We start from the raw sequence: 56,071 nt of genomic DNA on the forward strand, positions 1-56,071 counted from the left end.
CCTAGAGCGAGTTGCGATCAAAGCGGATTATACCCGCAATGACGGATGTAGTTGGCGCATTCGACAGGGGTAAAGAGGCTGAGAGTGCGGCCGATGAGGTCCCAGAGGGCATCGACGGTTCGAGCTTGGGCTTGTCGCAACAGTTCCTTGAGTTTGGCGAAGGCCATCTCGATCGGATTGAGATCGGGGCTGTAGGGCGGCAGGAACAGAAGCCGCGCACCGGCACCGGCGATGAGACGCGCGGCCGCTTCATTCTTATGGCTCGACAAATTGTCGAGGATCACCGTGTCGCCTTCGCGCAGGGTGGGGACGAGGATTTGCTCGACATAGGCGAAGAAGCACTCGGCGTTGATCGGCCCGTCGAGCACAAACGGCGCTATCAGCCCCTCGCAGGTCAGGCCGGCAAGGAACGTCGTCGTCTTCCAATGTCCGTGCGGCGCATGGCCCAAGGCGCGTGTGCCGACATTGGCCCAGGCGTAACGACGCGTCATCGCCGTCGTCGTCCAGGTCTCGTCGAGGAAGATGAGCCGACCGCCAAGGCTGGTTTGCGCGCACCGCCACGCTTGTCGGCGCTCAACGACGTCGGGACGATCCTGTTCGCTGGCGTGCACGGTTTTTTTTGAAGCTAATGCCCTCACCGGCAAAGAAGCGCGACAGCATCGACTTGTCGGCTTCGACGCCATGCCTGCGAAGCAGTCGCTCGGCGATCGCATCGAGCGTCAGATCGTTCTCTTTGCGCCGAAGTTCCAAGAGCCAGTCCCGATGCGGCTTCAGCACAGAACGCCGATCACCGCCGGTCGGCAAAGCCGCCGTGCGCTGCGTTTCCTCGAACGCCTTCACCCAGCGGATCGCGCTCGCGATCCCGACCCGGAATATCCGGGCCGCCTCGTTCCGCGAAAGGCCATCCTCAACGACGGCCTTGATCACCCGAATGCGAAGAGCCTCTCCATGCGCCATCCCTGCCGGCCTCCTCCCGGCCTCAAGGATGAATCACGGTTCGCTCCCTTTGGGAATCCCTGCGATTCAATTCGAGCCCAACATGCTCTAGCGTTCGTCAGAGCCGCGTGATCGCGGCGACCTCGCTGCCGGCTTGCCTGATCCGCGCGAGCGCCGGCTCGATCGGCTCGATCACGGTCGCCATGTGATGCGCATTGGCGTGAACCATGGAGCTGGCGTCGCGGACGATGGCGATATGGCCCTTCCAGAAGATCAGATCGCCGCGCACCAAACTACCCCACTCATGCGGCTCCAGCGCGCGGCCGAGGCCGGCCTGCTGCATGTCGCTGTCGCGCGGGCAGCCGATGCCGGCAGCAGTGAGCGAGACCTGCACCAGGCCCGAGCAATCGATGCCAAAACTGCTCTTGCCGCCCCAGAGATAGGGCGTGCCGGCGAAGCGCTCGGCGACGGCGACGAAATCGGGCTCGCGATGATCGAGCGGGGCAAGATGCGTTTTCGGTAAGAACGTTCCTTCGCGCGTCACCGCGAAGGCCCCGTCCTCGCGCACGATCGTGAGCTTTGATCCCAGCACCAGCGTGTCCGCTGGTGGCAATTTGATCGAGGGGCCGGGGAAGGCAAATGTTCGCAGCGCGCTGACCACGTGGGTCGGGGCGGCCGCGGGCTTCATGAGCGCTGCATCCGGCAGCCAGCCGACATAGCCGTCGCCGTTGAGCTGGCCCCAGGCCCAGCCTTCGCCGTTGCGGTCGTAAATGGTGACGCGCTCGCCGCGCAGCGCCTCCGTCATCAGCATCGCGTTCGACGATGGCTGCTCGCGCACCGGCGCGATCGCCTCGACCACCTCGAATTCCTCGCCGGTGACGAAGCGATCCGCCTCAACCTTGCCTTCGAGATATTTCGCGGCGATGTCGCCCCGCGCCGGCGTCAGCCGCGGGTCATGCATAGCGTTCGCTCAAGAGTGCGTAAATGGCGCGCGCGGCCTGGCACTCGCCGCCTTCGGGCCGCGCCGGCTTCGCCGACGGCGTCCAGCCATAGATGTCGACATGCAGCCAGCTCTCGGCGTGCTCGACGAAGCGTTGCAGGAACAGCGCGCAGGTGATCGAGCCGGCGAAGCCGCCGGACGGCGCGTTGGTGATGGTCGCCGTCTTGGAGTCCAGCCAGGCATCGTAAGGCGGCCACAGCGGCATGCGCCACAACGGATCGTTCTCCTTCACCGCGCAACGCGCGACGTCGGCGGCCAGCGTCTCATCATTGGTGTAAAAGGGCGGTAAATCCGGCCCCAGCGCAACGCGGGCCGCGCCGGTCAGCGTGCCCAGATCGATCAGCAGCTCCGGCTTCTCCTCATCGGCCAGCGCCAGCGCGTCGGCAAGGACGAGGCGGCCTTCGGCGTCGGTATTGCCAATCTCCACCGTGATGCCCTTGCGCGAGGTGAAGATGTCGAGCGGACGGAAGGCGTTGCCGGCGACCGCGTTTTCCACGGCCGGAATCAGCACGCGCAGCCGCACCTTCAGCTTCGCATCCATCACCATGCGTGCGAGCGCGAGCACGTTGGCGGCGCCGCCCATGTCCTTCTTCATGATCAGCATGCCGCTCGACGGCTTCAGGTCGAGCCCGCCGGTGTCGAAGCAGACGCCCTTGCCGACCAGCGTCACCTTGGGATGAGCCGGATCGCCCCAGCCGATGTCGATCAACCGTGGCGCGCGGCTGGAGGCCATGCCGACGGCGTGGATCAGCGGAAAATTCGTCTTCAGATCCTCTCCGATGGTGCAGGCGAAGCTTGCACCGAATTCGGCGGCGAGCGCTTGCGCGGCTGCGGCGAGCTGCTCCGGTCCCATGTCGTTGGCCGGTGTGTTGATGAGATCGCGCGCCAGCATCGCCGCATCGGCCATGCGATCGATCTCAGTCGCGTCGACGCCATCCGGCGGCACCAGCCGGACGTCGGGCCTGTCAGCCTTGCGGTAGCGGGCAAAGCGGTAGCTGCCGAGCGCGAAGGCAAGTGCCGCCAGCCGTGCATCGTGCGGCGCATTGGCAAAACGATAGGTGCCCGGCGGCAGCAGGCCGGGCAGGGCGCCCGGCCGGAACAGGTCGCGCGATCTGGCGCCCTCATCCTCGAGGCCGAACAGCACCTGTGCAATTGCGCCATCCGGCGCGGGCAGCGCGAGATAGCCGCCGGGCTTGGCGGCAAAGGCACTCGCGGTGGCGAACTGGCGTTGCGCCGGCGGCAGCGCCTCGGCGACCTGATCCCAGCTCGATTTGGTGACGAAGGTGATCGGGATGGCGGTGGGCGACGTCTCGAAGACAGAAGGCATTGGCGGGTCCGGATCGTCAGATCAAGCAGGTCGTACGAACGAGACTTCGCAGAGTTTCGCCGCCGCCGCAATCGACTTTGCTGTCACCGGTCAGCGAGCCGCTACTCGCAGTGAGGGGGCCATGCTAGGTTCCGAGGACGGCCGCCAGCTATTGGAGTTCGCCGGCGGCCGACGAAGCCTGCCGGGAGGAATTGCAATGGAATTCGTGTGGAGCGTGGTCACATTCATCGGCCAGGTGATCGAGGCGATCTTCGGCTATGTCGAGCACCATCATTGGATCTTCGCGTTCCTCGCTGGCGGCTACGTCTTCTATCTCCACGACCGCTCCGTCCACGCGCGGTTCGATGCGCTGGACAAACGCATCGATGAAATCCGCAAGCGGCTTGCCATTGAATATTGACCGGGCGCGAAGACGCCATCGGAAGGAGTCGTAGTCCAGCTTCAGGCGCTACGGAGAGTGCAATTACTGCGGGACCTGAACGAACAGGCGAAGGTGCTCGGCCTCGATCTCGGGCCCGGCGGGAAGGTGCCGCCGCAGACGCCGCCGTGAGCGGTGCGACTTGCCCGGTGTTAACTGGCCGTTAGGGTTAACAGTCTATTGCTGGCGCGTTCGGCTCGATCAATCGGCTCGAGAGTCAAAGCGTCATGCGTCAACGGTTCAGTCTTGCCCGGCTTCTTGCGTCCACCTCGCTGATCGCGGCAGTGGCTACGGGCCTCGGCGGCTGCACGGGCATGTCGAAGCTCTCCGAGGTCACGGGCTCGGTCGGGCCGCGGGCGGAAGCCGCTCCCGCCGATCCCGCGCGCGCTGTCGAAGTCTATGGCGAGCGCTATCGTGCCAATCCCAAGGATGCCGGCGCCGCGCTCGCCTATGGCCAGGCCTTGCGCGCCAATGGCCAGCGTGCCCAAGCCGTCGCCGTGCTGGAGCAGGCGACCATCGCCAATCCCGGCAACAAGCCGCTGCTCGCCCAGTACGGCCGCGCGCTCGCCGACAACGGCAATTTCCAGCAGGCCTTCGACGTGTTGTCGAAGGCGCATTCGCCCGACAATCCGGACTGGCATCTGCTCTCGGTGCAGGGTACTGCGCTCGATCAGATGGGCCGGCACGAGGAGGCGCGCTCCTATTATGCGAGCGCCCTGAAGATCGCGCCGGGTGATCCCGGTGTCCTCTCCAATCTCGGCCTGTCCTACATGTTGACGAGGAACCTGCCCAAGGCCGAAGAGGCGCTGCGACAGGCTTACGCTTCGCCGCGCGCGAGCGCCCGGGTGCGGCAGAATCTCGCTCTGGTCGTCGGCCTCCAAGGGCGCTTCGCCGAGGCCGAGACCATCGTCAAGGCGGACCTGCCGCCGGACCAGGCCGCAGCTAATGTCGCCTATCTCAAGGAAATGCTGAACCGCAACGACGCCCCGCGCGGCGCACCGAAGCGGACCCCGGTCGCTTCGCTCAGCCAGCCCGACTGATCGGCTTGAACTTGACGTCGTCGGCGGACGGCGCGCCGCTCTCGCGTCAGTGCAGCTCGGTGATCTTGATGCCCGTCGGCCCGAGAATGACGACGAACAGCACCGGCAGGAAGAACAGGATCATCGGCACCGTCAATTTCGGCGGTAGCGCAGCGGCCTTCTTCTCGGCCTCATTCATGCGCATGTCGCGGTTTTCCTGCGCCATGACGCGCAGGGAATGCCCGAGCGGTGTACCGTAACGCTCCGCCTGCTGAAGCGCGAGACAGACCGACTTGACGCCTTCGAGCCCGGTGCGTCGCGCCAGGTTCTCATAGGCCATCTTCCGGTCCTGCAGGTAGGACAGCTCGGCCGTGGTCAGTGCGAACTCCTCCGACAGCGCAATCGACTGGCCGACAATCTCGGTGGAGACCTTCCGGAATGCCATTTCGACCGACATGCCGGATTCGATGCAGATCAGCAGCAGGTCGAGCGCGTCGGGAAAGGCGCGCTTGATCGAGAGCTGGCGCTTGGAGATCGCATTCTTGAGGAACAGCATCGGAGCCTGCAGGCCGAGATAGGCCGCGCCGACGCAGATGCCGATCTTGATCGGCATCGCCTGCTTCATGTGCGCGATCAAGAAGACGTAGACGGCGGCACCGACGAAGAGCCCGATCGGAGCCACCATGCGGGCAAACAGGAAGGTGATGTAGGGCGCCTGGCCGCGGTAGCCCGCCATGATGAGCTTGTCGCGGGCGGCTTCCTGCGCCAGCCATTTGGTGAGGTTGAAGTCCTCGACCACCTTGGAGACGAGCTGCTTCGGCGTCTGGCGCAGCGAGACCTTCTCGTTCTTGTTGAGGCGCTCGCGCTCGCGCTGCCGGAGGCGTTCACGCTCGCTCGCCACCGCCTTCATGCGCTTGGAGAGCCCCTCGCCGGCAAACAGCGGCATCACCAGCGTATAGACGGTGGCGCTGGCGGCAATGGCCGCCAGCAGCATGGTCATGAAGCGGACGTCATGTAGCTTCGAAACGAGAAACTCGACCATACGGCACCGTCAGAAATCGAAGTTGATCATCTTCTTCATCACCATGACGCCGATCGACATCCAAACGACGCAGCCGACCAGCATCAGCTGGCCGGTCGGGTGGGTCCAAAGCAGCGAGATGTAGTGCGGCGTCGTGAGATAGACGAGGAACATCACGATCGGCGGCAGCGAGCCGATGATGCCGGCCGAGGCCTTGGCCTCCATCGACATCGCCTGAATCTTCTCCTTCATCTTCTTGCGGTCGCGCAGCACCTTGGAGAGGTTGCCGAGCGCTTCGGAGAGGTTGCCGCCCGACTTCTGCTGGATCGAGATCACGATGCCGAAGAAATTCGCCTCTGGGAGCGGCATGCGGTCATACAACCGCGAGCAAGCCTCGCCGAGCGGCATGCCGATCGCCTGCGTCTCGATGATCTGGAGGAATTCGCTGCGCAGCGGTTCCGGTGAATCGGCGGCGACGACCTTGATCGACTCGAACAGCGGCAAGCCGGCCTTGATTCCGCGGACGATCACGTCGACCGCATCGGGCAGTGCCGCCAGGAACTTGGTCTCGCGACGCTTCTTGAGGAAGCCCAGCGCCCAGCGCGGCAGGCCGAAGCCGCCGGCAAAGCCGAGGCCGGCGGCGCCGAGCAGGCCGCCTCCGACGAACAGAGCAGCCGCGAACAGCACGCCCGCCACGACGGCGGACACGACCCAAAATTTCTGCGGGGTCCAGTCGAGCCCCGCCTGCGAGAGGCGGACGCTGAGCGGGACTCTCTTCTCCTGCTGGCGCCGCGCCTCGAGATCCTTGAGCGAAGTCTCGACCTGCTCACGGCGCGATCGTTGACTCTTCTCGGTCTGCTTGGCTGCGGGCGTGTCGGCACGCGCGATCGAAGCGCGGCGGTTTTCGGCCTTTCGCTCCCCTGACAGGAGTGGATAGAGGAAGACCCAGGCGATGCCGCCGACGGCAGCCGTGGCGAGAAAGGCGAGGGCGAGGACCTGCATCTTCATGACGCTGACCTGCTCATGTTGTCGGCGCCAATTCCGCGGCGTCGAGCGCGGCGGCAAGGCGCTTCTCTTCGCCGTAATAGCGGGCGCGTTCCCAGAATTTCGGGCGGCCGATGCCGGTCGAGCGGTGCCGGCCGATGATCTTGCCGTTGGCGTCTTCGCCGATCAGATCGTAGAGGAAGATGTCCTGGGTGATGATGGTGTCGCCTTCCATGCCCATCACTTCGGTGATGTGGGTGATGCGGCGCGAGCCGTCGCGCAGGCGCGCGGCCTGGACGATGACGTCGATGGATGCGCAGATCATCTCGCGAATGGTGCGCGAGGGCAGAGAGAACCCGCCCATGGTGATCATGGATTCGCAGCGCGACAGCGCCTCGCGCGGATTGTTGGCATGCAGCGTCCCCATCGAGCCGTCATGGCCGGTGTTCATGGCCTGAAGCAGGTCGAACGCCTCGGGTCCGCGGACTTCGCCGACGATGATGCGTTCGGGGCGCATACGCAGGCAGTTGCGCACCAGCTCGCGCATGGTGACCTGGCCTTCGCCTTCGATGTTGGGCGGGCGGGTTTCGAGCCGGACCACATGAGGCTGCTGGAGCTGGAGCTCGGCCGCGTCCTCGCAGGTGATGACGCGTTCGTCGTGCTCGATGTAGTTGGTCAGACAGTTGAGCAGCGTCGTCTTGCCCGAGCCGGTGCCGCCGGAGATCAGCACATTGCAGCGGACCCGGCCGATGATCTGGAGGATCTCGGCGCCTTCCGGCGAGATCGCGCCGAACTTGACGAGCTGATCGAGCGTCAGCTTGTCCTTCTTGAATTTGCGGATGGTGAGGGCGGGGCCATCGATCGCGAGCGGCGGCACGATGGCATTGACGCGGGAGCCGTCGGCGAGGCGCGCGTCGCAGATTGGCGAGGATTCGTCGACGCGCCGGCCGACCTGGCTGACGATGCGCTGACAGATATTGAGAAGCTGCTGGTTGTCGCGAAAGCGGATTCCGGTGCGCTGGATCTTGCCCCCGACCTCGATGAAGACAGTGCCGGCGCCGTTCACCATGATGTCGGCGATGTCGTCGCGTGCGAGGAGGGGCTCCAGCGGGCCATAGCCGAGCACGTCGTTGCAGATATCGTCGAGCAGTTCCTCCTGCTCGGCGATCGACATCACGATGTTCTTGATCGCGATGATCTCGTTGACGATGTCGCGAATTTCCTCGCGGGCGGACTCGGAATCGAGCTTGGCGAGCTGGGCGAGGTCAATGGCCTCGATCAGCGCACCGAAGATGGTCGCCTTGACCTCGTAATAATTGTCCGAGCGCCGGCTCTCCATGGCGGGAGGCGGCGGCGCCTTGGCCGGGGCAAGCGATGGCGAGGCGACGGCCGGCGGGAGCGGGGCGCGCGATACCGTCGCCGCCGGAGCCTGGGAGGGCTCGGGCAACACGGCGCCGGGCTTCGGAGCCCGAAAGTCGGTGTCTGTTCCGCTACGCTTACCGAACACTTAACAACTCCATGCGGCGGCTTATTTTCCCCGCAACTTCTCAATCAGGGGTGAAAACAAGGACGACTTTTGTTTCTTCGTCTCGCTGCGGCCGGTCAGGCGCTGGGCGATCTGAAGGAACATCTCGATCGACTTGTGATTGGCCGAGATCTCCGCGATCATCTGGCCGTTGTTGGCCGCCGAGCCGAAGATCTGCGGCTCGAACGGGATCGACGCGACCGGCTGGCTCTCGATCGCCTTGGCGAATTCCGTGGCGGCGATTTCGGGCCGTTTCGGGACACCGACCTGGTTCAGGCAGTAGAGCGGCGGCCGGTCGTTGGGGCGCGAGGCCTTCAACAGATCGAACAGGTTCTTGGTATTGCGCAAATTGGCGAGATCGGGCGCGGCCACGATCAGGATGTCGTCGGCTCCGATCAAGGCGCGCTTGGTCCAGCCCGACCATTGGTGCGGGATGTCGAGCACGATGCAGGGCATGGTGGAACGCAGCGTGTCGAACACGGCATCGAAGGCGTCGGAGCCGAAGTCATAGACCCGGTCGAGCGTCGCGGGCGCCGCCAGCAGGCTGAGATGGTCGGTGCATTTCGACAGCAGGCGGTCGATGAAGGCCGTGTCGACCCGATCGGGAGAGAACACGGCGTCGGCAATGCCCTGTGGCGGGTCCTGGTTGTAGTCCAGCCCGGCGGTGCCGAAGGCGAGGTCGAGATCCGCGACGACCGCATCCATCGCAAGATCGCGAGCGATCGCCCAGGCGACGTTGTGGGAGATGGTGGAAGCGCCGACGCCGCCCTTGGCGCCGACCACGGCGATGATGCGGCCGACCGCCTTGGCTTCCGGCGCCGAGAACAGGTTGCAGATCGAGCGCACGACGTCGATCGCGCCGACCGGCGCGAGCACGTAGTCGCTGACACCGCGGCGCACCAGCTCGCGGTAGAGCATGACGTCGTTGATGCGGCCGATCACGACCACGCGGGTGCCGGCGTCGCAGACGGTAGCGAGCTGATCGAGCCCGCCCAGGAGGTCGCTGCGACCGTCGCTTTCGAGCACGATCACGTTCGGGGTCGGGGCGGAGCGATAGGCTTCGATCGCCGCCGCCATGCCGCCCATCTGGATCTTCAGATGGGCCTTGCCGAGACGGCGATCCTCGCCGGCCGACTGCACCGCGGCAGCGGTCTCCACGGTCTCGCAGAACGCCTGCACCGAGACACGCGGCGAGGGCGCAATATGCTCCTCGACCGGCGGGGGCGGTGTTTCCGGCTGCTCTTCTTGAGGCTGGCGAGCGTAGCTGATCATTTGCCGGTGTCGCTGAGTTTGGCCTTGTCGGCTTCGGGATGGAGGGTCGCCGTCGTCGTTCCCTTGCGATACTTCTCGAAGGCCGTGGTGCGACGCGCTATATAAGTAGGTGTTTCAGCCCTCGGTTGCTCGAGGTCCGACGGATTGTCGACCATCGCCGCGAGGTTGCGCTGATAGGCGCAGCCGTAATTGTAATAGTCCTTGTTCTCGAACCAGCTCTTGTTCTTGATCGAGGGGCCGATGTCGTCCGGCCACAGGCCGCAGGGACCCGCGACCGCGGCGATCTTGGAGTAAGTGAGCCGGATCGGCGGCAGGAAGCGCTTGTCTTCCGGCTGGTAGGGGTAAACGTTGATGCCGCGCGGCGGAACGCCTGCCGCCGCCAGCATCGCCTGGATCTCTCGCATGGTGTCCGCGACCGGTCGCGCGTTGGGCGTGCCGGAGGGCATGTCGATGCGGATGGCGCCGGTGCCCTCGTGCAGCCAGGCCGAGGCGACGCCCATCACGTCGGCGCGCTGGGTGGCGGTCAAGCCGCCGCGGGCGTGGCCGACGAAGACGACGATCGAGCGGTTCTGCTCTTCGATCGCGATCGGATGGCGTTGCTTGTAATCGTCGGGAATGGAGGCGGTGACGGCTTCGTCGTGCTGGCAGCCGCCGAGGGCGAGCGCCATGCCGACGAGCGCGCCACCGAGGCGGATGGCGCGTTTGCGAAGCTGGGGTGGTCTTGTGATCATCGTGAAGTCCCCGTTCCGCTTCAGTCGGTGATGAAGCCGTAGGTGCCGCGGTAATTCCTGGCCGGTTCGGTCCGGCCGGGCACGCCGTAGATGCGGTTGATGTTGCCGAGCAACTCGGCCTGCGGATCGGCAGGGGCGGCGAAGCCGTCATCCGGCCGCGACAGGTCCTTTTGCGCGACTGCGCGAACGACATAGGGCGTCACGATCACGACCAGTTCGGTTGCGTTGTTGACGAAGTCGCGGCTGCGGAACAGCGTGCCGAGGACCGGGAGCTGCATCAGCCCCGGCAGCCCGCTGACCGCCTGCTTGGTCTGCTGCTGGATCAGGCCGGCCATCGCCATCGCGCCGCCCGAGGGAATTTCCAGCGATGTCTCGGCGCGGCGCGTCCGGATCGAGGGCACCGTCAGCGAGTTCACCGACGTCGAGGTCACGGCCTGGGACAGCGTGATCGCATTTTCGTTCGACAGCTCCGAGACCTCGGTCATGACGCGCAGGCTGATCTTGCCCTCGCTCAGAACCACCGGGGTGAAGTTGAGCGAGATGCCGAACTTCTTGAAACTGATCTGGGTGGTACAAACATGCGTGGTCGGGTCGCAGGCATAGCCTGCCGGCACGGGGAATTCACCGCCGGCAATGAAGGTCGCCGACTCGCCGGAGATCGCGGTCAGATTCGGCTCGGCCAACGTACGGATCACGCCCGCGGTCTCCATCGCGCGCAGGGTGGCCTGCACGGTCGGCGTCGCGCCGAACTTCGTGGTCAGGTTGTTGCCGTCCACGAGGTTCTTGCCGAGAGCCGTGAACGGATTCGAGTTGGTGAAGCTCACCACCGAGGTGCCGTAGTTCAGGTTCGCGGTGAGGTCGATGCCGAGCTGCTTGACGATGTTGCGCTGGACTTCGGCCACCGTCACCTTCAGCATGACCTGGTCGCGGCCGCGGACCACGATCGAGTTCACCACCTTGTCGGCGCTGCCGGCGAGCCGTGCGGCGAGATCGTTGGCCTGCTGCGCTTCCAACGGGTTCGCCGCCGTGCCGGTCAGGACGATGCCATCGCCGAGGCCGTCGATCTGGATGTCGGAATTGGGCAGGATCTGCTTCAGCGCGGCCCGGATGCCGTTGAGGTCGCGCTTGACCGCGATGTCATAGGCCGCAATCTGCTGGCCGGCGGAATCGAAGAACACGATGTTGGTCTGGCCGACGGTGGCGCCGATGATGTAGGCGCGCTGCGCCGAGCGGACCACGGCATTTGCGATCTTGGGGTCGGCGACCAGCACGTCCTTGATGTCGCGCGGCAGGTCGATCACAACAGACTTGCCGATGCCGAGCGAGAGGAAACGCGCGTTCATCTGGCCGTCGGCCGCGACCGGCGCCACGGGACGGTAGTCGGCGGCGACCACCGGGCTGAGGGCCGGGTTGAGCGTCAGCGCGAGGGCGGCCGAAAACGACAGGGCGCGAACCAGTGAGGTTCGCATCGTCGCCAGATTTGCCCTGCATTTCATATCGACTGCCTTCATCTTGCTTTCGCCGCCTGACTTGGAATGCCGTAGCGAATGATCGAAACGCCGTCGCGCTTCTGTGCTGATTCGTCGAGCGTGATCTCGCTCATCTTGACGTCGGCTATGCTGCGCAACGCCAGCGACAGCGTTCCGGCCTGACGGGCCGACGAAAGCGCCTGGGTCTGCGCGGGATTGAGCTCCAAGGTCACGGTCTTGCCGACCACCGTGTTCTGGCCGTCCTTCTCCTTCGGCGCCTGGTCGATGGCCAGGACGCGGATGTTGGTCAGGATGATCTCGGAGGTGACGATGTCCGGAGCACCGTTGCTCTGGTCCGGATTCTTGAGGCGGCGCGTGAGGATCACATCGACGCGGTCGTTGGGCAGGATGAAGCCGCCTGCGCCGGTCTCCGGCGAGATCTCGGTCGAGATCGCCCGCATGCCGCTCGGCAGGATGGCCGCCATGAAGCCAGAGCCCTCGGGCTTGACCAGCTTCTGGTCGCGGATCGGCTCACCCTGAATGAAGGGAGCGCGCGCGATCGAGCCGGTCACCTGGGTCACGCCCTCGGGACGCTCGTTGCGGCGGATGAACGTGGCGCTAGCGGTCGCGGCCGGCCAAGTCTGCCATTGCACGTCTTCCGGCTTCACGGTCTGGCCGAGACCGATGTCGTTCTTGGCGACCAGGACGTCGACGGTCGGAAGCTGTGCGACCGGAGCCGGAGGCGGCGCAGAATTGTCCGTGCCGCTCGCCAGGTACGCGGCGACGCCGCCGGCGCAGATGGCGACCGTCAGGACGACAATGCGTGCCCTATTCATACGCTTCACTTTCCAACAAAACGCCGCGACGCTGCCGCCGCCGTGATCGGCAGTTGACCAGCTATTCGTCAAAGCATGGTTAATGAGGCGTATCTAAATCGCCTTAACGCCGGGTTTACCCGGTGCGTTCAGCGCAGCGCGAGGTGAGCGAGATCGATCGCCTTCACCCATTCGGTCTCCGGGTAAACCATCAGCGCGCTCAGTGCGAGCGCGATGCCGTAAGGAATGCCGCTCTCCTTGGCGTGCAGCCGTGCGAGCCAGGCTTGGCCCGCCAGCCCGTAGGGCAGCGGCCATTGCCGGAACTGAAGCAGGAGCAGCGTCAGCGCCCCGCCGAACAGCGAGGCGTAGAGCAGGAAGTTCATCAGATGTGCAAAGCCGAACCAGAGTGCGACGGAGGCCGCGACCTTGGCATCGCCGCCGCCGACCCAGCCCATCGCAAAGCAGGTGAAGGCCACGACGAGCAGAAGTGCGCCGGCGCCGACATGGCTCAACATCTCATAAGGTGCCATGCCACCGGCGAGAGCGAGGGCGAAGAAACCGGCGACCAATGCCAGTGACACGCGGTTCGAGATCGTCATCGTGAAGAGGTCGCTCGCGGCGGCGAACGCCAAGAGAGCCGGGAAGAGCAGAAGGCGCGCAAGGTCGAGGATCATGGGCTGCGTCTTGAGGCCTGGTTGTGTCGCCGAAGCTGGCGGCGCGGATGCTAGCCGGCAGTGCTAAACAAACCGACAACGGCAGCCGGGCGGCGAGGCTGGCCCCGCCGCGAGCGTGCTCACCAGAGGCTGGCAATGCGCACGGCAAGCACGACCGTCGCAAGCAGCAGCGCAAGGCAGACCCAATAGGCCGGCGAGCCGGTCTGCGCCGCCTCCGCCTCGTTCGCCGCGACCGCGGCATCGGTTCTGTACTCGCGCAACGCCACTGGAACTCGCCGTCTTCAGAAAAACAAAGGCCCCGGAGATCCGGGGCTTTTGCGAATCGCTCGTCGGTCGCTTACTTCAGCGAGCTGCTGATCGAGCCGAACTTGGTGTTCAGCGAGCTGCCGAGATTGTTGACGACGGTGATGATGGCCAGCGCGATGCCGGCGGCGATCAGGCCGTATTCGATGGCGGTGGCGCCGGATTCGTCCTTCGCGAAACGCGCAATAAGGTTCTTCATGAACAAAACTCCGTCTGGGTGGGATCGCCTCGTTCGGCGCTGTCTTTGACGCGACGAAGATGAGAGCCGAGCTCTTTCGGTAGCGTTAATTCATTCGAGCAAATCCGCTTGTTGCCCGATGCTTTTGGCCAGAGTGAATTTCGTCTTAAGGCGGCCGCTGAATTCGGCCAGTTTCGAATGCAGCGCACGCGCCGGCCGGCTTCACCCTCCCTTAAATCTAGCGGAGTAGGCCTAGGCGAGACCAGCAATTCGGAAGTGAGGCGACGATGTCGAGCCTGCCCATGCAAGTCGCCCTGATGCTCGGCGAGACCATCGCGAAGGTGGTCCCCGTCACCCTGGTGCTCGCGGCAGTCTTCACCGTGCTCGAGCATTTCTGGGCCTGCAATCCCGGCGCGCCGTGGTGGCGCAAGCGCGAGATCCTCACCGACATCTGCTACTGGTTCTTCGTTCCCGTGTTCGCCCGCACCATGCGGATCGGACTGCTGATCGTCGGCGCCGGCGTCGTCTTCAACATCCACGATGCCGACGAGCTCATCGCCTTCTACGACAATGGCCATGGCCCGCTGTCACAGCTGCCGCTGTGGGTGCAGGCCGTGCTGTTCCTGGTGCTGTCCGATTTCATGCTGTACTGGCTGCACCGGCTTTTTCATGACGGCGGGTTCTGGAAGTACCATGCAATCCATCATTCCTCGGAGGAGATCGGCTGGATTTCCGCGGCGCGCTTCCATCCCGTCAATCTCATGCTCGGGACGATCAGCGTCGACGTCGTGCTGCTGATGGCCGGTATCTCCCCGAACGTCATGATCTGGGTCGGCCCGTTCACCACCTTCCATTCGGCCTTCGTGCACGCCAACTTGAACTGGACCTTCGGAGCGTTCAGATACGTGTTGGCGACGCCGGTGTTCCACCGTTGGCACCACACTTCGCTCGAAGAGGGCGGCGACACCAACTTTGCCGGGACGTTCCCGATCTGGGACGTGCTGTTCGGCACCTTCCGTATGCCGGAGGGCAGGCTGCCGCAGGATTACGGCAAGGACGAAGCGACCATGCCCAAGGAAATCGGCGGCCAGCTCGCCTATCCGTTCCGCCACTAGGGCGGCGTCAACGCCTCCGAGAGCCACAAAGCGCCGGTCCCTTCAAACAATAGTCGGCGAGTTTGCGGAACGTTCACGAATTAAGGGCAGGTTAGCCGGGTCGGGCACCGGCTCCGCTGTATCTGATCGTTTCTGCCGGTTTGTGACGTCCCGGGGGTAAGTGTAATGCGTAAAGAGTTGCTGCGCCGTCAGGCGCGCGTCTGCCTTCTGGTTGCGGCTGCGATGCTGGCATCGCCTGGTGTCGGCCTTGCCGAGCCCACCGCCGATACCATTGCCGTCAATGTCGACCAGGCCAAGCTGGTCCGGCTCCCCGGCAAGGTCGCGACCATCGTGGTCGGCAATCCCCTGATCGCCGACGTCACGCTGCAGCCCGGCGGCATGATAGTCGTGACCGGGAAGGGTTATGGTGCCACCAATTTCATCGCGCTCGACCGGGGCGGCGAGATCCTGGTCGACCGCCAGATCCAGGTCGAAGGTCCGAGCGACCGGCTCGTCACCGTCTATCGCGGGATCGAGCGCGAGTCCTACAGCTGCATGCCGCTTTGCCAGCGTCGCTTGACGCTCGGCGACAGCGACACCTACTTCAACCACACGATGACCCAGGCAGGTTCGCTGAGCAACAATGCCAGCGGGGCTGCTGGCGGGGCCGCCAAGACCAACTAGCAGGACCGATTGGCGCTTTGCCCGGGAGGATCTCGGTCCACCCGGAAAGCTCGCGCGCGAGCAAGAATACTTCTCTGTGCCGCGGGTCGTTCTACGGCCTGCACGACGCTACTGAGCGCAGCCACTTCCTTCCGACATGAAAAAGGCCGTGCGTTGCGCTCGGCCTTTTTTAATTCCTTGGCTCGCCTGAGGCGGCCCGAGTCAATATCCGGGCGAGAGGCCCGGCAGGCTCAGCCCGCGGCGCGGAGGTTGTCCGCTGCCGACTTGCCGGAGCGGCGGTCGGCCACGATCTCGTACGAGACCTTCTGACCTTCCTGCAGCGAGCCGAGGCCCGCGCGCTCGACGGCGCTGATGTGAACGAACACGTCCTTGCCGCCGTCGTCGGGCTGGATGAAGCCATAACCCTTGGTCGCGTTAAACCACTTCACGGTTCCCATGCTCACTGGGGTAGTCCCTTCTAGATAGCACAATGTAAGAGCCTGCTCGCGCAGGCAGGTTAGATCGAATTTTTGGAAGGGTCGTCAGCGTGTCTGAACCGGCTGTACCGGTGGATGCTAATGTCGTCCGGCCGAAAATCGATTAATTCATTTTATCGGAATTAAAGCCTCAAAACAATCCTGACGCGCACGATTTTTTGATCCGCCGTGATGTCACGGCGGATCAGCATACGGATCGGAATTTTACTGCCGCGCTCGCGCGCGAGAACCGATTAGCGGCGGCGGAACTGGCCGCCGCGCTGGCCGGGACGCGGCGGTCCACCCGCCGTGCTGGGACGTTCGTCCTTGTGGCGGAAAATCAGCCGCCCCTTCTCGAGGTCATAGGGCGACATTTCCACCGTCACGCGGTCGCCCGCGAGCGTCTTGATGCGGTTCTTCTTCATCTTGCCGGCGGTATAGGCAACGATCTCGTGTCCGGCGTCGAGCTGCACGCGGTAGCGGGCGTCGGGGAGGATTTCGGTGACCAGTCCTTCGAACTGGATCAGCTCTTCCTTAGCCATGAATTTCTCCAGGTCGTGGACAGCTAGTGCGAATAGGGTTTGCGGTTCGGTTGGCCGTTCGGCCGACTCTCCCGGCGCAAAAAGGCAACGCCTTGTATCCCATCGGAGGTCCCGGCGCTATGCGCGGAACGCTGTTCCGGGCGGTCTGCAGGCGAGGAATGCATCTGAGTGCCGGAGCGGCGGCGACGTGAACCCTTTGAGGCCTTCGGGCCATTGCCGGGCCGTCCGTCAGCATGCCTGGCCTCGCCATGCCGTCCCTCGCCGGGCCGGCCGTCGCTCGGCTTGCCGCCGCTATGGTGGCGCCCGTCGGCATGCCTTTCGTCGGCACGCCGCCCGTCACCGTGCCGTGCGCCTTGCGGACGCTGGCCCGGGCGGCCGCCCGGCCGGCCCTGTCGTTGCTGCGACGGGGGAGGGCCCGCATCGCGGCGGCCGGCATCGGTGCGGAGATCTTCCCGCGGCAGCGCCACGCGGATCAGGCGCTCGATGTCGCGGAGATAGCTGAGCTCTTCGCCGCCGGCGACGAGCGAGATCGCGGTGCCGTCGGCGCCGGCGCGCGCGGTGCGGCCGATGCGGTGGACATAGGTCTCGGGCACGTTGGGCAGATCGAAATTGATGACGTGGCTGATGCCGTCGACGTCGATGCCGCGGGCGGCGATGTCGGTGGCGACCAGGGTGCGGATCTCGCCCGAGCGGAACTGGGCGAGCGTGCGCTCGCGATGGTTCTGCGACTTGTTGCCGTGGATGGCGTTGGCGGCGATGCCGGCCTTGGCCAGCGTCTTCACCACCTTGTCGGCGCCGTGCTTGGTGCGGGTGAAGACCAGCGCGCGGTTGATCTGCTCGTCCTTTAGGAGCCTGGTCAGGAAGGCGGGCTTGGCCGCGAAGTCGACCTGCAGGATGCGCTGGTTGATCCGCTCGGCGGTCGAGGACACCGGCGTCACCGCGACGCGGGCGGGATCGCGCAGCATGGAATCGGCGAGTTCGGCGATGTCCTTGGGCATGGTGGCCGAGAAGAACAGTGTCTGCCGCTTGATCGGCAGCTTGGCGACGATTTTGCGGATGTCGTTGATGAAGCCCATATCGAGCATGCGGTCGGCCTCGTCGAGTACGAGGAATTCAACGCTCGAGAGCCTCAAGCCGTTGCTATGCACGAGGTCGAGCAGGCGGCCGGGGGTGGCGACCAGCACCTCGACGCCCTGCATCAGAGCGCGGACCTGGCGGCCCATCGGGACGCCGCCGATGGCGAGCGTCGAAGACAGGCGGATATGCCGGCCATAGGCGTTGAAGCTGTCGAGGATCTGGCCGGACAGCTCGCGGGTCGGCGACAGCACCAGGACCCGGGCGGTCTTGGGCTGCGGCTTGATGCGGTTCTCAAGCAGACGATGCAGGATCGGCAGCGCGAAAGACGCGGTCTTGCCGGTGCCGGTCTGGGCGATGCCGACGACGTCGCGGCCAGTCAGCGCCAGCGGGATGGTCTGGGCCTGGATCGGGGTCGGGGTGACGTAGTTTTCTTCTCTGAGGGCACGGGAAATGGGATCGGCCAGGCCGAAGTCCTGAAAGGAAGTCAAAAGAGGGGTTCTTTCCATGTCAAAAGCGGGCGCCCGGCGCATTCAGCGCGGCGCGCGCAAAAGGGTGTCGAGAAGACACCTGCGTGTTTGGGGTGTCGGATGGCTTGGGAGATATGGGGCAAGCCAGACGCCCCTACGGGCTTAAGAACACGCGGCTCGCTATGACCCCTTGATTCGCAAGAGGCCTACGCCGTTCATATGGAACATCGAATGGGCGCTTTCAAGGCAGGTCGGCCTCAAACAGCGGTTGCGGTGCAGAAATAGTTATGCCGGAAATTTAGCCAGATCTCGCAATTTGCTCAAAAAATAACCTGCCTGCCGCTTTCGCATACATTTAGATTGCCTATAGTTTGGGCGATCTGACTGCGTCGAAACTTGGTTTTCAGACAATTATGTGAGCAGAGTCAAGGAGTTGATGGGTGCTCAGTCCATGGCATGGTTCTTGCGATTGCGTTAATCGCAGGCGGCCGTGGGGCCGTTTCGCAGCGTTTTTCACGTCTGCGTCAGGGAGATGAGACACACATGTTTAGCAAATCCACTCACGATATAGCGGCGTCATTTAGCCGCCGCGGCGTGCTCGCCGCGACCGCCGGACTGGTGCTTGGTCTGGCTTCATTGACTGGCGCGAAGGCCGCGGACGACACCATCAAGGTCGGCGTGCTCCACTCCCTGTCCGGCACCATGGCGATCAGCGAAACCACGCTGAAGGACACCATCCTCTTCCTGATCGACGAGCAGAACAAGAAGGGCGGCGTGCTCGGCAAGAAGCTGGAAGCCGTCGTCGTCGACCCCGCGTCGAACTGGCCGCTGTTCGCCGAAAAGGCGCGCGAGCTGATCACCAAGGACAAGGTCTCGGTCGTGTTCGGCTGCTGGACCTCGGTGTCGCGCAAATCGGTGCTCCCGGTGTTCAAGGAGCTCAACAACATCCTGTTCTACCCCGTGCAGTACGAGGGCGAGGAGAGCGAGCGCAACGTGTTCTACACGGGTGCGGCGCCGAACCAGCAGGCGATTCCCGCCGTCGACTATCTGATGAAGGAAGAGAAGGTGAAGCGCTGGGTGCTCGCGGGCACCGACTACGTCTATCCGCGCACCACCAACAAGATCCTGGAAGCCTATCTGAAGTCCAAGGGTGTGGCCCAGGAAGACATCATGATCAACTACACGCCGTTCGGTCATTCCGACTGGCAGACGATCGTGGCCGACATCAAGAAGTTCGGCTCGGCCGGCAAGAAGACCGCGGTGGTCTCGACCATCAACGGCGATGCCAACGTTCCCTTCTACAAGGAGCTCGGCAACCAGGGCATCAAGGCGAAGGACATCCCGGTCGTCGCGTTCTCGGTGGGTGAGGAAGAGCTCGCCGGCATCGACACCAAGCCGCTGGTCGGCCATCTCGCCGCCTGGAACTATTTCGAGTCGATCAAGACCAAGGACGGATCGAACGAGAAGTTCATCAAGGACTGGCAGGCCTACACCAAGAATCCGAAGCGCGTGACCAACGACCCGATGGAAGCGCACGTGATCGGCTTCAACATGTGGGTGAAGGCGGTCGAGAAGGTGAAGTCGACCGATCCGGACAAGGTGATCGATGCGCTTCCCGGCATCGAGGCGCCGAACCTGACCGGTGGCGTGTCGAAGATGCTGCCGAACCACCACATCACCAAGCCGGTGTTCATCGGCGAGATCAAGGCGAACGGCCAGTTCGACGTGGTCTGGAAGACTCCCGGCCTCGTCGCGGGCGACGCTTGGTCGAAGGAGCTCGAGGGCTCCAAGGACCTGATCGGCGACTGGGTCGGCAAGAAGTGCGGCAACTTCAACACCAAGACCAACAAGTGCCTCGGCTCGGGCTCCTGATCCCGATCTGACGCTCCATTGCACGACCGGAGGGGGCGGCGATCCCGCCGCCTTCTCCACTCATTTCTGCCGGGGTTATTCACAGTGCCAGCCCATTTGTCTGCCCGTCTCTGCTCGCTTGCACTCTCGTTGTTGCTGATCGCGTTCGCGCTGCCAGCCTTCGCCGGTCCGTTCGAGGATGCGGTCGCCAAATTCGCCAATGACGATTTTTCCGACACGGAAGAGGCGATCGGTGTGGTCGCGGGCAGTGGCAACAAGCTGGCTTTCCCCATCATCAGCGCGCTTCAGGACGGTCGCCTCATGGCGGATCCTGACAGCAAGAAGGTTTACGTCACCGGCACCGATGGCAAGTCGATTGATGCCGCGACCGGCGAGGCCGTTGCCAGCGTTCCCGACAGCGCGAGCGCGGTTCGCCTCAACAACCGCCTGCGCCGCAGCGTCGATTCCGCGCTCGGCAGCCTGACGCTTCAGTCGCCCGATCTCGGGACGCGCCTGCAGGCCGCGCAATCTGTCTTCAAGTCGCACGAGGAGACCGCACTCGAGGCGGTCGATGCCGCGCTCGTCAAGGAAACCAACCGATCCGTCAAGGCCGCGCTCGGCGAGGCCCGCGCCGCGATCCTGTTGTTCAAGTCCGACGCGACCGAGGTCGAGAAGCTCGAGGCGGTCGCAACCCTCAAGGCGCGCGGCGACCAGGAGGCGCTGGCGCTGCTTACCGGCATGGGCGACCAGCCGGCGTCGGTGACCAAGGCCGCGACGAGCGCGATCGGCTCGATCCAGTCTTCGCTCGCGGTCTGGTCCATGGTGCAGAATGCCTGGTACGGCCTCTCGCTCGGTTCGGTGTTGCTGCTCGCCGCGATCGGGCTCGCCATCACCTTCGGCGTGATGGGCGTCATCAACATGGCCCATGGCGAGATGGTGATGTTAGGGGCCTACACCACCTTCGTGGTGCAGGAGGTGATCCGCACCCGCTATCCCGGCCTGTTCGACTATTCGCTGCTGATCGCCGTGCCGCTCGCCTTCCTCGTCGCCGGCGCCATTGGTGTCTTGATCGAGCGCAGCATCATCCGCTTCCTCTATGGCCGCCCGCTGGAGACGCTGCTGGCGACCTGGGGCCTGTCGCTGGTGCTGCAGCAGGCGGTGCGCACCATGTTCGGCCCGACCAACCGCGAGGTCGGCAACCCTTCCTGGATGAGCGGCGCCTTCGAGCTCGGCCAGATCACCATCACCTATAACCGGCTCTGGATCCTTCTCTTCACGCTCGCCGTGTTCGCGATCCTGCTCGCGATGCTGCGCTACACAGCGCTCGGCCTGGAGATGCGCGCGGTGACGCAGAACCGCCGCATGGCAGCCTCGATGGGCATCGCCACCTCGCGCGTCGACGCGCTGACCTTCGGTCTCGGCTCGGGCATCGCCGGCATCGCCGGCGTGGCGCTGTCGCAGATCGACAATGTCAGCCCCAATCTCGGCCAGAGCTACATCATCGACAGCTTCATGGTCGTGGTGTTCGGCGGCGTCGGCAATCTCTGGGGCACGCTGGTCGGGGCCTTCACGCTCGGCATCGCCAACAAATTCCTGGAGCCAGTCGCCGGCGCCGTGCTCGGCAAGATCGCGATCCTGGTTCTCATCATCCTCTTCATTCAAAAGCGGCCGCGCGGTCTGTTCGCGCTCAAGGGCCGTGCGGTGGAAGCATGACCCCTCACATGCTGACGCGAACGCTGGACCGCAGCGCGACGATCTTCCTCTTGGTTGTCGCCGCGCTGGGCGTGCTGATCCCGCTGTCCAACCTGCTGCTGCCCGCGGGCTCGTTTCTCCAGGTGCCGACCTATCTGGTCGCGCTCTGGGGCAAATATGTCTGCTACGCCATCCTGGCGCTCGCGATCGACCTGATCTGGGGCTATTGCGGCATTCTCTCGCTCGGCCACGGCGCCTTCTTCGCGCTCGGCGGCTACGCCATGGGCATGTACCTGATGCGGCAGATCGGCACTCGCGGCGTCTACGGAAACCCGATTCTGCCCGACTTCATGGTGTTCCTGAACTATTCGAAGCTGCCCTGGTACTGGTACGGCTTCGACATGTTCTGGTTCGCTGCGCTGATGGTGCTGGTCGTGCCCGGCCTGCTCGCCTTCTGCTTCGGCTGGCTCGCCTTCCGCTCCCGCGTCACCGGCGTGTATCTGTCGATCATCACGCAGGCCATGACCTATGCGCTGCTGCTCGCCTTCTTCCGCAACGATTTCGGCTTCGGCGGCAACAACGGCCTGACCGACTTCAAGGACATTTTGGGCTTCAACGTCCAGGCGGAGGGGACGCGTGCCGCGCTGTTCGCGCTGAGCTGCCTGGCGCTGATTGTCGGTTTCCTGATCTGCCGCGCCATCGTCTCCTCCAAGCTCGGCAAGGTGCTGATCGCGGTGCGTGACGCAGAATCGCGCACGCGCTTCCTCGGATACCGCGTCGAATCCTACAAGCTGTTCGTGTTCACGGTGTCGGCCTGCATGGCTGGCGTCGCCGGTGCGCTCTACGTACCGCAGGTCGGCATCATCAATCCGTCCGAGTTTGCGCCAGGCAATTCGATCGAGGCGGTGATCTGGGTCGCGGTCGGCGGCCGCGGCACGCTGGTCGGCGCCGCGCTTGGCGCCGTCGTCGTCAACTACGCCAAGACCTTCTTCACCTCGGGCGTGCTCGCGCCGTACTGGCTGTTCATGCTGGGCGCGCTGTTCATCCTGGTGACGCTGCTGCTGCCGAAGGGCATTGTCGGCACCTTCAACGCCTGGTGGGCCTCGTCGAACGAAAAACGCACCGCAGCGACGTCAGTGAGCGCCGCGGCCGAGGACGGCGTCACCGAACCCAAGCTGGCGGAGTAGGCGCAATGAACGTCATGGACACCCGCGCGACCTCCGCAATGCTCTATCTTGACGGCGTGCACGTCTCCTTCGACGGCTTCCACGCCATCAACAATCTGTCGCTGACGCTCGAGCCCGGCGAGATGCGCGCCATCATCGGCCCGAACGGCGCGGGCAAGACCACGATGATGGACATCATCACCGGCAAGACCAAGCCCGACGAGGGCACCGTGCTGTTCGACGGCGTCACCGACCTGACGCGCCTCGACGAGACCCGCATCGCCGAGCTCGGTATCGGCCGCAAATTCCAGAAGCCGACGGTGTTCGAGAGCCAGACCGTGCAGGACAACCTCCTGCTCGCGCTCAATGTCGATCACTCCGTGCGCGGCACGCTGTTCTGGCGCGGCAGCAATGCGGAGTCCGAGCGCATCGACAAGGTGCTGGAGACGATCCGCCTCACCGACGCCCGCAACCGCCTCGCCGGTAGCCTCAGCCACGGCCAGAAGCAGTGGCTCGAGATCGGGATGCTGCTGGCGCAGGATCCCAAGCTGCTCCTCGTCGACGAGCCCGTCGCGGGGATGACCGACGTCGAGACGCATCTCACCGCTGAGCTCTTGAAAGAGATCAACAAGACCCACACCGTGATGGTGGTCGAGCACGACATGACCTTCGTGCGCGAGCTCGGCGTCAAGGTCACCTGTCTGCATGAAGGCACGGTGCTCGCGGAAGGAACCATCGACCAGGTCTCGTCCAACGAGCGGGTCATCGAAGTTTATCTGGGACGCTGAGCGATGCTTGAGGTCAAGGACATCAACCTGTTCTACGGCGCGGCGCAGGCGCTGCGCGGCGTCTCGATCTCGGCCGAGCCGGGCAAGGTGACCTGCGTGCTCGGGCGCAACGGCGTCGGCAAGACTTCGCTGCTCCGCGCCATGGTCGGGCAATATCCGATCTCCTCGGGCGCGATCGTGCTCGACGGCAATGATATCACGGGCCTGAAGCCCTACGAGCGGGCGCGCAAGGGCATCGGCTTCGTGCCGCAGGGCCGCGAGATCTTTCCGCTGCTGACGGTCGAGGAGAACCTCAAGACCGGCTTCGGCCCGCTCAAGCGCGAGGACAAGCACATCCCGGACGACGTCTTCTCACTGTTTCCGGTGCTGCAATCCATGCTCGGCCGGCGCGGCGGCGACCTATCCGGCGGCCAGCAGCAGCAGCTCGCGATCGGCCGCGCGCTGGTGATGCGGCCGAAGCTGCTTCTGCTCGACGAGCCGACCGAGGGCATCCAACCCTCGATCATCAAGGACATCGGCCGCGCCATCTCGTACCTGCGCAACCTCGGCAACATCGCCATCGTGCTGGTCGAACAATATCTCGACTTTGCCTGCGAACTCGGCGACAGTTTTGCCGTGATGGATCGCGGCGCGGTGAAATTCACCTGTGATCGCTCCAATCTCGACGCGAGCGAGATCAGCCGCCAGATGGCGCTGTAGGTCATTCTGCCGCGACCGGCTGGAGAGGCGGATGCGCAGCGACGTTTCAACCACGTCAGGGGTTTTCGAGGCGAACCGCGCTCGTGGCGCGGTGCGCTTCGACGTGCACGCACGCGACGGCGTGACGCGGCGTGGTGCCTTGCATGAATCCGGCTCGCTGCGCGTACGGTTTCCGTCGCCGGAAGATCATGGCCTGTCCGGCGTGTTCGTCAACACCGCTGGCGGGGTCGCCGGCGGTGATTGCTTCGACATCGAGATATCGGCGGCGGATAGCTCGCGATTGACGCTGACTACGGCAGCGGCGGAAAAGGTCTATCGCGCGTCGGGCTCGGCGGCGCAGCTCAATATCGGCCTGAAGGTCGGCGCGGGTGGGCATCTTGCCTGGCTGCCGCAGGAGACGATCCTGTTCGACCGTGCCCGCGTGCAGCGCCGCTTCGACATCGAGCTCGACGAAGCCGCCTCGCTCCTGCTTTGCGAGATCGTGGTGTTCGGCCGTACCGCCATGGGCGAGCGGATGGAGCAGGGCGAGTTCGTCGACCGTTGGCGGATGCGCCGCGGCGGCAAGCTGGTGTTCGCAGAGACCGTCCGGCTCGACGGCAATATCGGCGCAAAGCTCGCGCGATCGGCCGTGGCCAAGGGAGCTGCGGCGATCGGCACGACCCTGATCGTGCCCGGTGACGAGGCGCTGGTCGAGCGCATTCGCGAGGCATCGGAGTCTTTCTCCGGCGAGGTTGGAATCTCCGCCTGGAATGGCTTTGCAATGGCGCGGTTCTGTGCCCAAGATGCGGCGCGCCTGCGCGCCGACATGATGGCGGTGCTGGCGCGCACCGGTGCGGCCCTGCCGCGGCTCTGGCTGAACTGACTGGTTGAATTGACGTGTTGAACGGAAGAGATGTCGCATGAATCTGTCTCCCCGCGAAAAGGACAAGCTTCTAATCTCGATGGCGGCGATCGTGGCCCGCCGTCGGCTGGATCGCGGCGTCAAGCTCAACCATCCCGAGGCTGTTGCGATCATCTCCGACTTCATCCTCGAAGGCGCGCGCGACGGCCGCACCGTCGCCGAGCTGATGCAATCCGGCGCGCAGGTGCTGACCCGCGACCAGGTGATGCCCGGCATCCCCGAGATGATCCACGATATCCAGGTCGAGGCGACCTTTCCGGACGGCACCAAGCTCGTCACCGTGCACGAGCCGATCAGGTAGGAGCAGAGCATGATCCCCGGCGAACTCTTCATTCAGGACGGCGAGATCGAGCTCAATGCCGGCCGCAAGACCGTGACGCTGACGGTCGCCAACACCGGCGACCGCCCGATCCAGGTCGGCTCGCACTACCATTTCTTTGAGACCAACCCGGCGCTGAAGTTTGACCGCAAGAAGTCTCGCGGCATGCGCCTCGACATCGCCGCCGGCACCGCCGTCCGCTTCGAGCCCGGCCAGACCCGTGACGTCCAGCTCGTCGCCATGGCCGGCAAGAAGACCATTTATGGCTTCCGCGGCGACGTCATGGGGAAGCTGTAAGCTTGCACTAGTGCGGGACGCGGACCGTGATCCACAGTGAAGTGAGCACGATTGTCTCGCTCCCTCCCCCCTTGCGGGGGAGGGTCGGGGAGGGGGGTATGCCACACGACGAGGTCTCAGAGTTTCAAAGAATTCGTGCCAAGCAGTTGCGGCGCGCGATGACGCGCGCGGAGACACTGTTGTGGCGTCATCTCAAAGCGCACCGCTTGGCTCGGTTAGGTTTTCGCCGGCAAGCGCCGATGGGCAACTATATTGCCGATTTCGTGGCCCATTCCTGCAAACTTGTTGTTGAGGTTGATGGCGAAAGCCACGATTTCGAGGAACGCCTTCGCAAGGACGCGCAACGTGACGGGTGGTTCGCATCACGCGGCTATCGCGTGATGCGTTTCACCAATGAGGACGTGATGAAAAATCTGGAGGGTGTGGCTCTTGCCATCCTTCAGGCGGCGGAGCCCGGGGCCCCCCCCTCCCTGCCCCTCCCCCGCAAGGGGGGAGGGAACGGAGAGAGGACGCCGAGGAACGAAGTCGGCAACGGCACGATTGAGGCGGAAACGGAGGTGCTTGCCATGCTGTCCCCAATCCGCCTCGTCTCGGAAGCTGCCGACCTCGCTGCGCGCCGCCACAACGGCATGGCGCGCAAGGGGCGGGGCAACGAGCCCTACATCAATCACCTCGCCGAGGTCGCGAACCTGCTTGCGACCGCGACCGACGGCGCCGATGCCGAGCTGGTCGCGGCCGGCTGGCTGCACGATTCGATCGAGGACACGGACACCACCAGCAAGGAGCTCGCGCAGATATTCTCCGATCGTGTCGTATCCCTCGTCGTCGAATGCACCGACGACATGAGCTTGCCCAAGGCAGAGCGGCGGCAGAAGCAGATCGAGGACGCTCCGCACAAATCCCCCGGTGCCAAGCTGATCAAGATCGCCGACAAGATCAGCAACATCGGCGCGCGCATTCAAACCGATCCGACCGCTGAAGAGCGCGACGACCTCGCCGACTACAGCGACTGGGCTGAAAAAGTGGTCGCAGGCTGCCGCGGCGGCAATGCGTGGCTCGACGAGAAATTCGATGATGCCGTGAAAGCAGCGAGATCCTTGCTGTGACTGACCAGATGTTCAAACGCAATCGGGGCTTGTGATGTCCGTCAAGATCAAACGTTCCGTCTATGCCGACATGTTCGGCCCGACCACCGGCGACAAGGTGCGGCTGGCCGACACCGACCTCATCATCGAGGTCGAGAAGGATTTCACCACCTACGGCGAGGAGGTGAAGTTCGGTGGCGGCAAGGTGATCCGCGACGGCATGGGGCAGTCGCAGGTCACCAACCGGCAGGGCGCGGCCGACACCGTCATCACCAATGCGCTGATCGTCGACCATTGGGGCATCGTGAAAGCCGACGTCGCCATCAAGGACGGCATGATCTCCGCGATCGGCAAGGCCGGCAATCCCGACATCCAGCCCGGCGTCACCATCGTCATCGGCCCGGGCACTGATGTTATCGCGGGCGAAGGCAAGATCCTCACCGCCGGCGGCTTCGACAGCCACATCCACTTCATCTGCCCGCAGCAGATCGAGCACGCGCTGATGAGCGGCGTCACCTCGATGCTCGGGGGCGGCACCGGCCCCTCGCACGGCACCTTCGCCACCACCTGCACGCCGGGGCCGTGGCACATCGCGCGGATGATCCAGTCGTTCGACGCGTTCCCGGTCAATCTCGGGATCTCCGGCAAGGGCAACGCCTCGCGGCCCGCCGCGCTGGTCGAGATGATCCGAGCCGGCGCCTGCGCGCTGAAGCTGCACGAGGATTGGGGCACGACGCCGGCTGCGATCGACAATTGCCTGTCGGTCGCCGACGATCACGACATCCAGGTGATGATCCACACCGACACGCTGAACGAATCCGGCTTCGTCGAGGATACGATCAAGGCGTTCAAGGGCCGCACCATCCATGCCTTCCACACCGAAGGCGCCGGCGGTGGTCACGCGCCTGACATCATCAAGGTCGCGGGCCTGAAGAACGTGCTGCCGTCCTCGACCAATCCGACGCGGCCGTTCACGCGCAACACCATCGACGAGCATCTCGACATGCTGATGGTGTGTCACCACCTCGATCCCTCGATCGCGGAAGACCTGGCCTTCGCGGAAAGCCGCATCCGCAAAGAGACCATCGCCGCCGAGGACATTCTGCACGATCTCGGCGCGCTCTCGATGATGTCCTCGGACTCCCAGGCGATGGGCCGCCTCGGCGAGGTCATCATCCGGACCTGGCAGACCGCCGACAAGATGAAGAAGCAGCGCGGGTCGCTGCCGCAGGACAAGGGCAAGGACAACGATAATTTCCGCGTCAAGCGCTACATCGCCAAATACACCATCAATCCCGCGATCGCCCATGGCGTGTCGAAGCTGATCGGCTCGGTCGAGAAGGGCAAGCTCGCCGATCTCGTGCTGTGGTCGCCGGCCTTTTTCGGCGTCAAGCCGGACTGCATCGTCAAGGGCGGCAGCATCGTCGCGGCGCCCATGGGCGATCCCAACGCCTCGATCCCGACGCCGCAGCCGGTGCACTACCAGCCGATGTTCGGCGCCTTCGGCAAGGCGCGGACGGCGTCCTCGGTGGTGTTCACCTCGAAGGCCGCGGTCACGGGCGGTCTTGCGCGAAAGCTCGGCATCGACAAGAAGCTCTATGCGGTCCAGAACACCCGCGGCAAGATATCCAAGAAGAGCATGATCCACAACGACGCCACGCCCGATATCGAGGTCGATCCGGAGACCTATGAGGTCCGCGCCGACGGCGAGCTGCTGACCTGCGCGCCCGCCGAGGTGCTGCCCATGGCGCAGCGATATTTCATGTACTGAAATAGCGCCTCAACGCATGTCCCCGCATCAAGTCCGGAGGCAGCTTTTCCGGTGTTGCGTTCGATCCGGCCTGGTCTAATGTCCGGCCCGGTATCGTACCCTTAGAAGAAAAGCCGGGAGGATTTCTCGTGATCTATGTCGTTGCTACCTTGACCATCAAGCCCGAAACGCGCGCCGAATTCATTGCAGCTGCCACCGCCTGCATCAAGGAGACGCGGAAGGAGCCCGGCAATATCGCCTACGATTTGCACGAGAGCGTCACCGATCCCAGCAAGATGGTATTCGTCGAGCAGTGGGAGAATGCCGAGGCGCTGGTGCCGCACCGCGCCATGGAACACATGAAGACGTTCGGCCGCGTCGCGGTGAAGTGCTTCACGGCGCCGCCGAAGATCGAGGTGATCACGCCCGAGAAGGTCGAGACACGGTAACGGAGTAGACGCATGATCCGGGCGACGCAGGTCAAGGGGCAGCACCGCTTCACGGAAGCACCCGTGGACACGGTCGTGCTCGATTTCGACGATCGGCACCGCCGCCGCATGGCAATGACGGGGACGCGGGGGCTCGAATTCCTGCTCGACCTGGAGCATGCCGTCGCGCTGCGCGGCGGCGATGCCCTGGTGCTGGAGGACGGCCGGCTGGTCGAGGTGGTGGCGGCACCCGAGCCGCTGCTGGAGATCCGCGGTCGCGATCCGCACCATCTCATCCGCGTTGGCTGGCATCTCGGCAACCGCCACCTGCCGACGCAGATCATGGCCAAAGCCTTGCGCATCCGCCGCGACCACGTCATCGAAGCCATGGTGAAGGGTCTCGGCGCGCGCGTGATCGAGATCGAGGCGCCGTTCGATCCCGAGGGCGGCGCCTATGCCGATGCCGGCCACGCGCATGGGCACGACGATCACGCACATCACGATCACCATGATCATCACGGTCATGATCACCACCATCATGGCCATGCCGCGCATGACCATGGTCACGATCATCACCATCACCACGACGAGCATTGCGACCACCCCGACCATCATCACCACGGCCACAAGCATGCTCATGACCACAAATGAGCCGGTCAGCCGCGCTGACCTCACTGGGCGCGAGGCGGCGGCGCTGTACCGGTTGATGACCTGGCTGTCGCCGGCATTCCCTGTCGGCGGGTTCTCCTATTCCAGCGGCATCGAATGGGCGGTCGAGGCCGGCGATATCACCGACACCGCGACGCTGGCGGACTGGCTCGATGCGATGCTTGGCGACGGTTCGGGCTTTTGCGATGCGACGTTCCTGGTCCATGCCTATCGCGCCGCGGAAGCGGGCGAGACCACCACTTTGAACGATATCGCCGAGCTCGCCGCCGCCTTCGTGCCGTCGCGCGAACGACAGCTGGAGACGACCTCGCAGGGCCGCGCCTTCATCGACATCGCCCGCGCCGCGTGGGATGCCGATGGCCTGGATGCCATGGTTGCGGCATGCCGCACGCCGCTGGTCTATCCCGTCGCGGTCGGCGTGGTCGCCGCGATGCATGGCGTGCCGTTGGCGTCGACACTCCACGCCTTCCTCCATGCCCTGGTCTCGAACTGGATCTCGGCGGCCAGCCGTCTCATTCCGCTCGGCCAGACCGACAGCCAGCGTGTGCTTGTGAGGCTGGAAGCCGCAGTCGGCGCGGTCGCCAATCGTGCGCTGAATGCGACATTGGACGATCTCGGCAGCACGACTTTCCGCGCCGATCTCGCCAGCCTAAGGCACGAGACACAATATACGCGGCTGTTCCGGTCGTGAGCACGTTGCGTCACACTCCGCCGTCGTCCCGGCGCAGGCCGGGACCCATAACCACGAATCTTCGTGGAGATGGAAGGATGCGGCCACAGCCCGTCCTATCAACCGGGTTCGGTGGCTGTGGGTCCCGGCCCCCGTGCGCGAACGCGCACTAGGCCGGGACGACGTTAGGAAAGAGCGAGCGACATGTCGAAAACTCACGGACCCTTGCGTGTCGGTGTCGGCGGCCCGGTCGGATCGGGCAAGACCGCGCTGATGGACCTGCTCTGCAAGACCATGCGCGCGCGCTATGACATCGCCGCGATCACCAACGACATCTACACCAAATGGGATGCGGAATACCTCGTGCGTTCGGGCTCGCTGACGCCGGACCGCATCGCGGGGGTCGAGACCGGCGGCTGCCCGCACACCGCGATTCGCGAGGACGCCTCGATGAATCTCGCCGCGGTGGCGGACATGCGCGCGAAATTCCCGGACCTCGATCTCGTGCTGATCGAGTCCGGTGGCGACAATCTGGCTGCCACTTTTTCCCCGGAGCTGGCCGACCTCACCATCTACGTCATCGATGTTGCCGCCGGCGACAAGATCCCGTCCAAGGGTGGCCCGGGGATCACCCGGTCAGACCTTCTTGTCATCAACAAGATCGACCTGGCACCCCATGTCGGGGCCTCCCTCGAAAAGATGGAGACGGATGCCAAGCGCATGCGCGGCCAGCGTCCCTTCGTCATGACCAACCTGAAGAAGAGCCAGGGTCTCGATCGCATCGTCGGCTTCATCGAGACCAAGGGTGGCTTAAAACGGGACGCTTAAAACCGCGGGGCCCGACGGACGCGACGACTTAGCGCAGGCGTTTTTGCCCTAACACCCCGGGGCAGGGCGGCAACCGCGGAACAAATTTCGGACGGGGCGATTAACTACCTCTTGGCCCCCAAGGGGCAAATCCGTGCGGCCGGACCATCGGCCGGACGGATTAAGCTTTTCAGCCGACCTACGTTGCGTACTGATGCCTCCTCCTCCATTATCTCCGCCACTGGGGGTTCACCCTGTTTCGGCACATGGCCGTTCGATCGGCGTTCATATGCTCCATGTTTATTGCCGACCTCCTGCTTTCGCCTGAGTAGTCGCGTGGTCCGGCTGGGTTTCATCATTGGCTTCATCGCTCTGCTCGGAGCCTTGCTCTCCGGGCTTGCGGCCTATCGCGTTCACGATCAGGAGCTGGCGCTGGACCGGATCGCGCTCGCGCGTGCGATCGACGTTCACGCAAGCCTGGTCCAGGATCGCCTCACCGAGCGGGAGCTGCTCGCGCGTGTCGCCTCCGGCTTGTTCCGTGCGCCATCCGTGATCAAGCCGAGCATGCTGGAGCCGCTGCGCTCGGCCATCTACGCCTTCAAGACCGACTTCGTGGTGGCCGGCTGGATTGCCCGGCTGAAGCCGAACGAGCTTACGGCGGCGCAGGCTGCCATTGCCGGCGCCGGCTTCCCCAATCCGCGGATCCGCATGTTTGACGACAAGCCGATCAATTCCGCCGATGTCACCCAGCCGATCGACGTGCTGATGGACCTCGAGCCGCGCAGCAACGAGACCAAGGCGCTGCCTGGCCGCAGCTACGATCAGGATCCGGTTCGCAGCGCCATGCTGACGCGCGCCCGGGTCGAGAAGCGGTCGATCGCCTCAGACCCGATTCCGCTGCTCGGCGGCAACGGCCCGATCGGCGTCATCGTGGCCGCGCCCGTCATTCCCGAAGGTGCAACGGAGCCCGCCGGGTTCGTCACATTTTCCTACGAGCTTGCTTCGCTGATGCTGACCAATGACGACATGTCGTTGTTCTCGGTCGCGCTCAGGGATCCGCGCAGGGACGGCGGCGAGCTCGTTGCCAACGACCAGGGCGTGGTCTCCACGCGTATGACGGCGGCGGACGGACTGGCGCCGTCGGCCATGCGCACGGTGAGCTTCGGTGGCCGTGACTGGCAGCTCGCCTATTACGCGAAGACCAATTCGGCGCGTCGCGCCGAGCAGACCGCCATCATCGTCGCGGCGATCGGCCTCGCCATCACCGCGATGGTGTGCGGCCTGTTCGGCTATGTCGCCTATAACAATCTGCGGCTCAGCCGGGAAATCCAGGTGCGGATCGGCTTCGAGCGCCGGCTCACCGCTGTCATCGACGAGCTCAACCACCGGGTCAAGAACATCCTGGCGGTGATCCAGTCGATCGTGACACGCACGCTGCGCCACGGCTCGGACATCGACGTCGCGCGCGAGTTGCTGATCGGCCGCATCCACGCCATGTCGAACGTGGTCTCGCTGCTCAGCGAGAGCCAGTGGCAGGGTGTCAAGCTGAAGGGCCTGTTCGAAGCGCGCGCCATCCCGCATGCTGATCGCATCGCCGTCACCGGTCCCGACATCGCGGTCAGCGCGCGCGCGGCGCAGAGCCTGTCGCTGCTGTTCTTCGAGCTCGCCTCGCATTCCGACGAAGGCCTGTCGCTGGTCGGCAAGCATCCGCACATCACCGCCAATTGGACGGTGACGGGCGAGGAGCCCGACGAGATTTTCAATTTCCGCTGGGAGGAGTTCAACACCAGCGAGGCGACGCGCCGCCCCGATTCCGATTTCGGCCTGATCCTGCTCGACCGCGTCGCGCCCGAGGCGCTCGGCGGCACCGCCAAGCGCTACTTCACCGACGTCTCCTACGTCTACGAGCTCATCGCGCCGATGGAGACGGTGGTCGACATGACCGAGCGCGATCGTACCGACAAGATTTCGGCCCCGGTCAGGCCCGTGCGGTGATGCGAGGTCAGCCCTTCGGCCGCAGCACCAAATCGACCAGATTGCGGGCGTAAGCCGGCGTGATCGGTGCGATGCCGAAGACATAGCGGTAGAACAGGCCGCCATAGATTGCGTCGTAGAGATCCCCGGGCAGTCCCTCGGCCAGGATGCTGCCGTCCTTCTGGCCCGCCGCGATCATCTCGACCAGCGCGTCGCGGCGGAACTGCAGATAGCGGGCGTAGAACAGCTCGGCGGAGCCGGTCTTCGAAATGCATTCGGAGATCACGGCGAGCTGCACCTTGCCGAACTCGCCCTGGAGCGCCTCGGCATAGGCCGCGGCATGGCGGCGTGCACGCGCCGCGGGCGTTCCGGAGCTCACCGGCGGCAGCGGCAGCATCTGCGCGGCGTGGTGGAGAAAGGCGTCAATCAGAAGCGCCTCGCGGGACGGCCACCATTTGTAGATCGTCATCTTGGAGACGCCGGAGTGCCGCGCGACCGCGTCGATGGTGGTGGCGGCAAGACCGGTGGTGGCCATCAGCGCATAGGCGCTTTCGAGAATGGCGTTGGTGGTCTCGATCGATCGCGGCCGGCCGCGCCGGGGCGCGCCGTCGGCCCCATCACCCTCGCTGTTCGCCGTCACCACGTCCGGTCTCCTCGCTACCCGCTTCTGCTCCGCATAGCGCAGCCGCGGCCGCCGGCCCAGAGCTTGATCCGGAAAAGTGTGTAGCGGTTTTCCGAAAAGATCATGCTCAAACAATAACCTAAAGTGCGATGACGATTCATCCTGATCTCACGCGCTTTAGGGGAATCGGATGCGCACCGGCTAGGCCTGCTGCCGCAAGGCGGCGGGCAGGTCCTGCCACTTCGACCAGGCGATGTAATAGGCGACCGCGGTCATCGCGGCGAAGCCGGCGAGGCTCACCACGACCTGCATCACCATCATATTGGGCCCGGTGATCAGGATGAGATGACCTGCAAAGGACAGGAATACGCCGACGCAGAACACGGCGAGCCATTCCTCGCCGCACCTGATGACCGCCTGTAGCGGCTTTAGTTGCAGGCCGGGATGATCGGCCGGAATGAGATGGGTCGCGAGGAAGGCGAGCGCGAGGAAGTGAAGCACGCGATAGGGCGCGAGGTTTTCCTTGTCGGTCGGCGCAATGCCGTTGAGGAGGACGTCCGGCAGATAAGCGGAGAGCGCCGGTGAATGGCGCATCAGGGTGACGGCCATCGCGAAGATGAGATAGGTCCCGGCGAGGATCCGCAGCCAGGGCGTGCCGCGCAGCGCCCGCCCGGGCGCGCCTGTCACGGCGAACCAGCCGCCCAGCACCATCAGCATCTGCCAGCAGAGCGGATTGAAGGTCCACTCCTGGTCCGGATAGACCCGGAAATTCCAGTCGAACCAGCGTGCGGCAAGGTACAGCGCGACCGATGCCGCCAGCGTCACGTTCGGCCGCCGCAACAGGCCCCAGAGCACAAGCGGAAAGAAGGCCATCAGCGGGACCATCAATTGCAGGAGGTCGAGGTTCAGCGGCTCCTCCTGGAGCACGAGACCGCGGATCAGGATGCGCAGCGGGTGCTCGAGAATCCCCGAGATGTTGTATTCGTGGATGATTTCCGGTGCCATCGATTGCGAGGCGACATAGGCGATGGCGTCGATATAAATGACGAACAGGACGACGTAGGCGGCGTAGAGCCGCCAGACGCGTCGAAAGATGCGCGTCGCCGCGACGACGTAGCCGCGCTCCAGCGCCATCCGGCCGTGGATGATGGCGACGCCATAACCGGCCACGAACACGAACAAATCCGCGGCGCCGCTGAAGCCGAAGTTTCGCAGCGTCAGCAGGTTGACGACGTTGTTCGGGATGTGATCGACGAAAACCGACCAGTTGGCGATGCCGAGTGTCAAATACAGTCTGGCGTCGGGTTGAAATGCGGCGAGGTTCGCCTTGACGGACGGTTTCATCACGAAAAACTTTTGGAATCAGGGGCGACGCTTTTAGCGGCAACCGCCTGCCCATCCGAGTAGCGTTTGCGTGATGGCGAGGGCATTCGTGCCGGATGGCGCAAAATTGCGCGGGACCGCTCGGACCGATTTGCGATCGATGGGGTCGGAGGACTTACGACGAAATTTTCTAACCCGCTCTGACCATTATTCTGCAGGTTCGGCCGACGCCTCGTCTGCTACGCCAGCCCGGCTCGCCATGATTCCGAGTGCGACCCCACCGATCGCGAGGATCGGCAACAGCCGCCTGACGCCGATGGCACGCACGATCTGAAGTCCCGTAGCGAGCAGCATAGGGTCCGCAAGCATGCTCTGTGCCATCGACTTCGCGGCGCGCTCGGCCGCGATCTGGGCGCGCTTCTGCACCTCGCGCTTGTAGCCCCAATAGGTGCCGGCGGCGGTGAGCGTCAGCAGGAAGAAGATGCCGGCGCCCGCAAGGCAGGCCTGAACCGGGCCATATTTCTCCAGGACCGAAATGAAGGCCGCGGCGCAGAGGAAGCACGTGGTGATGAAGAGCGCGAATGCCGTGCCTGCGGCCAGCGAGGTCAGTCGCACAGTGGTGCCGGTGGATGCACTGATCCCGTCGATGATGCGCTGAAACATGGCCTTGCTCCTCAAATCCCCCACAAGCCGAACCGCCACACGCCGGCGTCGGGTGCGGCAGCGCCGCCGTCTCGAGATCCGTTCCGCAAGCCTACCGCCGCCAGGCGGCGCCGATCAGGAAGCCGATGCCGAGGGCGAGCCCGACGGTCGCGAGCGGCCGCTGCGTGATGGCCTCTTCCAGCGTCTCCTCGATCGAACCGTAGGCGTCTTGCGCAGCCTCCATCATCGCGCTGCCGCGGTCGGACATGTCGTCCATCGCGGAATCCATGTTCTCGCGCGCCTGACGATAGCCGCGGCGAGCCTGCCTGCTGGTGGAATTGGCGAAGGTATTGAGCGCGTCGGTGATCTGTTCGGTGAGGGCGGCGATATCGCTTTTCACGGCTGCTACATCCTTCTCGAGGCGTTCCCTGGTGGCTTTGTCGGTCCAGTCCTTCATCCCGGCTTCGGCATTGGTCGTGGACATCGGGAGCTCCAAACTGTTGACGGCTGAGATAGCCGGAGAACGTTTCGTGGTCGGGGAAGTTCCGTCCACGGAAACCGCTCAGGCCTGCGGCAACTGCGGCGAATCCGCCGGCAACAGATGCTCCTTGAGGATCAGGCCGACGATCAGGAGCGGCGACGATAGGAACGCGCCCATCGGGCCCCACATCCAGGTCCAGAATGCCAGCGCGAGCAGGACCGCAAGCGCATTCAGCGCCAAGCGCCGGCCGATGATGGTCGGGGTGATGAAGTGCCCTTCCAGGAAGGTGAGGCCGCCGAAGGCGAGCGCCGCCATCAGCGCGCCGCTGATGGTCGGGAAGGCGACCAGCCCCACCATGACCAGTACGGCGAACATCGCGATCGGCCCGATGATCGGAATGAAGTTGAGCGTTGCCGCAAGTGCGCCCAGGCCGGCCGGATTGGGCATGCCAGTGAGCGCGCAGATGAGGCCGGTGGCGACGCCGACGCCGACATTGATGACGGTGACGGTCAGGAGGTAATTGCCGAGATGGACCTCGATCTCGTTGAGAATACGCAGTGTACGCAGCCGCGCGTCGTGATTGCTGAAGTTCATGATCATCGCCCGCCGCAGGTCGCGCCAGCTTGCGATGAACAGAATGAGGGTGACGAAGAACAGCAGAAATTCAGTAAAGGTCGGCGACAGGAATTCCAGCGTCGGCTGCACCCACTCGATCTTCGGCAACTGGAAGCTGGGGAATTCCTCCGAGCCGCCGACCATGGCTTGCAGCTCGCGCCACAGCGCCAGTGGCCGGTCGAACACGTGCAGCTTGTCCTTTAGTTGCGCGCCGAGCTCCGGCAGGTGCGTGCTCCATTCCATCACAGGCGAGGCGATCAGCGCGACCGCGAACGCGACCACTGCCGTACCCGCGATAACGATCAGGACGGCACCGAGAGCGCGCGGCACCTTGCATCGCTCGAGGAAGCTCGCCGCCGGCGACAGCATGGTGCCGATGACGAAGGCCATCACCACGGGCAGGAAGAACGCTTTTCCGACATAGAGCACGGTGACGACCGCAATCAGCAGGAGGCCTGCGAGTGCGAAAGCGACGAACTCGGTGCGGCGGATGACCGGTGGCAGCTCACTATGGCTGTCGGGAAGCGGTTCACCTTCGCTGTTGCCGGGAATCAGACGTTCGCTGGGAAGGACGCGCACAATATCTCTCCCGCACGCGCAACTCGCGATCCGCGCGCCCATCGACGATCCGACAACGTGCTGGCTGAGCAAGGGTTCCGTCGCGGCTTCGTGAAGACGCGCTCGCTTGACTGTGACGTCGCTGCCGCAGAGTTCGGCGGAACCTGAGTCGGCCCGGTCGCGTTTGTTGGCGACAGCATCACCCAGATGCACACATCCAACGGGGCAGCTCATGACAAGGTTCTCTCTCGTCCGCCGCTTCTCACCGCGCGCCGTCACTGCGTTTGCCTTCGCAAGCGCACTGCTCATCATGCCCTTTGGCGGCGCGCGTGCGCAAACCCTCGGCTTTGTGCCGATGCAGTCGCAGTCGTATCCGCAGGACCAGGGCTATTCACAGGCTTATGGAAGCGAGGCACCGCAAGCCGCAGACGAGGACGCCCGGCTGCCCGATCGGCTGCGCAGGCAGATCGTCAGCTTCGACAGGAGCGAGCCGGCCGGCACCATCGTCATCGATACCAACAACACCTATCTCTACTACGTGCTCGGCCAGGGACGCGCGATCCGCTATGGCGTTGGTGTCGGCCGCGAGGGCTTTACCTGGGCGGGCGTTCAGAGCATCAGCCGCAAGGCCGAGTGGCCGGACTGGCATCCGCCGGCCAAAATGATTGCGCGCCAACCCTATCTGCCGCGCTTCGTGGCGGGCGGTCCGGGTAACCCGCTCGGTGCCCGTGCGATGTATCTCGGCTCGAGCGAATACCGCATCCACGGCACCAACGATCCCAGCACCATCGGCAAGTTCGTCTCCTCCGGCTGCATCCGCTTGACCAATGAGGACGTCATCGACCTGTTCGGCCGCGTCAATGTCGGGACAAAGGTCGTGGTGCTGCCAAAGAACGCGCCGCTGATGGCCAAGGGAAGTGACAAGGGAGGCGATTCCGTGCGCAAGCACCCGGCCATGACGACGCTTCCCTCGGGCCACCAGGCGCTGAATATCTCGGCGTCGTCGGTGAACTGAGAGTTGAGTGAGGCTACATGAAAAGACGTTCGTTCGGTAAACTGGTTGGTTGTGCGGCGGCCTTGTTCACCGTCACCGCCCTCGGCCTCGCGTTGACGCCGTCGGCGCATGCGGAGGATTTCTTCTCGGCGCTGTTCGGCGCGTTCGGCGCACGGCCTCCCCAGATCCGGACGCCGTTCCCAAACGATGACATGCCGCGCTACGACATGCCGCGCCAGCGAGCCGCCTATGGTGGCGGCGCCGCCTATTGCGTGCGCGGATGCGATGGCCGCTATTTTCCGGCGCAAGGAACGGATGCCGAAAGCAAGGCGCAGTCCTGCAAGAGCTTCTGCCCGGCGTCCGAAACCTCGCTGGTCTATGGCAGCAACATCGACGATGCCACGACGGAGAACGGAAAGTCCTATTCCGATCTGCCGAACGCCTTCCGCTATCGCAACGAGATCGTCGCGGGCTGCACCTGCAACGGCAAGGATCCGGTCGGGCTCGCCCAGGTCAAGGTCGAGGACGATCCCACCTTGCGCAAGGGCGACATCGTCGCCGGCGCTGGCGGCCTTGTGATTGCCACCCGCAATGCCAACGACCGCCGCGGCGTCGCGATGAATTTTTCGCCGCTGCCGGAATCGGTCCGCGCCAGATTCCGCCAGGTGCCGGTGGTGGCGAAGGAGTAGGGGAGCTCTCTCCACGTCGTCCTGGCTTTCGCCAGGACGACGGCGAGGGTGTAGCGCCAGCGTGCCCTACGCCGCCCGGATCTTGCCCAGGAAATCGCTGACCTGCTGACCGAGTTGGCGGCTCTGCGTCTCGAGCGTCTCGGAGGCCTGCTTGACGTTTTCGGCGGCACCGGCCGCGGTGTCGGCATCGGCCTTCACGCCGGTGATGTTGTCCGAGACGTTCTTGGTGCCCTGCGCCGCATATTGCGTGCTGCGGGTGATCTCCTGGGTCGCCGCACCCTGTTCCTGCACGGCGGCGGCGATGGCGGTGGCGACCTCGTTCACTTCGCCAATGATGCCGCCGATGGCCTGGATCGCATTGATGGCATCGCCCGCGACCTTCTGGATGTCGGCGATCTGCTCGGAGATTTCATCGGTCGCCTTCGCGGTCTGGCTCGCCAGTGACTTCACCTCCGATGCCACCACGGCAAATCCGCGCCCCGCTTCGCCGGCGCGGGCGGCCTCGATCGTGGCATTGAGCGCGAGCAAATTGGTCTGCGCCGCGATGGTGTTGATCAGCCCGACCACCTCGCCGATGCGCCCCGCCGACTGCGCCAGCCCTTGCACCGTGCTGTCGGTTTCGCGCGCTTGGTTGACGGCGCGACTGGCGATGCCTGCGGCATGCGCGGCCTGCTGGCTGATGTCGTTGATCGACGCGGAGAGCTCCTCGGCCGCTGCCGCGACGCTCTCCACACTCGTGGAGGCATCGTTCGAGGCCTTGCCGGCGACCTCGACGCGTTCATTGGTCTGGCGCGATACCGCGGAGAGATCGCCGGAGGTCTTGCGCATCTCGCCGGAGGCCTCGCTCAACTCGCCCAGCGATTTGCGCACCACGCCCTCGAACTCGCCGACATAGGCCTCCATCGCGCGCTGGCGCGCGGCGGCGCCGGCGTTGCGCTCGCGCTCCTGTTCCTCGATCTTGAGCTTGTCGATCGCCTGCTGCTTGAAGGTTTCAAGCGCGCCGGCAAGCGAGCCGATCTCGTCCTGGCGGTCGAGATAGCCGGGATCGACGGTGAGGTCGCCGCCGGCGACCTTGAGCATGGCGTCGCGGATCCGGTGCAGCGGCGTGATCACGCGGCGGCTGACCGCCAGCATGGCCGCGCCCGTGAACAGAATCGCGGCAATCAGCAGCACAAGCTGGGTCAGCAGCGTTTGCAGCGCCTGCGCGCGCTGGCTGGTGGAATGGTCCCTGGCGACGCCAAGCGCGGTATCGGCGAGCTTGATCGCGCTCGCCATCCGGCCGACCGAGTAGGGGCTCCACTGATTGGCAGTCATCGACGCCTTCTCGCCCTTGGCGATTGCGGCGATGATGCCGTCGCGCGTGGTGAGATATTGCGGGTCGAAATAGAACGATTTGGTTTCCGCCATGGCCGCAGCCAGCGCCGGCGGCAATTGCATGCCCGATGCGGCGAGCTCGGTCGCGCTCCAGGCCGTCTCGGTGCCGCCGATCCATTTGGTGAAAGCGAGCTGGACCTCGGGCGAGATCTTGCCGCTGTTGAGCGCGTTGCCGACGATCAGCGAGGATTCACCCGCGTTGACGCGCAACAGCCAGGCCATCTGCTTGATCATCAGCAGTTGATCGATCATTGCGTCCTGATGATTGACGCTCGCGGCCAGCACGGGCGACAGCTTTTCGAGGATGGCCATCAGCCCGTCCTCGCTCTCAAGATACTCTTTGACAAGCGCCGCGCGACGCGATGCCCTGGGCTTGGCGACCTCAGTCCAGAACTCAGCCTGCTGCGCCAGCAGCGCCTTGTTCAGCCGGTCGAGATCGGCAACCACCGTCCTACCCTGAGGCAAGTCGATCGAGGGTAAAATCTCGATCGCACGTGCCAGGGCGGGCATCAGCTCGCCGCGGATGCCGCGGATGTATGTCTCGATTTCCTTGTCCATCTGGATGTCGGAGGTCAGCTGACGACTGCTGGTCGAGCGGTCGGAGCGGATGTTCGCCATCGCCTTGAACACATCGGCGGAGGCCGCTGCTACCGCGACGATCCGGTTGGCCTGCTGAAGCCGGATCCACGAATTCCATGCGCTGATCGAGAAGCCGATCACGACGACGAGTGCGGTGGACAGGATCACCGCTTTCAGCAACGTGGATACGGTCAGGCGGTTGAGCATCGGATCCCCCGGTAGGCGTTTCGAAGTTTGTGGCCCCCAACGGCAGCCCCTTACGAACTTCGAACGACCAAAGGGATGCGCGCAGCAAAGGCGCCGGCCGGTGGCAGGCGCCTGAAGCGCATTTGGCCTCAAAAGGGTAAAAACTTAGACAGTGATGCTGCCGTAAAATTACGGGGTCTTTGCTGCTTCGATCAAATATGAGAAATTGCAAGGGGTTGCAGGGGCGGAACCCGCGCGCCTTACAGGCGTTAGGGACCAGGCAGCAATTTGCCTGAAGGGGGGTCCTAGCGATGCTGGTCGGCGTACTCGTCACCTTTCTCGTCGTTATTCTCGTACTTTATCTCATCAACATGTTGCCGATGGACGGCCGCGCCAAGCAGATCGCGCGCGTGATCGTCATCATCATCGGCATCGTGTCGCTCCTGAAATATCTTGCGGTGTTCTAGCGGACCCATTCAAACAAAAAGCCCCGGCCTGGGCCGGGGCTTTTTCGTGCTGCCTCAATGCAGCGACTTGAGCCAGTCGTCGACGTCCTGACGAACCTGGTCCTTGGCCTTGCCGTAACGTTCCTGGAGTCGGCCCTCGAGCTGCTCGCGACGCCCCTCGATCAATCGGAGGTCGTCGTCAGTGAGCTTGCCCCATTTCTCCTTGGCCGAGCCCTTGAACTGCTTCCAGTTTCCTTCGATGCGATTCCAGTCCATGACCATCTCCATCGCGTTGATGGCCTACAACGCAAGCGGCGCGCAGCCGTTCCGCTGCGCGCCGCGACGTTTCGCCGTTCGAACTGAGGCTATTTAACCCGCTGCCTTCGCCTCGCGGCGGCGGGCGGTGAGGATGTACTCGGTGTAGCCGTTTGGCTGCTCGCGGCCCTTGAAGATGAGGTCGCAGGCCGCCTTGAAGGCGACGCCGTCGAAGGCGGGCGCCATCGGCTTGTAGATGGGATCGCCCGCGTTCTGCTTGTCGACGACCACGGCCATGCGCTTCAGGGACTCCATCACCTGCGCTTCGGTGATGACGCCCTGGTGCAGCCAGTTGGCGAGATGCTGGCTGGAGATGCGCAAGGTGGCGCGATCTTCCATCAGGCCGACATCGTGGATGTCCGGCACCTTGGAGCAGCCGACGCCCTGGTCGATCCAGCGCACGACATAGCCGAGGATGCCCTGGCAGTTGTTGTCGATCTCCTGCCTGACGTCATCGGGCGCCCAGTTCGACTTCGACACCGGGATGGTGAGGATGTCCGAGAGCTTTGCGCGCGGTCCGCCCTTGGTCAGTTCCTCTTGGCGCGCGATCACGTTGACCTGGTGGTAGTGCAGCGCGTGCAGCGTCGCGGCGGTCGGCGAGGGCACCCACGCGGTGGTGGCGCCGGCCTGCGGATGGCTAAGCTTCTGCGCCAGCATGTCCGCCATCTTGTCAGGCGCGGCCCACATGCCCTTGCCGATCTGGGCGTGCCCGGGCAGGCCGTCGATCAGGCCCATGTCGACGTTCCAGTCCTCATAGGCCTTGATCCAGGCCTGCGCCTTCATCTCGTTCTTGCGGATCATCGGGCCCGCTTCCATCGAGGTGTGGATCTCGTCGCCGGTGCGGTCGAGGAAGCCGGTGTTGATGAACATGATGCGCTTGGAGGCGCGCTGGATGCAGGCCTTGAGGTTGACGGTGGTGCGCCGCTCCTCGTCCATGATGCCGACCTTGAGCGTGTTCGCGGGCAAGCCCAGCATCTTCTCGACGCGGTCGAAGATCTCGCAGGTCAGTGACACCTCGTCGGGGCCGTGCATCTTCGGCTTGACGATATAGGCAGATCCCGTGCGGCTATTCTTGACCTTGGAATTGCCCTTGAGGTCGTGAATGGCGAGCAGGCCCGACACGGCGGCGTCTAACAGGCCCTCGGGAATCTCCTCGCCCTTCTCGTCCAGCACCGCGTCGGTGAACATGTGGTGACCGCAATTGCGCATCAGGAGCAGGCTGCGGCCGTGCAGCTTGAGCTCGCTCTTGCCATCCGGCGTCTTGTAGCTGCGGTCGGCGTTCAGCGAGCGCGTCAGCGTCTTGCCGCCCTTCTCGAAATCGGCCGACAGCGTGCCGTTCATCAGGCCGAGCGTGTTGCGGTAGACCAGCACCTTGTCCTCGGCATCGACTGCGGCGACGGAGTCTTCCATGTCGAGGATGGTGGAGACCGCGGCCTCCATGATCATGTCGGCGACGCCGGCCGGATCGTCCTTGCCGATCGCGCTGCTGCGGTCGATCTTGACCTCGACATGTAGGCCGTTGTTGACGAGCAGCACGGCGGACGGAGCGGCCGCATCGCCCTGGAAGCCCGCGAACTGCGCCGCGTTCTTCAGCGCGGTGGCGTTGCCGCTCTTCAGCTTGACCGCGAGCTGGCCCGCGACGACGCTGTACGCGGTGACGTCGGTGTGGCTGCCGGTCGCCAGCGGCACGGCGGTATCGAGGAATGCCTTGGCCTTGGCGATCACCTTGTCGCCGCGCGCCTTGTTGTAGCCCTTGCCACTCTCGGAAGGATCATGCGGAATGGCGTCGGTGCCGTAGAAGGCATCATAGAGCGAGCCCCAGCGCGCATTCGCCGCATTCAGCGCATAGCGCGCATTGGTCAGCGGCACGACGAGCTGCGGGCCGCAGATCTTGCCGATCTCCTCGTCGACATTGGCCGTCTCGACCTTCTGCGTCGCCGGCTCCGGGACGAGATAGCCGATCTCCTTCAGGAAGGCGGTATAGGCGTTGAGGTCGAACGCCTTGCCTTTGTTGGCGCGGTGCCAATCGTCGATCTTGGCCTGCAGCGTGTCGCGGAAAGCGAGCAACGACCGGTTCTTCGGCCCCAGCTCCTTGATGATGGCGGCAAGCCCGGCCCAGAACGCATCCGGCGCGATCCCCGTTTTCGGGGCCGCTTCCTTGGCGATGAAATCGAACAGGGCGGGAGCGATCTTCAATCCGTGGGCATCGACGCGTTTCATGATGGGCTTTCTTGTTGGAAATGGCTGTTTTTGGCTGCTTTTGACCCGACAGCAGCAAAATGCGCCCATAGGGGGCGGCTTTCGGAGGCCTATTAGCCCCAAAATCAAGGCCGTGAGAAGACCCCTAGGGGGTTGTCAAAATGTCAAGAAAAGGTGGGGACCGGTCGGGCCGCGACTTGCGATAGCCGTCGGGTGCTATCTCTCTCCGATGTCGTCCCGGCGAAGGCCGGGACCCATTACCACAGGGAGGAGTTTGGCGAAGATTCGTGATCCGGGACTGCTGTAGAGCCCGATCGAAAGATCACGCGGTATGGGTCCCGGCCTTCGCCGGGACGACACCGATGATGTGGCGCGATAATCGGCGACTCAAATATTCGCGGCGAGGTCCACGACTTCGTCGAACAGCACGCCGGTGGTCTTCAGCATGCGCTCGATCTCGTCGGCGGCTTCGGCGACGGTCCGTCCCGACGTATCGATCACGAGCTCGGCCGCCTGCGGCGCCTCGTAGTCGTTGCCGATGCCGGTGAACGAGGCGAGCGTGCCGGCTCTCGCCTTCTTGTAGTGGCCCTTGGGATCGCGTTCCTCGCACACGCCCGCAGGCGTCGCGACATGGATTTCGCGGAACGCGGTGTCGGCGATCCGGCGCGCGGTGGCGCGGTCCTCGCGCGCTGGTGAGACCGCGGCGACGATCGCGATGTGGCCGTTGCGGGCGAGGTGCGTCGCGACTTCCGCAAGGCGGCGGATGTTCTCGCTGCGATCAGTGGCGGTGAAGCCGAGATCGCTGTTGAGCCCGGCGCGCAGCGTGTCGCCGTCGAGCAGGATCGGCGAGCCGCCATTGGTGAACAGCCGCCGCTCCAGCGCCTTGGCCAGGGTCGACTTGCCGGAGGCGGGCAGACCCGTGAGCCAGACCACGGCACCGTTGTGGCGGTAGCGCGCGGAGCGCTCGTCAGGGCGCAGCGCCGATTCCACCGGCACGATGTCGACCGGCACGGCGCGCTGGCCGGCATCGACCGACAGCACCAGGCCCCCGCCGGCGATGCGCCCGGACACCTCGATCACGAGACGTCCGGTGCGCGGATTCTCGGTGTAGGGATCGGTGGCAATCGGGCTCGACAGAGAGATGTCGATCTCGCCGACATGGTTGCGGCCGATCGCCTTGTTCTCGTTGCTTTCGAGCTCGCCGGGATCGACCGCCTTCTCGATCGCCACCACGGTGGCGCGGCTTTCCTTCGGCCCGCAGCGGACCAGGAGCTGATCGCCCTTCGCGAGCGGCTTGTCGTGCAGCCAGAAGATTCGCGCGCGCAGACGGCGCGTCTCGCGCGGTGCGGTGCCGGCATGCGCAATGATGTCGCCGCGCTCGATGAACAATTCGCGGTCGAGCGTGATGCCGACCGAGCGGCCGGCGCCTTGCCGGCCCGCGACCGGTGTTACCGGCCAGCTCTCGACCGTCTTGATCTTGGCGATCTTGCCGGCCGGCATGATCACGATCTCGTCGCCCGCAATCAGGCTGCCCGATTCGATCCGGCCCGCCACGATGCGGCGGTCGTCGAACTTGTAGATCGCCTGCACCGGCAGCCGGAGCGCCAGCGCTTCCAGCGGCCGTGCCGGCTCCAGCCGGTCGAGCGCTTCGACCACAGTCGGTCCCTTGTACCAGCCGATCCGGTCGGTGCGCTGCGCGACGCCGTCGCCGTCGCGCGCGGAAATCGGGATCACGGCCGTGGGCTTCACGCCGAGACCGTTGAGATGCGCCGAGATCTCGTCGCTGATGTCCTTGAAGCGCTCAGCGGAGAAGTCGACGCGGTCCATCTTGTTGACGACGATCGCGACCTGCTTCACGCCGAGCAGATGCAGCAGATAGCCGTGACGCCTCGTCTGGTCGCGCACGCCTTCGAGCGCGTCGATGATCAGCACCGCGCCGTCGGCTTGCGAGGCGCCGGTGATCATGTTGCGCAGGAATTCGGCGTGGCCGGGCGCGTCGATCAGCACGATGTCGCGCGAGTTGGTGCGGAAGCGGATCTGCGTGGTGTCGATGGTGATGCCCTGGTCGCGCTCGGTCTGCAGCGCATCGAGCAGGAACGACCATTCGAACGGCATGCCGCGCCGTGCGCTGACGGCCTTCAGCATTTCGAGCTTGCCGTCGGGCAGGCTGCCGGTCTCGTGCAGGAGGCGGCCGACCAGCGTCGACTTGCCGTGGTCGACATGGCCGACGATGACGATGCGCACTTGCGGACGCGTGGTGCCGTTCGGAGTGGCCGGCGAAGCCGTGGTGACGATCATGTTCATGCGACGCTCGCGTCCTTGGGAATCAGAGATAGCCGGCGACGCGCAGGCGCTCGAAAGCGTCCTCGGTCTCGTGGTCGAGCGCGCGCCCGGCGCGCTCCGGCACCTTGGTCTGTTCGAGCTCGATCAGGATCTCGTCGATGCTGACGGCGGTCGAAGCGACCGGATTGGTGATGTCCTGATCGCCCAGCGAGCGATAGCGCTTGCCGTCCTTGGCGAGATACAGCGGGATGATCGGGATGTTCTCGCGCTTGGTGTAGGCCCAGATGTCGGCCTCGGTCCAATGCAGGATCGGGTGGATGCGCAAATGCGCGCCTTGCGGCGGCGAGGCATTGAAATGATCCCAGAACTCCGGCGGCTGGTCGCGCACGTCCCAATTGCCCTCTAACCCGCGCGGCGAGAACACGCGCTCCTTGGCGCGCGTTGCCTCCTCATCGCGGCGAATGCCGGCGATCAGGCCGTCAAAGCCGTACTTGGCGAGCGCCATCTTGAGACCTTCGGTCTTGCGCGCGGCGGAACGCGCGGCCGGCGGCAGCGTCGGGTCGACGGCATCGATCGGCGGGCAGGGCTCGACGCGCAAGTCGAGGTCCCACTCTTTGCCGTAATGATCGCGGAAGCGATACATCTCCGAAAACTTCTTGCCGGTGTCGACATGAAGGGCGGGGAACGGCATCTTGCCGAAGAAGGCTTTCCGCGCCAGCCAGATCATGACGTTGGAGTCCTTGCCGAGCGACCACAGCAGGGCGATCTTCTTCAGCCGTGCGAAGGCCTCGCGGAAGATGTAGATGCTCTGCGCCTCGAGCTGGTCGAGATGATCCATGCTTGGGGCAAGCTCGGCAGAAAATTCTTGCGCGCGCACGCGCTCAGCCAGTGCCGGATTGCTCAGTCGATCAGCAGCGGAATCGTCCTTGAGAAGATGCATCTCTGCCACTTTGCGTTTGGAGGCGAAAATTCTATAGTTGCAGTGCGGAAGAGAAGAAAAAATTTTCTCTTTGCGCGCTCGAAACGAGACATATATAGAAAATAATTCCAGTCAACCCGTTTGTGGGGAAGCGGGTATCGCATGCGGTTCTTGCCGGTGTTTCTCGATCTCAAGACCGGTCCGGTGGTCCTCATCGGCGCGGGTGAGCTTTTGCGCGCCAAGCTGCGCGTGCTCGCTGCTGCCGGCGCGCGCATCCGCGTGCATGCGATCGATGGCGATCGTGATCTGAGCTTCAGCTCCGAGGACGCCAGGCGTATCGAAATCGTGTCCGGCGATCCGCTCACTGCCGATCTCTCGGGCGTCATCGCTGTCGTCTGCGCCGGCGCGGGTGATGTTGGTGTCGCGATGTCGGCTCGCGCCAAGGCGCTGGGCCTGCCCGTCAACGTGATGGACGATCTCGAACATTCCAGCTTCATCTTTCCGGCGATCGTCGACCGCGGCGACGTCGTGGTCGCGGTCGGCACCGGCGGCACCTCGCCGGTGGTGGCGCGGCGCGTGCGCGAGAAGATCGAGGCGCTGCTGCCGTCGCGCATCGGCGAGCTCGCCGAATTCATCGGCGGCTTCCGCAAATCCATCAACGAGCGCATCGCCGAATTTCCGCTGCGCCGCCGTTTCTGGGAGCGCGTCATCGACGGGCCGATCGGCGCTGCCGTGCTCGCCGGTCGCAAAAGCGAAGCGGATGCGGCGCTCACGGCTATTGCTGATCCCTCCGCCTTCGCGCGCGCCGACAAGCCGGAAGGTTCGGTCGCGCTGGTCGGCGCCGGGCCCGGCGATCCCGATCTCCTCACCATCAAGGCGCTGCGCGCACTGCAGGACGCCGATATCGTCTTTCACGACGAGCTGGTCTCGCCCGAAATTCTCGACCGCATCCGCCGCGATACCACGCGCGTTGCCGTCGGCCGCCGTGTCGGCAAGCCCGGCATCGGCCAGGATGCCATCAACAAGCGCATGATCGAGGCCGCGCAATCCGGCCAGCGCGTGGTGCGGCTGAAAGGCGGCGATCCCTTCGTATTCGGCCGTGGCGGCGAAGAGATGGAAGCCTTGCGCGCCGCCGGCATCGCCTATTCGATCATTCCCGGCATCACCGCAGGTATCGGCGGTGCCGCCGATTTCGAAGTGCCGCTCACTTACCGTCATGAAGCAACCCGCATCACCTTCCTCACCGCGCACAAGGCGCGCGATGCGGAAGTCGTGGACTGGTCGACGCTGACCGACACCAAGATGACCGTCGTCGTCTACATGGGCACGACTGCCGCGCCCGCCATACGCGCCGGCCTCTTCGCTGCCGGCCGTTCGCCGGAAACCCCGGTCGGCGTGTTCGCCCGCGTCACGCGCCCCGATGCGCAAGGCGCGATCGGCACGCTGCGCGACCTGCCCGAGCTCGTGCGGCGGACCAATGGCGGTCCTGCCATTCTCATCATCGGCGAGGTGGTCCGGCATGCCGGCTCGCTTCGCCGCCAAACTCCCAACCAAATCATCTCTGACCTCCTGGATGCAGCCGAATGACCTCCCCGCTTGAACAGAAGAAGATCAAAATCGCCGGCCCCTCGGTCGTGACCGCCAACCGCACCTGGGACGGCATTGTGGTCTATCGCACCGCCGCCAAGGGCTGGTCCGCGGACCTGTCGGAAGCCGCGATCGTGCGCAACTCCGACGAGGCGAAGGCGTTGCTTGCTGAGTCCGTCGCCGATGACGTCGGCGCGATCGGTCCCTATATCGCGCCGGTGCAGATCGGTGCGGACGGCAAGGTCCAGCCCGGCAATCTGCGCGAACAGATCCGCCGCACCGGCGTCACCATCGGACAGCCGGCCCAGGTTTAAGGCGCTTTCTTATGTATGCTTACGACGAAATCGACCGCACGCTCGTCAACGAGCGCGTCTCGGAGTTCCGCGACCAGGTGAAGCGGCGCCTCTCCGGCGAGCTCACCGAGGACGAGTTCAAAATCCTGCGGCTCCAGAACGGCGTCTATCTGCAGCTGCACGCCTACATGTTCCGGGTCGCGATCCCCTACGGCACGCTGGCGACCAACCAGCTGCGGGCGCTCGCTCATGTCGCGCGCAAATACGATCGCGGCTACGGCCATTTCACCACGCGGCAGAACATCCAGTTCAACTGGATCAAGCTTGCCGAGCTGCCGGATGCGCTGGCCGATCTCGCCAAGGTCGGCATCCATGCGATGCAGACCTCCGGCAACAACATGCGCAACGTCACCTCGGACCAGTGGGCCGGCGTCGCGCCCGGTGAGATCGAGGATCCCCGCATCTGGTCGGAGCTGATCCGCCAGCACACCACGCTGCATCCGGAATTCTCGTTCCTGCCGCGCAAGTTCAAGATCGCGATCACCGCGTCCGACCATGACCGCGCCGCGATCAAGATCCACGACATCGGTCTCCGGCTGATCAAGAACGAGAAGGGCGAGACCGGCTTCGAAGTGCTGGTCGGCGGTGGCCTCGGCCGCACGCCGTTCATCGCCAAGACCATCAAGCACTTCGTGCATGGCCGCGACATCCTCAGCTATATCGAGGCGATCTTACGCGTCTACAATCAGTACGGCCGCCGCGACAACATCTACAAGGCGCGCATCAAGATCCTGGTGCACGAGCTCGGCATCGAAAAATTCTCCCGCGAGGTCGAGGACGAGTGGCAGCACATCCGCAACTCCTCGCTCCAGATCGACGACGAGGTGATCGAGGACATCCGTTCGCGCTTCACCTATCCCGCCTACGAGAAGCTGCCGCACATGCCGGACGAGCTGCGGCAGGCCGCGGCCGATCCGGATTTCGAGGCGTGGCGCAAGAACTCGGTGGCCCCGCACAAGGTGCAGGGCTATTCGATCGTCACGATCTCGCTGAAGCCGACCGGTGGACCTCCGGGTGATGCCACCGCCGAGCAGATGGACGCGCTGGCCGACCTCGCCGACAAATATTCCTTCGGTGAAATCCGCGTCGGACACGAGCAGAACCTGGCGCTGCCGCACGTTGCCAAGCGCGACCTGCCGGCGCTCTGGAAGGCGCTCGACAAGCTCGGGCTTGCGACGCCCAACGTCAATCTGATCACCGACATCATCGCCTGCCCGGGTCTCGATTATTGCTCGCTGGCGAATGCGCGCTCGATCCCGATCGCGCAGGAGCTGACGCGGCGGTTCGCCAATCACGAACTCGCCAACCTGATCGGCCGTCTCCACATCAACATCTCCGGCTGCATCAATGCCTGCGGCCATCACCATGTCGGCCACATCGGCATTCTCGGCGTCGAGAAGAATGGCGAGGAGGTCTACCAGATCACCATCGGCGGCCGCGCCGACGAGAACGCCGCGCTCGGCACCCTGATCGGCCCGGGCGTGAAGTTCGACGAGGTCGCCGACGTCGTCGAGGACATCGTGGAAGCTTATCTGGCGCTGCGCGAGCGGCCCGAAGAGCTGTTCATGGACACGGTCAAACGCCTCGGTGTCGAACCTTTCAAGGAGCGCGTCTATGCCACTCGTTAACGGCGGAAGGATCGTCGACGACAGCTTCGTCAAGCTCGCCGTCGATACGCCGCTGCCCGAGAGCGGCGACATCCTGGTGCCGGCCGAACGCTTCCTCGGTGAAGCGGAAGGCCTGCTCAAGCGCGCCGGCAAGGTCGGCGTGATCTGGCCCAACAATCGCGACATCGCCGAGCTCGTGCCTTATCTCGGCAAGGTCGCCACGGTCGCGCTGGTGTTCCCAACTTTCCGCGACGGCCGTGCCTACAGCCAGGCCCGGCTGCTGCGGGAGCGCTACAATTACCGCGGCGAATTGCGTGCCACCGGCCAGGTGCTGCGCGACCAGTTCGTATTCATGCTGCGCGCCGGCTTCGATGCCTTCGATGTCAAGAAGCAGGCCGACGCGGAAGCCTTCATGCAGACCGCCAAACGCTATTCGGTGTTCTACCAGCCGACCGGCGACGGCCGCATCACGGCGCTGCACCGGCGCATGCAGTTGCGCCATTCCGAAGGTGTCGGCACGTGAACGCGATCGCGCCCCAGGTTTCGTCCATTTCTGCGCTGCCCCCGGCGGACGAGCTCGATCGGAGCTTACGCGATGCCTCGCCCGCGGAGGTCATCGCCGCGGCGCTGAGGACGGTTGGGCGCGACAAGCTCGCCCTGGTGTCGTCCTTCGGTACGGAATCGGCGACGCTGCTCAAGGTGATGGCGGACGTCGACCCGGCGATCCCGGTGATCTTTCTCGACACTGGCTGGTTGTTCGAAGAGACGCTCGCCTATCGCGACACTTTGATCGCGACGCTGGGCCTGAAGGACGTCCGTTCGATCAAGCCGGCCGAGGAAACGCTATCGCGCGACGATCCCGACCGCGACCTCTGGTTCTCCAATCCCGACGCCTGCTGCCGCATCCGCAAGGTGGAGCCGCTGGCGCGTGCGCTCAAGCCGTTCTCTGCCTGGCTCAACGGCCGCAAGCGTTTCCAGGGCAACGCACGCGCCGATATTCCGGTCGTCGAGGACGACGGCGCGCGGTTGAAGTTCAATCCCTTCGCCAATGTCTCGCGCGAGGAACTCGAGGCAATCTTCCTCCGCGCCAAATTGCCGCGTCACCCTCTCGTCGCCTCCGGTTTCCTGTCGGTTGGGTGTATGCCTTGCACGAGCAGAACGGCCGAAGGCGAGGACTCTCGCGCCGGTCGTTGGCGCGGCCGGGCCAAGACAGAATGCGGCATTCACACGATGAAGACTTCGTAGCACAGTCAGGCTGCGACATCGCGAACAAGAAAATCCGGTTCCGTTGACTTAAGCGCGTTTCGACCCGAGTTATGCCTGCACGCCTTCGCTGACACCGACGTCAACGAAGTGAATGGAGATGGACATGATGCGCCGTATCGTTCCGCTCGCTGCAGGACTCCTCTGGGCAAGCTCGGCTCTCGCCGCTGACATCAATCTGCTGAACGTGTCGTACGATCCGACGCGCGAGCTCTATGTCGAATTCAACAAGGCGTTCGCGAACGCCTATCAGAAGGAAACCGGCAAGAGCGTCGAGATCAAGCAGTCGCATGGCGGCAGCGGTTCGCAGGCGCGCGCGGTGATCGACGGATTGCAGGCCGATGTGGTGACGCTCGCGCTCGCCTATGACATCGACGCCATCGCCGCCAAGGGCCTCACCACAGCCGATTGGCAGAAGCGGCTGCCGCAGAATTCATCACCCTATACCTCGACCATCGTCTTCCTGGTGCGCAAGGGCAATCCCAAGGCCATCAAGGACTGGGACGATTTGATCAAGCCGGGCGTCGCCGTGATCACGCCGAACCCGAAGACATCAGGCGGCGCGCGCTGGAATTACCTCGCGGCCTGGGGTTTTGCGCAGAAGAAGTTCGGCTCGGCCGACAAGGCCAAGGACTTCATCGGAAAGCTCTATCAGCAGGTGCCGGTGCTCGACACCGGCGCGCGCGGCGCCACCGTGACCTTCGTCGAGCGCGGCGTCGGCGACGTGCTGCTCGCCTGGGAGAACGAGGCGTTCCTCGCGCTGAAGGAGTTCGGCGCGAACAAGTTCGAGATCGTGGCGCCCCCGCAATCGATCCTCGCCGAGCCGCCAGTCGCCATCGTCGACAAGGTTGCCGACAAAAAAGGCACCCGCAACGCCGCCGATGCCTATCTCCAATATTGGTACACCAAAGAGGGGCAGGAGATCGCCGCGCGCAATTTCTACCGCCCGCGCGATCCCGAAATCGCCAAGAAGCACGAAAGCGCCTTCGCCAAGGTCGAGCTGTTCACGATCGACGACGTCTTCGGCGGCTGGACCAAGGCGCAGCGGGAACATTTTGCCGACGGCGGCGTCTTTGATCAGATCTACAAGAACTGATCGAGCGCTGTCTTTGGGCGGTTTTTAGCAGGGGGCCTGGTGAGCGCACTCGCAGCACGACGCCGGACATTGCCGGGCTTCGGTCTCACCATGGGACTGACGCTTTCCTGGCTGTCCGTCATCATCCTGATTCCGCTCGCCGGCCTGTTCCTGAGGTCGCTCGAGCTGAGCCCGGAACAGTTCTGGAATATCCTTTCCAGCCGCCGCATGCTGAACGCGCTCCGCGTCTCCTTTGGCCTCGCCTTCGCGGCCGCCTGCGTCAATCTGGTAATGGGCAGCATCATCGTCTGGGCGCTGGTGCGCTACCGCTTTCCCGGCCGGCGGCTGTTCGATGCCATCGTCGACGTGCCCTTCGCGCTGCCGACCGCGGTTGCCGGCGTGGCGTTGACTGCGCTGTTCGCCGAGAAGGGCTGGCTGGGCGCGCCACTCGCGGCGGCCGGCATCAAGGTGGCGTTCACGCCGGTCGGCATCTTCGTCGCCATGATCTTCATCGGCATTCCCTTCGTGGTGCGCACGGTGCAGCCGGTGCTCCAGGATCTCGACCCCGAGATCGAGGAGGCCGCGGGCAGCCTGGGCGCCAGCCGTTGGCAGACCATCATCCGCGTGATCCTGCCGTCGCTCGCACCGGCGCTGCTCACCGGCCTTGCGCTCGCCTTCGCGCGTGCGGTCGGTGAATATGGCTCGGTGATCTTCATCGCCGGCAATCTGCCTAATGTCTCCGAGATCGCGCCGCTGCTGATCGTGATCCGGCTGTCCGAATTCCGCTACGCTGATGCGACCGCGATCGCGGTGGTCATGCTCGTCGTCTCCTTCGTCATCATCTTTGCCGTCAACCGGCTCCAGCGCTGGGCGCGGAGCCGGATCCCGGAGCGCTGAGGGGGATGCGATGACGATGCAGATCGCAGAATCCGCTTCGCTGGTCTCGCCCGATGCGCGCGCACGTGCGCATGCGGCCGCCGCGCGCGACAGCCTGCGTACCGAACCAAGGGCGGTGCGCATCACCATCATCGCGCTGGCGATGATCTTCCTCACCATCTTCGTCGTGCTGCCGCTCGTCGTGGTGTTCGCTCAGGCGTTCTCGAGAGGAATCCTCGCCTATCTCGCTGCGCTGGCCGAGCCGGAGGCGCTGGCCGCGATCAAGCTGACGCTGCTGGTCGCTGCGATCTCGGTCGGCCTCAATCTTGTCTTTGGTCTCATCGCGGCCTGGGCCATCGCCAAGTTCGACTTCAAGGGCAAGACCTTCCTGATCACGCTGATCGACCTGCCGTTCTCGGTGAGCCCGGTGATCTCGGGCCTCGTCTTCGTGCTGCTGTTCGGCGCGCAGGGCTATTTCGGTACCTGGCTGCGCGAGCACGACATCCAGATCCTGTTCGCGGTGCCCGGCATTGCGCTCGCCACCACCTTCGTGACCTTTCCCTTCGTGGCGCGCGCGCTGATCCCGCTGATGCAAGAGCAGGGCACGCAAGAGGAGGAAGCGGCGATCTCGCTCGGCGCCTCGGGCCTGCAAACCTTCTTCCGCGTCACGCTGCCGAACATCAAATGGGGCGTGCTCTATGGCGTGCTGCTCTGTAACGCGCGCGCGATGGGTGAGTTCGGCGCGGTCTCGGTCGTCTCCGGCCATATCCGCGGCGAGACCAACACCATGCCGCTCCTGGTCGAGATCCTCTACAACGAGTACCAGTTCGTCGCCGCCTTCGCGATCGCCTCGCTGCTGGCGATGCTGGCGCTGATCACGCTGATCGCAAAAACCGTTCTCGAACGTCATCTGGACGAAGGACAAGACGCCCGTGACCATTGAAGTCAGGAATCTCGTCAAGAAGTTCGGCAGCTTCAAAGCGCTCGACGGCGTCGATCTCAAGGTCGACAATGGTGAGCTGGTCGCGCTGCTCGGACCATCAGGCTCCGGCAAGACCACGCTGCTGCGGATCATCGCCGGCCTCGACTGGCCCGACGCCGGCGACGTCTCCTTCAACGGCGAGGACGCGCTGGCGCAGGGCGCGCGCGAACGGCATGTGGGCTTCGTGTTCCAGCACTACGCGCTATTCCGCCACATGACCGTGTTCGAGAACGTCGCCTTCGGCCTGCGCGTGCAACCACGCGCTGTCCGGAAAGACGAGGCCACGATCCGTGCGCGGGTGAAAGAACTGCTCGATCTCGTGCAGCTCGACTGGCTCGCCGACCGCTATCCGAGCCAGCTCTCCGGCGGCCAGCGCCAGCGCATCGCGCTCGCCCGCGCCCTCGCGATCGAGCCGCGCATCCTCTTGCTCGATGAGCCCTTCGGTGCGCTCGATGCCAAAGTGCGCAAAGAGCTGCGCCGATGGCTGCGCTCGCTGCACCACGAGATCAACGTCACCTCGATCTTCGTGACCCACGACCAGGAGGAGGCGCTGGAAGTTGCCAACCGCGTCGTGGTGATGGACAAGGGCCGGATCGAGCAGATCGGCTCGCCCGACGATGTCTATGAAAGCCCGGCGACCGCTTTCGTCCACGGCTTCATCGGCGAATCCATCGAGCTGCCGATTGAAGTGGACGGCGGCGTGATCCGGCTCGGCGACCGACCGCTGCGGCTTGCTGCGGATGGGCTTGTGCCTGGCGCGTCAAAACTGTTCGTGCGGCGACATGACATGCTGGTCGGCCCGCCCGGCTCCGGCGCCTTCGAGGGCGCGGTTCAGCATGTCCGCAATTTCGGTCCCGTGCAGCGCGCCGAGGTCGCGCTATCAGGTGGCGAGACCATCGAGATCGACGCGCCCCGCGACAGGGAACTGCGCGCCGGCGACACGATCGGGCTCGAACCCCGCCGCTACCGGATATTTGCGGGCTAGATCCTCCGTCATTCCGGGATGGTCCGAAGGA

General features: G+C 64.5%; 57 protein-coding genes and 1 pseudogene. 32 read left to right on the forward strand and 26 right to left on the reverse strand.

Going from position 1 to position 56,071, the window contains the following annotated elements:
• Positions 1 to 17 precede the first annotated feature (17 nt).
• From BLV07_RS06145 to BLV07_RS06155, 3 genes are all read right to left on the reverse strand, one after another.
• Positions 18 to 957 (reverse strand): IS630 family transposase gene (locus BLV07_RS06145; RefSeq protein ID WP_091881219.1). Its coding sequence is split into 2 segments (ribosomal slippage): positions 18 to 644 and positions 646 to 957, totalling 939 coding nucleotides; the frame shifts between segments, so codons are not numbered across the junction.
• A gap of 97 nt (positions 958 to 1,054) precedes the next feature.
• Positions 1,055 to 1,897, reverse strand: a complete 843-nt coding sequence (locus BLV07_RS06150; RefSeq protein WP_091881220.1) for a C40 family peptidase — start codon at positions 1,895 to 1,897, stop codon at positions 1,055 to 1,057.
• A complete protein-coding gene (locus tag BLV07_RS06155; protein ID WP_091881222.1) occupies positions 1,890 to 3,263 on the reverse strand; it encodes a leucyl aminopeptidase family protein in 1,374 nt (457 codons plus the stop codon). Before BLV07_RS06155 ends, BLV07_RS06150 begins: the two co-directional genes overlap by 8 nt.
• Positions 3,264 to 3,459: 196 nt before the next feature.
• Between BLV07_RS06155 and BLV07_RS50060 the strand changes: the two genes are divergently transcribed.
• Both BLV07_RS50060 and BLV07_RS06165 read left to right on the forward strand, forming a co-directional pair.
• A complete protein-coding gene (locus BLV07_RS50060) occupies positions 3,460 to 3,663 on the forward strand; it encodes a hypothetical protein (protein ID WP_091881223.1) in 204 nt (67 codons plus the stop codon).
• Positions 3,664 to 3,908: 245 nt separating this feature from the next.
• A complete protein-coding gene (locus BLV07_RS06165) occupies positions 3,909 to 4,721 on the forward strand; it encodes a tetratricopeptide repeat protein (RefSeq protein WP_091881226.1) in 813 nt (270 codons plus the stop codon).
• 46 nt (positions 4,722 to 4,767) lie between these two features.
• Here the strand turns inward: BLV07_RS06165 and BLV07_RS06170 are convergent, their stop codons facing one another.
• From BLV07_RS06170 to BLV07_RS06210, 10 genes are all read right to left on the reverse strand, one after another.
• Positions 4,768 to 5,742 carry a type II secretion system F family protein gene (locus BLV07_RS06170; RefSeq protein ID WP_091881228.1) on the reverse strand — a complete coding sequence of 325 codons (975 nt, stop codon included), beginning with the start codon at positions 5,740 to 5,742 and terminating at the stop codon, positions 4,768 to 4,770.
• Between the two features lie 9 nt (positions 5,743 to 5,751).
• On the reverse strand, positions 5,752 to 6,729 hold the full coding sequence (locus tag BLV07_RS06175; protein WP_091881230.1) for a type II secretion system F family protein: 978 nt from the start codon (positions 6,727 to 6,729) through the stop codon (positions 5,752 to 5,754).
• Positions 6,730 to 6,742: 13 nt separating this feature from the next.
• Entirely contained in the window at positions 6,743 to 8,212 is a 1,470-nt protein-coding gene (locus tag BLV07_RS06180; protein ID WP_091881232.1) for a TadA family conjugal transfer-associated ATPase, read from the reverse strand.
• 21 nt (positions 8,213 to 8,233) lie between these two features.
• The gene (locus BLV07_RS06185) at positions 8,234 to 9,502 is read right to left on the reverse strand and encodes a CpaE/TadZ family protein (protein ID WP_091881234.1); all 1,269 of its coding nucleotides are present in this window, start codon (positions 9,500 to 9,502) and stop codon (positions 8,234 to 8,236) included.
• Positions 9,499 to 10,233, reverse strand: coding sequence for a CpaD family pilus assembly protein (locus tag BLV07_RS06190; protein WP_091881236.1), 735 nt, complete (start codon positions 10,231 to 10,233; stop codon positions 9,499 to 9,501). Before BLV07_RS06190 ends, BLV07_RS06185 begins: the two co-directional genes overlap by 4 nt.
• A gap of 20 nt (positions 10,234 to 10,253) precedes the next feature.
• Positions 10,254 to 11,729 carry a type II and III secretion system protein family protein gene (locus BLV07_RS06195; protein WP_176945394.1) on the reverse strand — a complete coding sequence of 492 codons (1,476 nt, stop codon included), beginning with the start codon at positions 11,727 to 11,729 and terminating at the stop codon, positions 10,254 to 10,256.
• A gap of 11 nt (positions 11,730 to 11,740) precedes the next feature.
• On the reverse strand, positions 11,741 to 12,538 hold the full coding sequence (gene cpaB, locus BLV07_RS06200; RefSeq protein ID WP_176945368.1) for a Flp pilus assembly protein CpaB: 798 nt from the start codon (positions 12,536 to 12,538) through the stop codon (positions 11,741 to 11,743).
• 128 nt (positions 12,539 to 12,666) lie between these two features.
• Positions 12,667 to 13,191: an A24 family peptidase gene (locus BLV07_RS06205; RefSeq protein WP_091881240.1), complete on the reverse strand. Its 525-nt coding sequence runs from the start codon at positions 13,189 to 13,191 to the stop codon at positions 12,667 to 12,669.
• 119 nt (positions 13,192 to 13,310) lie between these two features.
• The gene (locus BLV07_RS47370; RefSeq protein ID WP_176945369.1) at positions 13,311 to 13,457 is read right to left on the reverse strand and encodes a hypothetical protein; all 147 of its coding nucleotides are present in this window, start codon (positions 13,455 to 13,457) and stop codon (positions 13,311 to 13,313) included.
• Between the two features lie 71 nt (positions 13,458 to 13,528).
• Positions 13,529 to 13,693, reverse strand: coding sequence for a Flp family type IVb pilin (locus BLV07_RS06210; RefSeq protein WP_014498224.1), 165 nt, complete (start codon positions 13,691 to 13,693; stop codon positions 13,529 to 13,531).
• A 266-nt stretch (positions 13,694 to 13,959) separates the two neighbouring features.
• Here BLV07_RS06210 and BLV07_RS06215 point away from each other — a divergent pair, with 266 nt between their 5' ends.
• Both BLV07_RS06215 and BLV07_RS06220 read left to right on the forward strand, forming a co-directional pair.
• Positions 13,960 to 14,787: a sterol desaturase family protein gene (locus BLV07_RS06215; RefSeq protein WP_091881242.1), complete on the forward strand. Its 828-nt coding sequence runs from the start codon at positions 13,960 to 13,962 to the stop codon at positions 14,785 to 14,787.
• A 165-nt stretch (positions 14,788 to 14,952) separates the two neighbouring features.
• Positions 14,953 to 15,450: a pilus assembly protein N-terminal domain-containing protein gene (locus BLV07_RS06220; RefSeq protein WP_091881244.1), complete on the forward strand. Its 498-nt coding sequence runs from the start codon at positions 14,953 to 14,955 to the stop codon at positions 15,448 to 15,450.
• 230 nt (positions 15,451 to 15,680) lie between these two features.
• On the opposite strand, the gene BLV07_RS06225 is transcribed toward BLV07_RS06220, so the two are convergent.
• The 3 genes from BLV07_RS06225 to BLV07_RS06235 form a co-directional block, all read right to left on the reverse strand.
• Entirely contained in the window at positions 15,681 to 15,893 is a 213-nt protein-coding gene (locus BLV07_RS06225; protein ID WP_091881246.1) for a cold-shock protein, read from the reverse strand.
• Positions 15,894 to 16,159: 266 nt separating this feature from the next.
• Positions 16,160 to 16,447, reverse strand: a complete 288-nt coding sequence (gene infA / locus BLV07_RS06230) for a translation initiation factor IF-1 (RefSeq protein ID WP_024340539.1) — start codon at positions 16,445 to 16,447, stop codon at positions 16,160 to 16,162.
• Between the two features lie 23 nt (positions 16,448 to 16,470).
• Positions 16,471 to 18,054, reverse strand: a complete 1,584-nt coding sequence (locus tag BLV07_RS06235) for a DEAD/DEAH box helicase (RefSeq protein ID WP_091881248.1) — start codon at positions 18,052 to 18,054, stop codon at positions 16,471 to 16,473.
• Positions 18,055 to 18,534: 480 nt separating this feature from the next.
• Here BLV07_RS06235 and urtA point away from each other — a divergent pair, with 480 nt between their 5' ends.
• The 16 genes and pseudogenes from urtA (at position 18,535) to BLV07_RS06315 (ending at position 33,108) form a co-directional block, all read left to right on the forward strand.
• The gene (gene urtA / locus BLV07_RS06240; RefSeq protein ID WP_028177273.1) at positions 18,535 to 19,863 is read left to right on the forward strand and encodes an urea ABC transporter substrate-binding protein; all 1,329 of its coding nucleotides are present in this window, start codon (positions 18,535 to 18,537) and stop codon (positions 19,861 to 19,863) included.
• Positions 19,864 to 19,947: 84 nt separating this feature from the next.
• On the forward strand, positions 19,948 to 21,555 hold the full coding sequence (urtB, locus tag BLV07_RS06245; RefSeq protein ID WP_091881250.1) for an urea ABC transporter permease subunit UrtB: 1,608 nt from the start codon (positions 19,948 to 19,950) through the stop codon (positions 21,553 to 21,555).
• The gene (gene urtC / locus BLV07_RS06250; RefSeq protein WP_091881253.1) at positions 21,552 to 22,721 is read left to right on the forward strand and encodes an urea ABC transporter permease subunit UrtC; all 1,170 of its coding nucleotides are present in this window, start codon (positions 21,552 to 21,554) and stop codon (positions 22,719 to 22,721) included. The genes urtB and urtC overlap by 4 nt, the downstream gene beginning before the upstream one ends.
• A gap of 5 nt (positions 22,722 to 22,726) precedes the next feature.
• Entirely contained in the window at positions 22,727 to 23,488 is a 762-nt protein-coding gene (gene urtD / locus BLV07_RS06255; protein ID WP_091881256.1) for an urea ABC transporter ATP-binding protein UrtD, read from the forward strand.
• Positions 23,489 to 23,491: 3 nt separating this feature from the next.
• Positions 23,492 to 24,187 (forward strand): urea ABC transporter ATP-binding subunit UrtE, encoded by a 696-nt coding sequence (urtE, locus tag BLV07_RS06260; protein ID WP_091881260.1) that lies wholly within the window; start codon positions 23,492 to 23,494, stop codon positions 24,185 to 24,187.
• 31 nt (positions 24,188 to 24,218) lie between these two features.
• Positions 24,219 to 25,049 (forward strand): urease accessory protein UreD, encoded by an 831-nt coding sequence (locus tag BLV07_RS06265; RefSeq protein ID WP_091881263.1) that lies wholly within the window; start codon positions 24,219 to 24,221, stop codon positions 25,047 to 25,049.
• Between the two features lie 37 nt (positions 25,050 to 25,086).
• A complete protein-coding gene (locus BLV07_RS06270) occupies positions 25,087 to 25,389 on the forward strand; it encodes an urease subunit gamma (RefSeq protein ID WP_027553946.1) in 303 nt (100 codons plus the stop codon).
• 9 nt (positions 25,390 to 25,398) lie between these two features.
• Positions 25,399 to 25,704: an urease subunit beta gene (locus BLV07_RS06275; RefSeq protein WP_035708642.1), complete on the forward strand. Its 306-nt coding sequence runs from the start codon at positions 25,399 to 25,401 to the stop codon at positions 25,702 to 25,704.
• Positions 25,705 to 25,802: 98 nt separating this feature from the next.
• Positions 25,803 to 26,138, forward strand: a pseudogene (locus tag BLV07_RS48625) (endonuclease domain-containing protein); the annotation flags it as partial.
• A 132-nt stretch (positions 26,139 to 26,270) separates the two neighbouring features.
• Complete coding sequence (locus BLV07_RS06285) at positions 26,271 to 26,810, forward strand: HD domain-containing protein (RefSeq protein ID WP_091882030.1); 540 nt, start codon at positions 26,271 to 26,273, stop codon at positions 26,808 to 26,810.
• 34 nt (positions 26,811 to 26,844) lie between these two features.
• Positions 26,845 to 28,560: an urease subunit alpha gene (ureC, locus tag BLV07_RS06290; RefSeq protein WP_091881266.1), complete on the forward strand. Its 1,716-nt coding sequence runs from the start codon at positions 26,845 to 26,847 to the stop codon at positions 28,558 to 28,560.
• A gap of 128 nt (positions 28,561 to 28,688) precedes the next feature.
• Positions 28,689 to 28,988: a putative quinol monooxygenase gene (locus tag BLV07_RS06295; protein WP_027553941.1), complete on the forward strand. Its 300-nt coding sequence runs from the start codon at positions 28,689 to 28,691 to the stop codon at positions 28,986 to 28,988.
• Between the two features lie 12 nt (positions 28,989 to 29,000).
• Positions 29,001 to 29,618: an urease accessory protein UreE gene (gene ureE, locus BLV07_RS06300; protein WP_091881269.1), complete on the forward strand. Its 618-nt coding sequence runs from the start codon at positions 29,001 to 29,003 to the stop codon at positions 29,616 to 29,618.
• The gene (locus tag BLV07_RS06305) at positions 29,599 to 30,327 is read left to right on the forward strand and encodes an urease accessory protein UreF (RefSeq protein WP_091881272.1); all 729 of its coding nucleotides are present in this window, start codon (positions 29,599 to 29,601) and stop codon (positions 30,325 to 30,327) included. Before ureE ends, BLV07_RS06305 begins: the two co-directional genes overlap by 20 nt.
• A 183-nt stretch (positions 30,328 to 30,510) precedes the next feature.
• Positions 30,511 to 31,134: an urease accessory protein UreG gene (gene ureG / locus BLV07_RS06310; protein WP_091881274.1), complete on the forward strand. Its 624-nt coding sequence runs from the start codon at positions 30,511 to 30,513 to the stop codon at positions 31,132 to 31,134.
• 315 nt (positions 31,135 to 31,449) lie between these two features.
• Positions 31,450 to 33,108, forward strand: coding sequence for a CHASE domain-containing protein (locus BLV07_RS06315; protein ID WP_091881277.1), 1,659 nt, complete (start codon positions 31,450 to 31,452; stop codon positions 33,106 to 33,108).
• Between the two features lie 7 nt (positions 33,109 to 33,115).
• Here BLV07_RS06315 and BLV07_RS06320 read toward each other — a convergent pair whose 3' ends face one another.
• The 5 genes from BLV07_RS06320 to BLV07_RS06340 all read right to left on the reverse strand — a co-directional run bounded on the left by BLV07_RS06320 (position 33,116) and on the right by BLV07_RS06340 (position 37,349).
• Positions 33,116 to 33,730, reverse strand: coding sequence for a TetR/AcrR family transcriptional regulator (locus BLV07_RS06320; protein WP_091882033.1), 615 nt, complete (start codon positions 33,728 to 33,730; stop codon positions 33,116 to 33,118).
• A 180-nt stretch (positions 33,731 to 33,910) separates the two neighbouring features.
• Positions 33,911 to 35,053 carry an OpgC domain-containing protein gene (locus tag BLV07_RS06325; RefSeq protein WP_091881281.1) on the reverse strand — a complete coding sequence of 381 codons (1,143 nt, stop codon included), beginning with the start codon at positions 35,051 to 35,053 and terminating at the stop codon, positions 33,911 to 33,913.
• Between the two features lie 186 nt (positions 35,054 to 35,239).
• The gene (locus BLV07_RS06330) at positions 35,240 to 35,695 is read right to left on the reverse strand and encodes a hypothetical protein (protein ID WP_176945370.1); all 456 of its coding nucleotides are present in this window, start codon (positions 35,693 to 35,695) and stop codon (positions 35,240 to 35,242) included.
• Between the two features lie 91 nt (positions 35,696 to 35,786).
• Positions 35,787 to 36,158 carry an ElaB/YgaM/YqjD family protein gene (locus tag BLV07_RS06335; RefSeq protein WP_091882036.1) on the reverse strand — a complete coding sequence of 124 codons (372 nt, stop codon included), beginning with the start codon at positions 36,156 to 36,158 and terminating at the stop codon, positions 35,787 to 35,789.
• A 78-nt stretch (positions 36,159 to 36,236) separates the two neighbouring features.
• Positions 36,237 to 37,349 (reverse strand): AI-2E family transporter, encoded by a 1,113-nt coding sequence (locus BLV07_RS06340; RefSeq protein WP_176945371.1) that lies wholly within the window; start codon positions 37,347 to 37,349, stop codon positions 36,237 to 36,239.
• Between the two features lie 211 nt (positions 37,350 to 37,560).
• Between BLV07_RS06340 and BLV07_RS06345 the strand changes: the two genes are divergently transcribed.
• Positions 37,561 to 38,343, forward strand: coding sequence for a L,D-transpeptidase (locus BLV07_RS06345; RefSeq protein WP_091881287.1), 783 nt, complete (start codon positions 37,561 to 37,563; stop codon positions 38,341 to 38,343).
• A gap of 17 nt (positions 38,344 to 38,360) precedes the next feature.
• Positions 38,361 to 39,011 (forward strand): DUF2865 domain-containing protein, encoded by a 651-nt coding sequence (locus BLV07_RS06350; protein ID WP_091881290.1) that lies wholly within the window; start codon positions 38,361 to 38,363, stop codon positions 39,009 to 39,011.
• 66 nt (positions 39,012 to 39,077) lie between these two features.
• Here the strand turns inward: BLV07_RS06350 and BLV07_RS06355 are convergent, their stop codons facing one another.
• Positions 39,078 to 41,171, reverse strand: coding sequence for a methyl-accepting chemotaxis protein (locus BLV07_RS06355; protein WP_091881293.1), 2,094 nt, complete (start codon positions 41,169 to 41,171; stop codon positions 39,078 to 39,080).
• A 290-nt stretch (positions 41,172 to 41,461) separates the two neighbouring features.
• Between BLV07_RS06355 and BLV07_RS06360 the strand changes: the two genes are divergently transcribed.
• A complete protein-coding gene (locus BLV07_RS06360) occupies positions 41,462 to 41,617 on the forward strand; it encodes a Thivi_2564 family membrane protein (protein WP_008546817.1) in 156 nt (51 codons plus the stop codon).
• 54 nt (positions 41,618 to 41,671) lie between these two features.
• Here the strand turns inward: BLV07_RS06360 and BLV07_RS06365 are convergent, their stop codons facing one another.
• The 4 genes from BLV07_RS06365 to cysD form a co-directional block, all read right to left on the reverse strand.
• Complete coding sequence (locus BLV07_RS06365; RefSeq protein WP_164934719.1) at positions 41,672 to 41,872, reverse strand: CsbD family protein; 201 nt, start codon at positions 41,870 to 41,872, stop codon at positions 41,672 to 41,674.
• A gap of 93 nt (positions 41,873 to 41,965) precedes the next feature.
• Complete coding sequence (locus BLV07_RS06370; protein WP_091881297.1) at positions 41,966 to 44,131, reverse strand: malate synthase G; 2,166 nt, start codon at positions 44,129 to 44,131, stop codon at positions 41,966 to 41,968.
• 366 nt (positions 44,132 to 44,497) lie between these two features.
• Positions 44,498 to 46,414: an adenylyl-sulfate kinase gene (gene cysC / locus BLV07_RS06375; RefSeq protein WP_091881300.1), complete on the reverse strand. Its 1,917-nt coding sequence runs from the start codon at positions 46,412 to 46,414 to the stop codon at positions 44,498 to 44,500.
• 22 nt (positions 46,415 to 46,436) lie between these two features.
• Complete coding sequence (gene cysD / locus BLV07_RS06380; protein WP_091882044.1) at positions 46,437 to 47,231, reverse strand: sulfate adenylyltransferase subunit CysD; 795 nt, start codon at positions 47,229 to 47,231, stop codon at positions 46,437 to 46,439.
• A gap of 243 nt (positions 47,232 to 47,474) precedes the next feature.
• On the opposite strand from cysD, the gene cysG reads away from it, so the two are divergent.
• From cysG to BLV07_RS06425, 9 genes are all read left to right on the forward strand, one after another.
• A complete protein-coding gene (gene cysG, locus BLV07_RS06385; RefSeq protein WP_091881303.1) occupies positions 47,475 to 48,899 on the forward strand; it encodes a siroheme synthase CysG in 1,425 nt (474 codons plus the stop codon).
• A complete protein-coding gene (locus BLV07_RS06390) occupies positions 48,896 to 49,213 on the forward strand; it encodes a DUF2849 domain-containing protein (RefSeq protein WP_091881306.1) in 318 nt (105 codons plus the stop codon). Before cysG ends, BLV07_RS06390 begins: the two co-directional genes overlap by 4 nt.
• An 11-nt stretch (positions 49,214 to 49,224) precedes the next feature.
• Positions 49,225 to 50,880 (forward strand): nitrite/sulfite reductase, encoded by a 1,656-nt coding sequence (locus BLV07_RS06395; RefSeq protein WP_091881310.1) that lies wholly within the window; start codon positions 49,225 to 49,227, stop codon positions 50,878 to 50,880.
• Complete coding sequence (locus BLV07_RS06400) at positions 50,867 to 51,382, forward strand: DUF934 domain-containing protein (protein WP_091881313.1); 516 nt, start codon at positions 50,867 to 50,869, stop codon at positions 51,380 to 51,382. The genes BLV07_RS06395 and BLV07_RS06400 overlap by 14 nt, the downstream gene beginning before the upstream one ends.
• Positions 51,379 to 52,104: a phosphoadenylyl-sulfate reductase gene (locus BLV07_RS06405; protein WP_091881316.1), complete on the forward strand. Its 726-nt coding sequence runs from the start codon at positions 51,379 to 51,381 to the stop codon at positions 52,102 to 52,104. Before BLV07_RS06400 ends, BLV07_RS06405 begins: the two co-directional genes overlap by 4 nt.
• Positions 52,105 to 52,216: 112 nt before the next feature.
• Entirely contained in the window at positions 52,217 to 53,218 is a 1,002-nt protein-coding gene (locus BLV07_RS06410; protein ID WP_091881320.1) for a sulfate ABC transporter substrate-binding protein, read from the forward strand.
• A 39-nt stretch (positions 53,219 to 53,257) separates the two neighbouring features.
• A complete protein-coding gene (gene cysT, locus BLV07_RS06415) occupies positions 53,258 to 54,094 on the forward strand; it encodes a sulfate ABC transporter permease subunit CysT (RefSeq protein WP_176945373.1) in 837 nt (278 codons plus the stop codon).
• 10 nt (positions 54,095 to 54,104) lie between these two features.
• Entirely contained in the window at positions 54,105 to 55,016 is a 912-nt protein-coding gene (gene cysW, locus BLV07_RS06420) for a sulfate ABC transporter permease subunit CysW (RefSeq protein WP_091881327.1), read from the forward strand.
• Positions 55,006 to 56,040, forward strand: coding sequence for a sulfate/molybdate ABC transporter ATP-binding protein (locus BLV07_RS06425; protein ID WP_091881331.1), 1,035 nt, complete (start codon positions 55,006 to 55,008; stop codon positions 56,038 to 56,040). Before cysW ends, BLV07_RS06425 begins: the two co-directional genes overlap by 11 nt.
• Positions 56,041 to 56,071 lie beyond the last annotated feature (31 nt).

The sequence above is a fragment of the Bradyrhizobium sp. Rc2d genome (assembly GCF_900099855.1).
Taxonomy (GTDB): Bacteria; Pseudomonadota; Alphaproteobacteria; order Rhizobiales; family Xanthobacteraceae; genus Bradyrhizobium.

Bases quoted from the DNA above. Each gene is read 5' to 3' on its own strand.
- urtE (WP_091881260.1), top strand. From the start codon at position 23,492: ATGCTTGAGGTCAAGGACATCAACCTGTTCTACGGCGCGGCGCAGGCG.
- BLV07_RS06210 (WP_014498224.1), bottom strand. From the start codon at position 13,693: ATGAAGAACCTTATTGCGCGTTTCGCGAAGGACGAATCCGGCGCCACC.
- urtC (WP_091881253.1), top strand. From the start codon at position 21,552: ATGACCCCTCACATGCTGACGCGAACGCTGGACCGCAGCGCGACGATC.
- urtD (WP_091881256.1), top strand. From the start codon at position 22,727: ATGAACGTCATGGACACCCGCGCGACCTCCGCAATGCTCTATCTTGAC.
- cysD (WP_091882044.1), bottom strand. From the start codon at position 47,231: ATGGATCATCTCGACCAGCTCGAGGCGCAGAGCATCTACATCTTCCGC.
- BLV07_RS06215 (WP_091881242.1), top strand. From the start codon at position 13,960: ATGTCGAGCCTGCCCATGCAAGTCGCCCTGATGCTCGGCGAGACCATC.
- BLV07_RS06235 (WP_091881248.1), bottom strand. From the start codon at position 18,054: ATGCGCCGGGCGCCCGCTTTTGACATGGAAAGAACCCCTCTTTTGACT.
- cysG (WP_091881303.1), top strand. From the start codon at position 47,475: ATGCGGTTCTTGCCGGTGTTTCTCGATCTCAAGACCGGTCCGGTGGTC.
- BLV07_RS06285 (WP_091882030.1), top strand. From the start codon at position 26,271: ATGCTGTCCCCAATCCGCCTCGTCTCGGAAGCTGCCGACCTCGCTGCG.
- BLV07_RS06370 (WP_091881297.1), bottom strand. From the start codon at position 44,131: ATGAAACGCGTCGATGCCCACGGATTGAAGATCGCTCCCGCCCTGTTC.
- cpaB (WP_176945368.1), bottom strand. From the start codon at position 12,538: ATGAATAGGGCACGCATTGTCGTCCTGACGGTCGCCATCTGCGCCGGC.
- BLV07_RS06155 (WP_091881222.1), bottom strand. From the start codon at position 3,263: ATGCCTTCTGTCTTCGAGACGTCGCCCACCGCCATCCCGATCACCTTC.
- cysC (WP_091881300.1), bottom strand. From the start codon at position 46,414: ATGAACATGATCGTCACCACGGCTTCGCCGGCCACTCCGAACGGCACC.
- BLV07_RS06360 (WP_008546817.1), top strand. From the start codon at position 41,462: ATGCTGGTCGGCGTACTCGTCACCTTTCTCGTCGTTATTCTCGTACTT.
- BLV07_RS06190 (WP_091881236.1), bottom strand. From the start codon at position 10,233: ATGATCACAAGACCACCCCAGCTTCGCAAACGCGCCATCCGCCTCGGT.
- cysW (WP_091881327.1), top strand. From the start codon at position 54,105: ATGACGATGCAGATCGCAGAATCCGCTTCGCTGGTCTCGCCCGATGCG.
- BLV07_RS06335 (WP_091882036.1), bottom strand. From the start codon at position 36,158: ATGTCCACGACCAATGCCGAAGCCGGGATGAAGGACTGGACCGACAAA.
- BLV07_RS06390 (WP_091881306.1), top strand. From the start codon at position 48,896: ATGACCTCCCCGCTTGAACAGAAGAAGATCAAAATCGCCGGCCCCTCG.
- BLV07_RS06325 (WP_091881281.1), bottom strand. From the start codon at position 35,053: ATGAAACCGTCCGTCAAGGCGAACCTCGCCGCATTTCAACCCGACGCC.
- BLV07_RS06195 (WP_176945394.1), bottom strand. From the start codon at position 11,729: ATGAAATGCAGGGCAAATCTGGCGACGATGCGAACCTCACTGGTTCGC.
- BLV07_RS06345 (WP_091881287.1), top strand. From the start codon at position 37,561: ATGACAAGGTTCTCTCTCGTCCGCCGCTTCTCACCGCGCGCCGTCACT.
- BLV07_RS06165 (WP_091881226.1), top strand. From the start codon at position 3,909: ATGCGTCAACGGTTCAGTCTTGCCCGGCTTCTTGCGTCCACCTCGCTG.
- BLV07_RS06350 (WP_091881290.1), top strand. From the start codon at position 38,361: ATGAAAAGACGTTCGTTCGGTAAACTGGTTGGTTGTGCGGCGGCCTTG.
- BLV07_RS06175 (WP_091881230.1), bottom strand. From the start codon at position 6,729: ATGAAGATGCAGGTCCTCGCCCTCGCCTTTCTCGCCACGGCTGCCGTC.
- BLV07_RS06265 (WP_091881263.1), top strand. From the start codon at position 24,219: ATGCGCAGCGACGTTTCAACCACGTCAGGGGTTTTCGAGGCGAACCGC.
- BLV07_RS06355 (WP_091881293.1), bottom strand. From the start codon at position 41,171: ATGCTCAACCGCCTGACCGTATCCACGTTGCTGAAAGCGGTGATCCTG.
- ureC (WP_091881266.1), top strand. From the start codon at position 26,845: ATGTCCGTCAAGATCAAACGTTCCGTCTATGCCGACATGTTCGGCCCG.
- BLV07_RS06150 (WP_091881220.1), bottom strand. From the start codon at position 1,897: ATGCATGACCCGCGGCTGACGCCGGCGCGGGGCGACATCGCCGCGAAA.
- BLV07_RS06410 (WP_091881320.1), top strand. From the start codon at position 52,217: ATGGAGATGGACATGATGCGCCGTATCGTTCCGCTCGCTGCAGGACTC.
- BLV07_RS06205 (WP_091881240.1), bottom strand. From the start codon at position 13,191: ATGATCCTCGACCTTGCGCGCCTTCTGCTCTTCCCGGCTCTCTTGGCG.
- BLV07_RS06170 (WP_091881228.1), bottom strand. From the start codon at position 5,742: ATGGTCGAGTTTCTCGTTTCGAAGCTACATGACGTCCGCTTCATGACC.
- infA (WP_024340539.1), bottom strand. From the start codon at position 16,447: ATGGCTAAGGAAGAGCTGATCCAGTTCGAAGGACTGGTCACCGAAATC.
- BLV07_RS06185 (WP_091881234.1), bottom strand. From the start codon at position 9,502: ATGATCAGCTACGCTCGCCAGCCTCAAGAAGAGCAGCCGGAAACACCG.
- BLV07_RS06220 (WP_091881244.1), top strand. From the start codon at position 14,953: ATGCGTAAAGAGTTGCTGCGCCGTCAGGCGCGCGTCTGCCTTCTGGTT.
- BLV07_RS06395 (WP_091881310.1), top strand. From the start codon at position 49,225: ATGTATGCTTACGACGAAATCGACCGCACGCTCGTCAACGAGCGCGTC.
- BLV07_RS06365 (WP_164934719.1), bottom strand. From the start codon at position 41,872: ATGGACTGGAATCGCATCGAAGGAAACTGGAAGCAGTTCAAGGGCTCG.
- BLV07_RS50060 (WP_091881223.1), top strand. From the start codon at position 3,460: ATGGAATTCGTGTGGAGCGTGGTCACATTCATCGGCCAGGTGATCGAG.
- BLV07_RS06400 (WP_091881313.1), top strand. From the start codon at position 50,867: ATGCCACTCGTTAACGGCGGAAGGATCGTCGACGACAGCTTCGTCAAG.
- BLV07_RS06270 (WP_027553946.1), top strand. From the start codon at position 25,087: ATGAATCTGTCTCCCCGCGAAAAGGACAAGCTTCTAATCTCGATGGCG.
- ureG (WP_091881274.1), top strand. From the start codon at position 30,511: ATGTCGAAAACTCACGGACCCTTGCGTGTCGGTGTCGGCGGCCCGGTC.
- BLV07_RS06275 (WP_035708642.1), top strand. From the start codon at position 25,399: ATGATCCCCGGCGAACTCTTCATTCAGGACGGCGAGATCGAGCTCAAT.
- BLV07_RS06330 (WP_176945370.1), bottom strand. From the start codon at position 35,695: ATGTTTCAGCGCATCATCGACGGGATCAGTGCATCCACCGGCACCACT.
- urtA (WP_028177273.1), top strand. From the start codon at position 18,535: ATGTTTAGCAAATCCACTCACGATATAGCGGCGTCATTTAGCCGCCGC.
- BLV07_RS06305 (WP_091881272.1), top strand. From the start codon at position 29,599: ATGCTCATGACCACAAATGAGCCGGTCAGCCGCGCTGACCTCACTGGG.
- ureE (WP_091881269.1), top strand. From the start codon at position 29,001: ATGATCCGGGCGACGCAGGTCAAGGGGCAGCACCGCTTCACGGAAGCA.